The organism is Pseudomonas sp. B12(2026), assembly GCF_057767015.1.
This window is the reverse complement of sequence record NZ_CM173430.1, coordinates 724,223-778,419: the sequence shown is the minus strand read 5'-3', so window position 1 is coordinate 778,419 and position 54,197 is coordinate 724,223. Positions and strand designations below refer to the sequence as shown.

Sequence of the window (54,197 nt, the reverse complement as noted above, 5' to 3'; positions counted from 1 at the left end):
GATCGCGTCCAGATGAGTCATCGACACCTGCGCCTTGACCAGCCCCCGCGCGGCGAACTCGACCGCCTCGTGCAGGTCCTGGCGGGTGCCGACGTTGGAGCCGCGGATCGACAGTTCCCAGTTCACCACGCGGTCGATGGAGCTGCGCACCTGGTCGGCGCGGCCGCCCGGCTGGCCGATGTAGATCGCCGTGCCGCCCGGACGCAGCAGGGTGACGGCGAGTTCGAAGGCCTGCGCAGCGGTGGCGGTCACCAACACGCCGTGCACACCGCCCAGTTCCTCCTGGATCGCCCGCTGCGGGTCGGAGCCGATCTCGAAGACCCGCTCGGCGCCGAGGCTGGCGGCCAGCTCCAGTTTCTCCGGGGCGACGTCCAGCGCCACGACCCGCATGCCCATGGCGCGGGCGTACTGCACGGCGACGTGCCCCAGGCCACCGATGCCGATCACCGCCAGCCACTGGCCGGGGCGCGCGCCGGAACGTTTCAGGCCGCGGTAGGTGGTGACGCCGGCGCAGAGGATGGGCGCCAGCGCGTACAGGTCGACCCCCTCCGGTACGCGGGCGACGAAGGCGGCCGGGGCGATCATGTACTCGGCGTAACCGCCGGGCTTGCTGTAACCGGTGGCCTCGCCGGCGCGGCAGATGGTTTCCATCCCCGCCCGGCAGTACTCGCAGGCACCGCAGGCGCTGTACATCCACGGCACGCCGACCGCGTCGCCCAGCTCCAGGCCGGTCACGCCCTCGCCCAGCGCGACGATGTGGCCGGTGACCTCGTGACCGGGGATCAGCGGCAGCATCGGCGGCGTCGGCCAATCGCCGTCGCAGGCGTGCACGTCGCTGTGGCAGACGCCACAGGCCGCCACGCGGACGAGGATTTCCCCCGCCCCCGGGCGCGGCACCGGGACACGTTCGAGGCGCAGGGGGCCGCCCAGTTCGCGCAGGACGGCGGCGGTCATGGTGCTCGGCAATTCGTTCATGCTGATTTCCTCATGGCAGGCTGACGGATGGATGGATGACGGAAGCTGTGCCGACAGGCAGTGGATGACGCGCTCAGCAGATCGCGGCACAGGCGCTCGATCAGCAGCACGCTGCCGCTGACCTCTGACGGTGTCGGTTGGCGCACGTAGTTCAGGGGTGGCAGGAGCACCCAGACGTAGTCGCCGTAGCTGGGCCGCAGCTCGAAGTCGCAGCGCTGCGCGACGGGGTCGTAGCGCAGCGTCAGGCGCACCAGTTCCAGGCTGCGGCACAGCGCCAGCAGCTCGGCGTCGGCGTTCAACGCGGCGGCCAGGGCATGGCCGCTGGCGCCGCCGTCGAACTGCACGCGCAGGCTGCGGCGGCTCCAGCCGCGATGGCGCAGTCTCAGCTGCAGCGGCTGGCCGCCCAGGTCCAGCGCCAGGCGTGCCTGCCAGCGCAGGCAGTAGAGGCGGCCGAACAGGCGGCGCACGACGCGCTGCTCCAGGCTCAGAGCATCCGCCAGCAGGGCATGCCCCGGCAGGGCCTGCTGGCGGCCGTCGCACTCGACGAAACCCAGGTACTCGGTGAAACGCCCGGCGGTGGCGCGCAGCACGGCGGCGGCCCGCCGATCGACGATCCGGTAGAGATTCATGGAAGGCTCCCCGCTCAGCGCAGCTTCAGGTGTTCCGCCGACGGGAAGGCGTGGCCCGGCGCGGCGCGGTCATCCTGCTCGCTGCGCTGGCTGATGCCGTGGAGGATGTCCTGCAGCGGTATCGGGCTGAACAGGCGCTGGCCGGTGCGCTTGAGGTAGACCACTGCGAACAGGACGATCAGCAGCGAGGAACACAGCGCGATGGTGAGCACCTGCGGATCACCGACCAGGGTGCCGATCATGTACAGGCACGCGCCGATGCCAATCAGCTGGGGCAGCGGATACAACGGCGTGCGGAACGGCCGTGGTGCCTGCGGGTAGCGGCGCCGCAGGATCAGCACGTCGACCTGGGCGATCAGGTAGGACATCAGCCAGGTGGTGCAGGCAACCCCGATCATCATGGTGATCAGGCCGATGTCGGCGGCGTTGAGCATCGCGTAGCCGATCACGATGAGCACCAGGCCGACCACGAAGAAGATGCCGAACCAGGGCGTCCGCGCGGTCGGGTGCAACCAGCAGAACACCTTGGGCAACAGGCCCTCGCGGGCGAGCCCGTAGAGCATCCGCGGCACCGCCACCAGGTAGGTGTCGCAGGTGGTCACCGCCGCCAGGATCGACACCGTGCCCATGATCACCAGCCCCGGCGTACCGAGCATGGCGGCGGCGCCGTCGACGTGGGGGATGGTCGAGGCGGCCAGCGCGTCGAGCGCCATGTAGCGGGTGATGCCCAGGCCGAACAGCAGGTCCACCAGCCAGATGCTCGCGCAGCCGACGATCATCGCCAGCGGGATGGTCCGCCCCGGATGCTTGACCTCCTCGGCCAGCGGCGCGACGAACTCCATGCCGATGAACAGCCAGATCGCCAGGCTCAGGTGGCTGGCCTGCTCGCTCCAGCCCAGCGCCGAGAACGCCGGCTGCTGCGCCAGCGGCGGCAAGGTGCCGATGCCGCTCAGGCCCCAGGCGCCCAGCAGCCCGAGCAGCGCCATCATGCACAGCGCCAGGCTGGTCTGGACCCGGCCGAAGGACTCGATGCCGCGCAGGTTGATGATCACCAGGAAGGCCAGGAGGAGCAGCGACCAGGCGTACCAGGGCACGCCGGTCAGGCGCTCCAGGGATTGCCCGCCGATGATCATGTTGGTGCCGCCGTCGGTGCCGACCAGCACGATGTAGCCGGCCAGCACGGCGAACAGCGCCGGCAGCTTGCCCAGCGCCGGCAGGGTGTATTCGCCGACCATTCCGGCGCCGGGGAGCATCGCCGCCAGCTCCGAGTAGGACATGGCCACGCACAGGATGATCACCAGCGCGCCCAGCGCCACCAGGCTGAACGCCGGGCCGGAAACGCCATAGCCATTGCCCAGGGCGACCATCGCGGTGCCGGATACCACCAGCCCCACCGAGGTCGAGTAGGCCGCCCAGAACCCCAGGCGCCGATTCAGCTTCAACTCGCTCATGCTCTCCCACTCCGTCTTTTGTTGTTCTTGTCAGGCAGCCGCACGCATCGGTTACGAGCGTGGGGCTACGCTAGCAACCGGCGATTGGCGGGGAACATATCCCCCTGGGGATAGAGGCAGCGGGAGACTCAGGCGCCGGGGCCGAGCTCGGCGAGATCGCGGATGAACAGGCCGAGCAGCTCCGACTGGCTGCCGATGCCGAGCTTGGCGTAGAGGTTCTTGCGGTGGATCTTCACGGTGCCGGGGGTGATCACCAGTTGCTCGGCCACCGACTGGTTGGAATGGCCGCGCAGCAGCAATTGCACGATCTGCCGTTCCCGGGGCGTCAGCAGGTGCGCGCCGAAGCCGTCGAACACCGCCTGGATCGCGTGGTCGCGTTCCTGCTCGGCGCGCGGCCGGCCACCGCGATGCTGCTCCCAGGCCCGCTGCACCACCTGGCCGGCCAGCGCACCGGCGCACTCCAGCAGTTCCAGCTCATGGCCCAGGTAGGCTGGCCGCTCGCTGGCGCGCATCAGCGAGAGCACGCCGCGGGTGTCGTCGGGCAGTTCGACGAAGTAGGCGATCTCCTCGCTCAGGCCCAGGCGCCGGTAGTAGGTCAGGAAGTATTCGCCGCGGTAGAAATGGTCCGGGGCAAACTGGCGCAGGCTGTACAACCCCTCCGCCTGGCCACGGGTACAGGCCAGGTAGAACGGGTCGAGCAGGTAGGGGCCGCGCAGGTAGTCGTCGACGAAATAGCGCTGGCGGTCCGCCGGGAAGCTGTCGAACAGCGCCACCGGGCGGTAGCTGCCCTGGTAGACGAACAGCACCAGGTAGTCCACCGGGCAGAGCGTCTGCAACCAGCGGCCCAGCGCCGCCAGCTGCGCCTGGCCCACTGGCCGCTCGAGCACCTGGATCGAGCCGCGGGTCCAGTCCTTGAGGAACTTCTGGCTGTAGGAGGTCATGACTCGGGCCCTCGCCAATGGAGCCCGCACTATAAGCACAAGCCCCAGGCGCGAGAATCCCGGCGGGTCAGCGTGCCGGCTTGCGCTTGCCCGCCGGCGCCTTGCCCACGCCACCGCCCTTGCCGGCGGGCGCCTTGCCCCCCAGCCCAAACCCCGGCGCCTTGCGCACCGCCTTGACCTGCGGCTTGTCGTCCAGCAGCGCGCCGAGGTGGACCTTGCCCGGCTTGCCGTCCGGCACCTTGGGTTGCTTGGGCTTCTTCGGTTTCTTCAGCACCTGCCCGCCCGGCGCGGTGACGGGCACCCGGTGGTCCGGCTCGAAGCCGTCTTCGTCGCGGCGCTGCAGGGTCTGGCCGATCAGCGTCTCGATGGCCGCCAGTTGCTGCACTTCGTCGGCGCAGACCAGCGAGATCGCCTGCCCGCTGGCGCCGGCGCGGCCGGTGCGGCCGATGCGGTGCACGTAGTCCTCGGGGACGATGGGCAGGTCGAAGTTGACCACCAGCGGCATCTCCTCGATGTCCAGACCGCGGGCGGCGACGTCGGTGGCGACCAGGAAGTCCACCTCACCGGCCTTGAACCGCGCCAGCGCGCGCAGGCGCGCCGGTTGCGGCTTGTCGCCGTGGATCGAGTCGGCGCGGATGCCTTCGGCCTGCAGCAGGCCGACCAGTTCGTCGACGCCCTTGCGGGTCTTGGCGAACACCAGCGCCTGGCGCCAGCCCTGCTCGCGCAGCAGGTGCAGGAAGAGTTCGGCCTTGCGCTTCTTGTCCACCGTCACCAGATGCTGCTTGACCGTCCTGGCTGCCGTGTTGCGCGGCGCCACGTCGATGGTCAGCGGGTCGCGCAGCAGGTTGCGGGCCATCTGGCGGATGGCGTCGGAGAAGGTCGCGGAGAACAGCAGGGTCTGCCGGCGTTTCGGCAGCGCGGCGAAGACTTCGTCCAGCTCGCGGGCGAAGCCCAGGTCGAGCATGCGGTCGGCCTCGTCCAGCACCAGGGCCTGCAGCTGGGTGAATTTCAGGGCGTTCTGCCGGTACAGGTCGAGCAGCCGGCCGGGGGTCGCCACCAGCACGTCGACGCCCTTGCGCAGCTTCATCATCTGCGGGTTGATGCTGACCCCGCCGTAGGCCACGGCGGTGCGCAGCGGTACGTGCTGGCCGTAGGCGCGGAAGCTCTCGTGGACCTGCTCGGCCAGCTCGCGGGTCGGCACCAGCACCAGCGCGCGGATCGAGTTGGCGGCCACCTGCGGGCCTTCCTGCAGCAGCTTCTGCAGCAGCGGCAGGGCGAAGCCGGCGGTCTTGCCGGTGCCGGTCTGGGCGGCAGCGAGCAGGTCGCGGCCCTTGAGCACGGCGGGAATCGCCTGGGCCTGGACCGGCGTCGGGGTCTGGTAGCCGAGCCCGTCGAGGGCGCGCAGGAGGGGGTCGATCAGGCCGAGGGAGGCGAAGGTCATGGAGCGCTCGCAGGTGCAGTCGGGAATGGGCGGCATTGTAGCCGCAAGGATCAGGAACGCAGCAGCAGCGCGCCTTCGATGGGCACGTAGCGGCTGGCGGCGCGGATCAGCGCCTGGGCGGTGAGGCCGGGCACGCCGTAGGCGGTGGCCTCGGTGCCGCCGGCGCGGACGCGTTCGAGCAGCAGGTCGAAGTCGCCGTCGCCGGAGGCCAGGACGATTTCGTCGACCTTGGGCGCGGCGTCGAGGATGTCGATGGTGATGCCCACGTCCCAGTCGCCCTTGGCCGAGCCGTCGCTGCGCTGGATGTAGGGCTTGAGCTTCACGGTGAAGCCGAGCTTGCGCAGGATCTGCTGGAACTGCTGCTGCTTCGCGTCACCGCGGTCGATGGCGTAGGCGTAGGCCTGGACGATGCTGCCCTGGGCGCTCAGCTCGGCCCACAGGGCGGCGTAGTTGAAGTGGCAGCCGTAGGCCTGACGCACGGTGTAGTAGAGATTCTGTACGTCGGCGAACAGGGCGATGGTCTTCAACGAGGGCTCCGGGACACGAACGGCGGGGGCGCATTATCGACAGTGTGCCCGGCCCCCGCCAGTCCCGGCGGATCAGCTGAACATGTCGCCGTCGTCGTCGAAGAAGCCGGAATCGCCGCCGTCGTCGTAGTTGGCGTCGCTGAATCCGCTGTCGGCGTAGTGCTCGCCGCCGGAGAGCGAATCGTCGGAATTCGAGGGTTCCGGCTGCGCCGGCGCCTCCTCGCGGATCACCTCGACGATCTCCTGCGGCTGGCTGTGGTGGAACATGCCGGTCAGCAGGTCCGCCACCACCATGCCGCCGGCCACGCCGGCCGCGGTCTGCAGTGCGCCGCGCATGAAGCCGCCGCCTTGCGGCGCGGCCTGGGCGGGCGCCGCGGGGCGCCAGTCATTGGGGTTGCCGGCGTTGGGATTGCTGGCGTAACCGGCGCTGCCGCCGGGCTGGGAGAAGCGCGTCTGGCCCCAGCCGTCCGGGCGCTGCTGCGCTTGGGCCGGACGCTGCTCCTGGCTCTGGCCGCCGCCGAACAGCCCGGCGAGGAAGCCGCCGCTGCTCGGGCGCTGCTCCTGGGCCTTGGCCTGCTGGGCCTCCAGCTCCTTGACGCGCTGGTCCAGGCGCTTGATCGCCGCTTCCTGGATCAGCATCGCCTGGGCCATGTAATAGGGCGCCGCCGGCTGCTGCACCAGATGCCGGTTGATCTGCGCCTCGGCCTGGGCGTCGCGCGGCGCGGTCTGCGCCTCGGTGTCGCGCAGGCGGGCGAACAGACCATCGATCAGGGATTGCTCTTCGGAATTCATGACAGGCCTCGAGGGAGCGGGATGTTCAACCGAACATGGGTTCGGCAGGGCAAAAAACAAGTTTCGCTGTGGGAAATGTCCTACCTTCAACTGAAGGTTTGCTTAAGTTAGAGTCGAGGCCCGTCGATCCGTCTCCCATGCCGATGAATCCCATCTCCGTCCTGCGCGATACCTGGTTCTTCTTCACCCGCCACCTCGGCACGCTGCTGCCGCTGTGCCTGCCGTGGATCATCGTGGAAACGCTGGTGCAACGGCAGATCGACGTCGCCGCCGGCTCGCAGAACTTCGCACCCTGGGGCATGGCCGCCGGGCTGGTGTTCTATCCGCTGTACACCGCGAGCCTGATCCTCTTCCTGATCGACCGTGGCGAAGGCCGCGAACGTGGCGTCCGCGAGTTGTGGAACGCCGCGCTGCGGCTGTGGCCGGCCTTCGCCCTGCTCTCGGCGCTGACGTCGCTGCTGATCGTGATCGGCCTGTCGCTGATGGTGCTGCCGGGCATCTTCATCATGGTCAAGATGGCCTTCTCCGAGTTCCTCCTGGTGCAGCGCGGGCAGTCGCCCATCGACGCCATGCGCGAGAGTTTCCGCCTGACCGCGGGCCATTTCTTCCTGCTGCTCACCACCGCCCTGGCGATCCTCGCGCCGGTCTGGCTGGCCGAAGGCTGGATCACCCAGGTCACCCAGGATTCGCCCGGGCTCGGCGTGATGCTGCATTCGGCCAGCGGCTTCTTCCAGCTGCTGCTGACGGTGGCGGCCTACCGCATCTTCATCCTCAGCGCCGAGAACCCCGAAAGCACCGCCTGACACCGGGCGGCGCGTGGATCGTCCGTAGGAGCGGAGCTTCTCCGCGATGCTCCTGGAGCGCCTGCCGGCGCTGTTCGCGAGCAAGCTCGCGCCTACAGGCGCCATCAGCCCTGGCCGGATCATTGCCCCGGCTTGAGCCCCGACATCCTCGGCACCAGCAGCTTCTCGAACAGGCGCGGGAAGAAGCGCGCCAGGAGGCGTGCCCGCCAGTTGACGTTGGACAGCACCAGCAGCCGCCTGCGCCGCAGCGCGCCCTGGTAGATCGCCTCGGCCACGTCGAGCGGCGAGGCCACTTCGCTGCCCAGCACCGCCGCCGGCTGGCGGATCACCGAGCCATCGCCGAGCAGCGCGTTCTTGCGCAGGTCGGTGGCGGTGAAGCCGGGGCAGGCCAGCGTCACCGCCACGCCGCTGCCGGCGAGCTCCATGCGCAGCGTGTCGAACAGCCCGTGCAGGGCGTGCTTGCTGGCGTTGTAGGCGCTGCGGTAGAGCAGCGGGGCGAAGCCGGTCAGCGAACTGAGCACGATGATCTGCCCGCGCCGCGCCAGCAGGCTGGGCAGCGCCGCCTGGGTGCAGTGCAGCGCGCCGTAGAAGTTCACCGCCATGACCCGCTGGAACACCGCGAGCTCGGTGTCGGCGAACAGGCTGCGGTGGGTGATGCCGGCGTTGTTCACCAGCACGTCGATGCCGCCGAAGCGTTCGATGGCCAGCGCCACGCAGCGGCGCACCGCCTCGGCGTCGGCGATGTCGCAGCGCAGGCCGAGCGCTTCGACGTTGAGGTGCTCGCGCAGGTGCTGGACCAGGCTGTCCAGCGCCGCCTGGTCGAGGTCGAGGATCACCAGGTGCGCGCCGGCGCGGGCGAAGCGCAGCGCCAGGGCGCGGCCGATCCCCGAGCAGCCGCCGGTGACCAGCACCACCTTGTGCCGATAGGCCTGGCGGGCAAAAAGTGTGCGCGGCATGCCAGCCTCCTCAGAGCCTGCTCAAAGTCTCGCCGAACGCAGCTCAGGCAAGGCAGAAACAGGCGAAAAAGCGCAGTTTACGCGCTGTAAATGAGCATTTTGAGCCTGTTTCTAACGCCGCATGAGCAAGTGCAGGCAGACATTGAGCAGGCTCTCAGAGGGATGCGTGGGTGCCGTCGCAACACGGCGGCGTGTGGGTGTGCTTGCAGCCGCAGAAGAACAGCAGCTCGTCCCGCGGGGCGCAGTACTTCAGCGGGAACAGGCCGGTGCCCTTGTGCGAGCCGTCGCAGAACGGCTGGTTGGCGCTGCGCCCGCAGCGGCACCAGAAATACTCTTCGCCGGCGTGGACCTCCACCGCATAGGGTCCGCGCTGGGCGATCAGCGCTTCGGTCATGGAGCGAACCTCCCGGCGCTGCCGCGCCTCAAGGTTGCAGGATGCTTCGCGGAGGAAACGCGCAGGTGAAATGCGCGGTCACAGACACTATCCTCTCGCACATCAAGGATAGTCCCTAAGCTCGATGAACCTCTCGCTGCCACGCCGCATCCTGTTCCTGGCCCTGATCCTCCTGCTCCTCGCCGCGACCGCCGGCGCCTGGCTGCTGGCCTGGCGCCCCGCCGAGCGCGAGGCGGTGGCCGCGCAGTGCCGCGCCCCCGCGCCGCAACTGCAGCCGGGGCAGGTGCTGAAGGTGATGACCTGGAACATCCAGTACCTGGCCGGCAAGCGTTACATCTTCTGGGACGACCTGCCCGACACCACCGGGCCGGACGCCCGGCCCAGCGCCGAGGACATCGCCTACAGCCTCGACGAAGTGGTGCGGGTGATCCGCGACGAGGCGCCGGACATCCTGCTGCTGCAGGAAGTCGACGACGGCGCGGCGGCCACCGGCAAGCAGGACCAGCAGGCGCTGCTCGACGCCCGCCTGGCCGACCTCTACCCCTGCTCCAGCGCCGCCTTCGACTGGAAGGCGCGCTTCGATCCCAACCCCCACGTGTTCGGCAGCGCCGGGCGCAAGCTGGTGACCTTCAGCCGCTTCCAGATCAGCGCCGGCGAGCGCATCGCCCTGCCGCGGCGCTCCGCCATCCCGCTGCTGAGCCTGTTCGCCCCGCAGCCGGCACTGCTGCAGAGCGAGCTGCCGATCCGCGACGGCGGCAAGCTCAGGGTGATCAACACCTGGCTGAATCGCCCCAACGGCGACGACACCCCGCAGCGCCAGGTCGAAGCCCTGGAAGCCCATCTCAACGCCCTGCAAACCACCAGCCAACCCTGGCTGCTGGGCGGCGACCTCGGCCTGCTGCCGCTGGGCCAGTATCCTTTCCTGCCCGAAGTGCTGCGCGCGCCCTACCGCGCCAACAGCGAGCTGAACCTGCTGGCGGCGCGCTTCCCGGTGATCCCGGCGGTGCAGGAATCCGGCGGCGCCGACCAGGAACGCTGGTACACCCACTTCCCCAACGACCCGCGCGTGCACAACCCCGACCGCACCCTCGACTACCTGTTCCACAGCCCGCGCCTGAGCCGCATCGACGCGGGCGTGCGACGCAGCGACACACTGCGCATCTCCAACCACCTGCCGCTCACCGCGCGCTTCCTGCTGCCGCATTGAGCGCTGCCGCACGCCGGCGCCGGCCGCCGCTGGACAAGCGCGCGAACGCCGACGCATGCTGCGCCGGCCGAAACGCCCCTGACCGCAGGTAGCCATGCTCCTTCGCCGTATTGCCTGGCTGATTGCCACGCTGTTCTGCCTACATGCCAGCGCCAGCGACAACCCCAGCCTGGCCGACCGCCTGCCGCGGCCGCTGCCGGCGCTGGAGGTCGGCTACTACGAATTCCCGCCCTACACCTACACCGCCCCGGACGGCAGCACCCACGGCAGCGGCGCCGAGCTGGTCCGGCGCATCCTGCTCAAGGCCGGCTACCGCGCGCACTTCCGCTCGCTGCCCAGCGCGCGCCTGTACCTCGGCCTGCAGGACGGCAGCGTACAACTCTGGGCCGGCGCGCCCGGCAAGCCCGAGCTGGCCGACAGCACCCTGGAGTGCGAGCGCACCCTCGGCCACGCCGACCTCAACCTCTACCGCCTGCCCTCGCGCGCCGCACCGCGGCTGCCGCAGGGCCTGGCCGACAGCCGGATCATCCTGATCAGCGGCTACAGCTACTGGAAGCCGGTCACCGACCTGCTGGAAGACCCGCAACTGAGACTGAGCCTGCACCGCACCAGCACCCACGTGGCGGCGCTGCAGATGCTCGAACGCGGACGCGGCGACTACCTGATCGACTACCAGGCGCCGGTGGAACAGGCCCTCCGCGAACTGCAGATGCCGCCGCTGGCCTTCGACCGCCTGTACAGCGTGCCGACCAAGCTGATCGTCTCCCGCCGCGCGCCCAACGCCGAAGCCCTGCGCGCCCAGCTGGACCGCGCCTACGACGAGCTGAAGGCGGCGGGGTACGAGATGGAATTGCCCTGAGCGGCCTCCCGCGACAGCTCTTCGTAGGAGCGGACCTTGTCCGCGAAGCTCTTGAGCGGGGCCAATCGCGGACAAGGTCCGCTCCTACGAAAAGCCTCTCGGCGCAGATCGTCGATCGGCTCAAGAGTCGGGGCTGATCGAGGACGGAGGCTAGGCGCCCCGTCTCTCCTGAAAAAGCCGCCCGTTCCGTCAAGACTGCCCGTTCCGTAGGAGCGGACTTCGTCCGCGATGCTTTTGCTTTCCGTAGGTGGATAACGCTAAGCGTTATCCACCGTTCTTCGTGATCGGTGTTTCTGCGCCGCTTCGGCGCGTGCTGGGACTTCTTGTTTCGCCCTCCCGGGCGAGTCCCTTTTGGCGTCCCAAAAGGAACCAAAAGGACCCGTCCCGACATCCGGGTCTTCGCTGCGCTCAGACTGCCCTCCTTCCGGTATCGCTCCGAGGGTCGGCTTGCAAGGGCCATCCATGGCCCTTCAAGCCTCTCGCGGCATCCATGCCGCTCGCCCCTCTGCGCAATACCTCCACTCGGCCTCCTGACGGGACTCTGCGCGCGCCGGAAACCTTGGCTGCTCCATGCTGGGAGCGGCTCTTCGTAGGATGGCGTGGAGCGAAGCGATACCCATCGATCGCGACACCGGCAGCATGGGTATCGCTCCGCTCCACCCATCCTACGGCCCTGCCATGGTGAGCAGTGATGCTCCCCGATCGCGGAGAAGCTCCTACGAGATCAAAAGCGCCTCAGCCCTTGCGTGGCTTCGCCCGCGCCGTCGGTTCGGCGATCAGGGGATCGTCCGGCCAGTAATGCTTCGGGTAGCGCCCCTTCAGGTCCTTCTTCACTTCCGCATAGGTGCTGCGCCAGAAGTTGGCCAGGTCCTGGGTCACCTGCACCGGCCGCTGCGCCGGCGACAGCAGGTGCAGCTTCACCGCCACCCGCCCGCCGGCGATGCGCGGCGTGTCGGCGAGACCGAACAGCTCCTGCAGGCGCACCGCGAGCACCGGCGGGAACTCGGTGTAGTCCAGGCGGATGTTCGAGCCGGACGGCACCTGCAAGGTGCGCGGCGCCAGTTCGTCGAGACGCTGCGGCAGCGGCCAGGGCAGCAGCGCATGAAGGATTCCCGCCAGCTCCAGGTTGGCGAAGTGCGCCAGCCGCGAGACCTTGCCCAGGTATGGCTGCAACCAGTCTTCCAAGGAGGTCAGCAGCGCGGCATCGCTGACGTCCGGCCACTCGCTCTCGCCCTTGCCCTCCATGTCCATCCGCCGCAGCAGCGCGACCCGCGCCTGCCACTGGCGCAGCTCCGGCGTCCACGGCAGCAGTTCCAGGCCCTTGCGCCGCACCAGGCCGAGCAGCGCACGGCTGCGCGCTTCCGCGTCGAGATTGGGCAGCGCCTCGCTGGACAGCACCAGTTCGCCGACCTTGCGCTGGCGCTCGGCGCGCAGCACGCCTTCGCGCTCGTCCCAGTCCAGTTCGTCGTGGACGCTGACCTGCTCGGCGAGGATCGACTCGAACAGCGCCGGCTCCAGCGCCGCCGCCAGATAGATGCGCTCCTCGCGCTGGCCCTGGCGGCTGCCCAGGTCGGCGATCACCAGCCAGGGCTCCTTCATCAGCGCGTCCGGCTCGCCGAACAGCGCGGCGCGGCCGTTGGCCAATCGATATTCGCCGCCACCGGCGCGGCGCTGGCGGGCGATGCGGTCGGGGTAGGCGAAGGCCAGCAGGCCGCCGAGCCAGCGCGGATGATCGGGATCGGCGACCGGCTCGCGGGCCGGCCCGCGCAGGTAACCCTTGAACTGCCGCGACAGCTGCCGCACCCGCTGCACCGCGCCACGGCTGGCGCGCGGGGCGCTCTGTTCGCCGGCCAGCAGGGCGATGCGATGGTGCAGGTCGGCGTCGTTGCCGCGCAGGATGTCGCGCTCGCCGAGCAGCGCGGCGAGGTCGCAGGCCAACGCGCCCAGCCCCAGCGCATGACCGCGCAGCAGCAGGTGGGCGATGCGCGGGTGCGCCGGCAACTCGGCCATGGCCTGGCCGTGGGGCGTCAGGCTGCCGCCGCCGGTGCGCGAGGCCAGCGCGCCGAGGCGCTCCAGCAGGTCGAGGGCCTGTGCGTAAGCGGCGGCGGGCGGCAGGTCGAGCCAGGCCAGCTCCTGCGGGGCAACGCCCCAGCGCGCCAGTTGCAGGGCCAGCCCGGCGAGGTCGGCCTGGAGGATTTCAGGCGTGCCGTGGGCCGGCAGTTGATCGTGCTGCGCCTCGGACCACAGCCGGTAGCAGGCGCCCGGCTCCAGGCGCCCGGCGCGGCCGGCGCGCTGGGTGGCGGAGGCGCGGGAGATGCGCTGGGTGTCCAGGCGGGTCATGCCGCTGCCCGGGTCGAAACGCGGCACCCGCGCCAGCCCGGCGTCCACCACCACGCGCACGCCGTCGATGGTCAGGCTGGTCTCGGCGATGTTGGTCGCCAGCACCACCTTGCGCCGGCCCGCCGGCGCGGGCTCGATGGCGGCGCGCTGGGCGTCGAGGTCGAGCTCGCCGTGCAGCGAGCAGATGAGGATTTCCGCGCGGCCGGCCAGCGCCTCGCCCAGTTGCTCGGCCACGCGGCGAATCTCCGCCTGGCCGGGGAGGAACACCAGCAAACTGCCGGACTCGTCGGCCAGCGCCTGCTGCACCGTCTGCACCACCCGCGGCTCGATGAACTCGCCGGCCTGCCACGGCCGGCCCCAGCGGAGTTCTACCGGGAACATGCGCCCCTCGCTGCGCACCACCGGCGCGTCGTCGAGCAGCGCGGCGAGCCGCTCGCCCTCCAGGGTCGCGGACATCACCAGCACCTTCAGCGGCGGCTCGTCGCGCAGCAGGGCGCGGCCGTTGAGAGTCAGCGCCAGCGCCAGGTCGGCATCCAGAGAACGTTCGTGGAACTCGTCGAAGATCACCAGGCCGACGCCGTCCAGCGCCGGGTCGTCCTGCAGGCGGCGGGCGAGGATGCCTTCGGTGACCACTTCGATGCGCGTCTTCGGGCCGACCCTGCTGTCCAGGCGGATGCGGTAGCCCACCGTCTCCCCCACCCGCTCGCCCAGCTCGGCGGCCAGGCGCTCGGCGGCGGCGCGGGCGGCGAGGCGGCGCGGCTCCAGCATCAGGATCGACTGGCCGGCCAGCCAGGGCTCGTCGAGCAGCGCCAGCGGCACCCGGGTGGTCTTGCCCGCGCCGGGCGGCGCTTCCAGCACCACCTCGTGGCGCGCGGCCAGGGCCTGGCGCAGCTCGGGGAGGACGCTGTCGATGGGAAGGGCGTGCATGCCGGCTCCGTTGGATTCAGGTTTCATGGGGCGGTAACCCGGCGGACGCGCGGGTCGGCGATTATACCGGGCGAACCGCGACCCGGACCCGGCAGTCTTAGAAGCAGCGAGCCCGCACAGCGCGCGAATCTGCCAGCCGCGGGATGCGGCTCGTTGATATAGTTATCCGCATCATCCTCCCGGAGGTTCTCCATGCGTCTCGCTACCCGAGTGTCCTGCGCGGTTCTGTGCACCACCCTGCTCAGCCAGCTGACGGCCTGCGGCACCATTTTCTACCCCGATCGCCGCGGCCAGATCGACGGCCGCATCGACCCGGCCATCGTCGCCTTCAACGCCATCGGCCTGTTGTTCTACATCATCCCGGGCCTGATCGCCTTCGGCGTAGACTTCGCCACCGGCGCCATCTACCTGCCCGATTCCAAGTACTCGGTGGCGCCGGAGAAGCTCAAGGATGCAGTGAGCGAAGACGGCACCGTCGACACCGCCAAGCTCAAGGCCATCATCGAGCGTGAAACCGGCCGCAGCCTGCCGCTGGACGACCCGCGTCTGATCCAGCGCAGCGGCAGCCTCCAACAACTCGCTAGCCTGGGCCTGAGCCCGGAGGCTTGATATGCATGGCGCTCTCGCGACACACCTTCAGCAACTCCTGGCGTACCACCAGTGGGCCTACGACCGCATCCTGGAGGCGGTGGCGCCCCTGGATGAGACGGCCTACCGCGCGCCGCGCGGGCTGTTCTTCGGCAGCCTGCACGGCACCCTGAACCACATGGCGGTGGCCGATCGCATCTGGCTCGCCCGCGTGCAGCAGGAGCCCTGGCAATTCGAGCGCCTGGACGCCGAGGCGGCCCCCGACCGCGACAGCCTCGCCGCGTTCCTCAAGGAAGGCGTCGACGCCTGGCGGCTGTGGCTCGGCAAGCAGACCGACGCCACCCTCGGCGCCCCGCTGGAGTACCGCAACATGGCCGGCCAGGCGCACCGCCAGAGCCTGGCCAATATCATCCAGCACGTGATCAACCACGGCACCCACCACCGCGGCCAGATGAGCGCGGCGCTGACCGCCGTCGGCCAGAAGGCGCCGCTGCTGGACTACATCTACTTCCTGCCGGACCGCATGGACACATGATCACCCACGCCAGCCATTCCCATCTGCTGCGCCTGGCGACCTTCGCGTCGCTCGGCGTGGCCATCACCCTGGTAGTGGCCAAATCCATCGCCTGGTGGTTCAGCGGCTCGGTCAGCCTGCTCGCCGGCCTGACCGACTCGCTGCTCGACGGCGCCGCGTCCTTCCTCAACCTGCTGGCGGTGCACTACGCCATCCGCCCGGCGGACGACGACCACCGCTACGGCCACGGCAAGGCGGAGTCCCTGTCCGGGCTGGCGCAGGCGCTGTTCATCGCGGTGAGCGCGGTGCTGGTCGGCACCCAGGCCATCGACCGCCTGCAGCATCCGCAGCCGGTGGAGGCCGCCGGCTGGGGCATCGCGGTGATGGTGCTGTCGCTGGCACTCACCGCCGGCCTGTTGATGGTGCAGGGCTATGTGGTGAGGATCACCGGCTCCACCGCGGTGCGCGCGGACTCCCTGCACTACCGTTCGGACCTGCTGCTCAACAGCAGCATCCTGGTGGCGCTGGTGCTGGCGCAGTTCGGCTGGCAGCAGATGGACGCGATCTTCGGCCTGGGCATCGCCCTGTACATCCTCTGGAGCTCCATCCAGATCGCCCGCGAGTCCGTCGCCGTGCTGATGGACGAGGAACTGCCGCCGGACGTCAGCACGCGCATGCTCGAACTGGTGCGCGAGGTGCCCGGCGTGCTCGGCGCCCACGACTTGCGCACGCGGATTTCCGGCACCCACTGGTTCGTCCAGCTGCACCTGGAACTGCCCGGCGAGCTGCCCCTGACCAAGGCGCATCAGCTGTGCGACGAGGCGGTGCTGGCGATCCACAAGGAATTCCCGCGGGCCGACGTGCTGGTGCACGCCGACCCGCAGGAAGTGGTGGGCAACGAGACCATCAGTTGACGCTGTAGCCGCGCCCGCTCAGGCACGCGCCGAGGGCGCGGCGATAGTTGTCGGCGACGTAGGCCGGCGGCGCGTAGTTCGCCGAGGCCGGGTCGAAGCCGCTCTGGCTGGCCGCCCAGCTGTGGCACTCGTAGCGATCGCGGTTCTGCTGTTCCGGCCCCTGGCCGTACAGCGGGTAGGCGATCACGTCGTAGGCCGACTGTGCCGCCAGCGGCTGCTCCACGGGCGCCGGCACCACCTCGTACTCCTGCGAACTGGCCAGCCACAGGTAATAGGTCCCGGCGGCCAGGAAGTAGCCGATGCTGCCGATCCACACCTGCTCGGCGTAGGACGGCAGGTAGCGCACCCGCATGCCATAGGGCGGCGCCACCACCACGTAGCGCGCGCCGTACGGGCGGTACCAGTAGCCGTCGTTGAAGAAGTAGTCCACGCCCCGGTAGGGCACGCGGTAATGCCCGGCCGGCACCCCGCTCACCACATAGCCCGGACGCCAGTACGAGGGATGCGGTCCCCAGTTGCCGTGGGAAGGCGGCGGCCGCCCCTGCCAGCCGCCGGGAGGCGGGCGCGTGCCACCCTGCCAGCCCGGCCGCTCGGAATGACCGTCCTGCCATTGGCTGGTGGTGCCGCCGCCGATGGGCCGGCCCTTCCACTGGTCATTGTCGCCCGGCGGGCGGATCCCCGGACTGGCGTTGCTGGCCGGAGGGCGCCCCGACCATTGCCCGGCGTTGTTGCCCGGAGGATTGCCGTGCCAGTCATGGTCGCCCTGCGGGCGGCCCTGCCATTGGCCGTTGGCGTTCCCCGAGGGATGACCCTGCCACTGGCCGTTGCCATTCCCCTGCGGGCGGCCTTGCCACTGGCCATTGGCGTTCCCCTGGGGACGCCCCTGCCACTGCCCGCCGCCGTTCTCCGGCGGGCGCTGCTGCCAGTTGCCCATGGGACGCCCCGGCCCCTCGTGGGACATCGGCGTCCGGCCCCCGGCGTTGCCGCCACCCTGGGCGGCGCCGGGCCGGCCCTGGGACTGGCCGGTCAGCTCCGGCGGTTCGGCCGCCAGCGCCTGGGCGGCGATGGCCAGCGAGAGCAGAGCGACTCCGGCGAACGACCCAATGCCCGATTTCATGGACTCCTCACCTCGGCAACGGCCGAAAAACAGCGATGTGACAATGCCATAGACCACGGTGAAAGCCACGTATTGCAAGGCGCTGAGTAAAGTCAGGGTAAAGATGGCGGGCGTATCGCGGGCAAGAAAAAAGGGAGGCTTTTCAGCCTCCCTCCGGGGATCTCGTCCTGCTCGTCGCTGTTGGCGCCGGCTCACCTCGCTCCGCCTTCTGGGCAGTGCGTAGCCCGGGGGCCGGCGCGATCCTGTGGAATCGGCGGGCCGCGAAGCGCCTGATTGGGCGGATCGCTGGGGACGTGGTGTCCGGGCCGTGAATCTGGAAGAAATAGTACGGCGACAGAGCAGGAAAATGATTGCTAAGATTGCTCATACAGGCATCACCTGAGCAACAATTAACTAGAAATTACGCCACAAGCGCAATTCAATCGAAAAACGAGGCATCCATGGACAAGCTGGACCGCTACGACCTGCGCATTCTCGCCGAACTGCAACGCGACGCGCGCATCTCCAACCAGGAGCTGGCCGAACGCATCGGCCTGTCGCCCTCCCCCTGCTCGCGGCGGGTCAAGCAGCTCGAGGACGACGGCTACATCGTCCGCCAGGTCGCCCTGCTCGACAGCAGGAAGCTCGGCCTGAGCCTCACCGCCTTCGTCCTGATCGGCATGGACCGCCACACCCCGGAGCGCTTCGAGAACTTCCAGCAGGTCATCGGCAAATGCCCGGAAGTGCTGGAATGCAGCCTGGTGACCGGAATGGACGCCGACTACCAGCTCAAGGTGATGGTGCCGGACATGGAGCGCTACCAGCACTTCCTGCTCGGCACCCTGACCCGCATCGAGGGCGTCACCAGCGTGCGGTCGAGCTTCGTGCTGCGCAATGTGCTGGACAGCACCGAGCTGCCGCTGGATCACCTGCGGGTCTGATCGCGCGTCCGCAGGACCGGGGGGCGCCCCGGTCCTGCGGGGGCTCAGTCCTGCAGCGGAGTGAGGCGCAACAGGTGCAGGCGCCGGCTGTCCGCGTTGAGCACGCGGAAGCGGAAGCCGGCCAGTTCGGTGGTCTCGTTGCGCTTGGGCAGGTGGCCGAAGGCGCTCATGATCACGCCGCCGACGGTGTCGAATTCCTCGTCCGAGAATTCGGAGCCGAAGAAGTCGTTGAAAGCCTCCACCGGGGTCAGCGCCTTGACGATGAAGTCGCCGCTGGGCAGCGGCTTGATGTAGCTGTCTTCCTCGACGTCGTGCTCGTCCTCGATGTCGCCGACGATCTGCTCCAGCACGTCCTCGATGGTCACCAGGCCCGCCACGCCGCCGTACTCGTCGATGACGATGGCCATGTGGTTGCGGTTGGCGCGGAACTCGCGCAGCAGCACGTTCAGGCGCTTGGACTCGGGCACGAAGGTGGCCGGGCGCAGCAGGTCCTTGATGTCGAACGTGTGGTTCTGGTCATGCAGGATCAGCGGCAGCAGGTCCTTGGCCAGCAGGACGCCCATGATGTCGTCCAGGCTCTCGCCGATCACCGGGTAGCGCGAGTGCGCGGCCTCGATGATGGCGGGGAGGAACTCGGCGGGCTTCTGCGTCGACTTGATGGTGATCATCTGCGAACGCGGGATCATGATGTCGCGGACCTGGAGGTCCGCCACCTGGATTGCGCCTTCGACGATGGACAACGCCTCGCTGTCGAGCAGCTTGTTGTCGTGGGCTTCGCGCAGCAGCTCAAGCAGCTCCTGGCGGTTTCTCGGCTCATGGGCAAAAGCCTGGGTGATCTTATCCAACCAGGACCTGTGCCCATTGCTCGATCGGTCTTCGCTCATCTTTCCCTTGCTCAGTGGCTTTTATTCTTCATCGGCCGCGTACGGGTCCGGGTGACCCAGTTCGGCCAGCAAGTCCCGTTCCAGGCCTTCCATTTCCTCGGCTTCGGCGTCGTCGATGTGATCGTAGCCGAGCAGGTGCAGGCAGCCGTGGATGACCAGGTGGGCCCAGTGGGCCTCGAGGGACTTGCCCTGTTCGGCGGCCTCGCGCTGCACCACCGGGGCGCAGATCACCAGGTCGCCGAGCAGCGGGATGTCCAGCAGTTCGTCGGGAACGTCGGCGGGGAAGGACAGCACGTTGGTGGCGTAGTCCTTGTGCCGCCAGGTGCGGTTCAGCTCGCGGCCTTCGTCTTCATCCACCAGGCGGATGGTCAGCTCCGAGTCGTTCTGGCGCTGGCGCAGGGCCAGTTCGCACCAGCGGCGGAAGTCGGCTTCGCTCGGCAGGCCGGGCGCTTCGCAGGCGAGTTGCAGGTCCAGTTCAAGCATGTTTGCCGCCCTGGCCATCGACGCTGCTGTTCAGACGGTTCTCGTAGGCGTCGTAGGCGTCGACGATGCGCTGCACCAGCGGGTGGCGCACCACGTCCTTGGACTTGAAGTGGGTGAAGCTGATGCCCGGGACGTCGCGCAGCACTTCCATCACGTGCTTGAGGCCGGAGCGGGTGCCGCGCGGCAGGTCGACCTGGGTGACGTCGCCGGTGATCACCGCGGTGGAGCCGAAGCCGATGCGGGTGAGGAACATCTTCATCTGTTCCATCGTGGTGTTCTGGCTTTCGTCGAGGATGATGAAGCTGTTGTTCAGCGTGCGGCCGCGCATGTAGGCCAGCGGCGCGACTTCGATCACCTGGCGCTCGATCAGCTTGGCCACGGTCTCGAAGCCGAGCATCTCGTACAGCGCGTCGTACAGCGGGCGCAGGTAGGGGTCGATCTTCTGCGACAGGTCGCCGGGAAGAAAGCCGAGCTTCTCGCCGGCCTCGACCGCCGGGCGCACCAGCAGGATGCGGCGGATCTGCTCGCGCTCCAGGGCGTCCACGGCGCAGGCCACGGCGAGGTAGGTCTTGCCGGTGCCGGCCGGACCGATGCCGAAGTTGATGTCGTGGTCGAGGATGGCCTTCACGTAGCGCTGCTGGTTGGCGCCGCGCGGACGGATGTGCGCCTTGCGGGTCTTGAGCGTCACCAGGGGCGCTTCGGGGGCGTTGACCAGGTCTTCCAGGCCGGACTCCTGCAGGAACAGGTGGACCATGTCGGGGGTCAGCTCGGTGCCGCTCTGGGCCTCGCGGTAGAGGCGTTGCAGGAGGCGCTCGGCCGCCTGCGTGCGCTCCGGCTCGCCGACCAGTTCGAACTGGTTGCCGCGGTTGCGAATCTCGATGTCGAGGCGCTTCTCGATCTGGTGGAGATGTTCGTCGAACTGCCCGCACAGGTTGGCGAAGCTGCGGGCATCGAAGGGTTCGAGCATGAAACGATGGATATCCAGGGGGGCGTTCAAGGTGCTGTCTAAGTCGCCGTGCTGCGAAGGGGGGAATGGTCGAAGGATAACCCCAGGCGTCCGACTGCGAAAGTTCGGTCGCCCATGGGGGCATTCAACGGTCGGGGTTCAGTGGCGCGCTTCCACCAGCGTTGCGCGCAGGGAGTTGGGCAGCGCCTCGTAGATTTCCACGTCGACGAACTGGCCGATCAGGCGCGGATTGTCGCAGCGGAAGTTGACCACGCGGTTGTTCTCGGTGCGGCCCTGGAGCTGGCCGGGGTCGCGCTTGGCGTAGTCGGTGACGAGGATGCGCTGGACAGTGCCGACCATCCGTCGACTGATCTCGAAGCCCTGCTGGTTGAGGCGGCTGTTGAGGGTCAGCAAGCGCTGCTTCTTCACGTCGTCCGGGGTGTCGTCCACCAGGTCGGCGGCCGGGGTGCCCGGGCGCGAGCTGTAGATGAAGGAGAAGGAGAAGTCGAAACCGACCTCCTCCACCAGTTTCAGGGTCTGCTCGAAGTCCTGCTCGGTCTCGCCGGGGAAGCCAACGATGAAGTCCGAGCTGATGCAGATGTCCGGCACCGCCGCCTTCAGCTTGCGGATGCGCGACTTGTATTCCAGCGCGGTGTGGTTGCGCTTCATCGCGGCCAGGATGCGGTCGGAACCGGCCTGCACCGGCAGGTGGACGAACTTCACCAGCTGCGGCACTTCGGCGTGGGCGGCGATCAGCGAATCGGAGAATTCCAGCGGGTGCGAGGTGGTGTAGCGGATGCGCTCGATGCCATCGACCTCGGCGACCACGCGGATCAGCTCGGCGAAGTCGGCGATGCGGCCATCGAAGGTCTGGCCACGGTAGCCGTTGACGTTCTGCCCCAGCAGGGTGACTTCCTTCACGCCGTTCTCGGCCAGGTGGATCACCTCGGCGAGCACGTCGTCGAACGGCCGGCTGACTTCCTCGCCGCGGGTGTAGGGCACCACGCAGAAGGTGCAGTACTTGCTGCAGCCTTCCATCACCGAGACGAAGGCGGTGGGGCCGTCGACCCGCGGCTCGGGCAGGCGGTCGAACTTCTCGATCTCCGGGAAGGACACGTCCACCTGCGGTTTGCGGGTGGCGCGGGCGGCGTCGATCATCTCCGGCAGGCGGTGCAGGGTCTGCGGGCCGAAGACCACGTCGACGTAAGGCGCGCGCTCGCGGATCGCCGCGCCTTCCTGGCTGGCCACGCAGCCGCCGACGCCGATCACCAGGTCCGGGTTCTGCTGCTTGAGCACCCGCCAGGCGCCCAGTTCGGAGAACACCTTCTCCTGCGCCTTCTCGCGGATCGAGCAGGTATTGAGCAGGATCACGTCGGCTTCTTCGGCCTTTTCGGTGATTTCCAGGGCCTGGTGCTCACCCAGCAGGTCGGCCATGCGCGAGCTGTCGTACTCGTTCATCTGGCAGCCGTGGGTCTGGATGAAAAGCTTCTTGGCCATGGAGTCGTTCTTGAGCTGGTTAAAAAATGACCGCGCATTATATGCCCCGGCGCCCTCGTCTGCTACCGGCAAGCGCCTGTGCTATGCTGCGTGCCCTTTTTGCAAAGCCGTCGTCCTTCGTTCATGAGCAAGCGCGAGAACCCGATCTACAAGGTGGTCTTCCTCAACCAGGGCCAGGTGTACGAGATGTACGCCAAGCAGATCTACCAGAGCGATCTGTGGGGCTTCCTGGAGATCGAGGAGTTCGTCTTCGGCGAGCGCACCCAGGTGGTGGTGGACCCCAGCGAGGAGAAGCTCAAGGCGCAGTTCGACGGCGTCATCCGCAGCTTCGTGCCGCTGCATTCGATCATCCGCATTGATGAAGTGGAGCGCCTGGGCACCGCGAAGATCAGCGAGGCCAAGGGCGGCGGCAACGTGATGCCCTTCCCCCTGCCGATGCCGGACAAGAACAACTGACGCCACGCAGTTCTTCGTGGGAGCGAGCTTGCTCGCGAACCTCCCGGCACTGATGTCAGGCATTCGGTCCTGTTCGCGAGCAAGCTCGCGCCTACAGCGTATAGGGGAGCCTGGTGCGCTTCAGGGCAGCGGCGAGAACGGCGAGTTGCCGGCGGTCTGCAGTTCGATCAGGTAGTTGCGGAAGATCTGCCCGAGCACCTTGGTAGCGATGTCCAGTTCGTCCTTGTTCATCTGCTCGGCGACCAGGTCGGCGCTGTCCATGGCGTCTTCGGCGCCGTTCACCGCGGCCATCTTCAGCACGATGTAGGCCTGCACGTTGTTGGCCTTCACCCCTTCGCCACGGAAGAACATGGTGCCCAGGCGCAGCTGCGCGTTGGCGTGGCCCTGCAGCGAGGCTTTCTCGTACCAGTGCAGCGCGGCCTGGAAATCGCGCGGGGCGTGTTCGCCGGTGTAGAAGAATTCGCCCAGTTCGTACTGCGCCTGCGCATCGCCGCCGTTGGCCGCCTGCTGGCAGCTGGCCAGGGCCTGTTGCAACTGCTCGGGGACGGTATTGAGGACGCAGCGGCCGGTCGCCGGAATCAGCAGCGAGTTACCGCCCGCCTGGGTCAACAGGGGGAAGGCGAGCAACAGGCAACCGAGCAGGGTACGACCGGAACGGTACATGGGGAGAAACGGCCTCCAGAATCGGGGCGGGCAAGAGCCCGGCCAGCGAAGTGCGCCGGCCTTCACATTATGAAATAAGCCGACGCCTCCTTACAAAGTCTTTACCTGCTTTTCTGATTTTTCCGGCGGAACGGCGAGGACGGCGGGAGGCGGTGTAACGCGGGGGTAACGGCGGGAGGTGGAGCGCAAGGCGCCCTTTCGGGCGCCCTCGCAGGGGTGTTACTTGAGCGCGGCGAAAGCGCGCTCGGCGGCGTCCAGGGTCAGCTGCAGCTCGGTTTCGCCGTGGGCGATGGAGGTGAAGCCGGCCTCGAAGGCGCTCGGCGCCAGGTACACGCCGCCGTCCAGCATCAGGTGGAAGAAGCGCTTGAAGCGCTCCACGTCGCTGCCCATCACGTCCTCGAAGGTGACGATGTCGTCGGCGCCGGTGAAGTACAGGCCGAACATGGCGGCGCCCGCCTGGGTGGTCACGAAGGGCACGCCGGCGGCGTCGGCGCGGTCCTGCAGGCCTTGCAGCATGCGGGTGGTGTAGGCACCCAGCTCGTCGTGGAAGCCCGGGCGGCTGATCAGGCGCAGGGTGGTCAGGCCGGCGGCCATGGCCAGCGGGTTGCCCGACAGGGTGCCAGCCTGGTAGACCGGGCCGAGAGGGGAAATCTGCTCCATGATCTCGCGCTTGCCGCCGAAGGCGCCCACCGGCATGCCGCCGCCAATGATCTTGCCGAAGGTCGACAGGTCCGGGGTGATGCCGTAGTGCGCCTGGGCGCCGCCCAGGGCGACGCGGAAGCCGGTCATCACTTCGTCGAAGATCAGCACCACGCCGTGCTGGTCGCACAGGCGGCGCAGGCCTTCGAGGAAGCCCGGGGCCGGCGGCACGCAGTTCATGTTGCCGGCGACCGGTTCGACGATGATGCACGCCACTTCCTTGCCGACTTCGCCGAGGGTCTTCTCCACCGCGTCGATGTCGTTGAACGGCAGGGTCAGGGTGTGCTTGGCGAAGGCCGCTGGCACGCCCGGGGAGTTCGGCACGCCGAAGGTCAGCGCGCCGGAGCCGGCCTTCACCAGCAGGCTGTCGGAGTGGCCGTGGTAGCAGCCTTCGAACTTGATGATGCTGTCGCGGCCGGTGTAGCCACGGGCCAGGCGGATGGCGCTCATGGTGGCTTCGGTGCCGGAGCTGACCATGCGCACCATGTCCATCGACGGCACCAGCGAGCAGACCAGGTCGGCCATTTCCACTTCCAGCGCGGTCGGCGCGCCGTAGGACAGGCCGTGTTCGAGCTGCCCGCGCACCGCGTCGAGCACGTCCGGGTGGCTGTGGCCGAGGATCATCGGGCCCCAGGAGCCGACGTAGTCGACGTAGCGCTTGTCATCCTCGTCCACCACGTAGGCGCCTGCCGCGTGCTTGAAGAACAGCGGCGTGCCGCCGACGCTCTTGAATGCGCGCACCGGCGAGTTGACGCCACCGGGGATGTGTTTCTGGGCATTGGCGAATAGCGTTTCGGAACGGGACATGGTGTACCTCGCGAAGCTGTCGGGTGCCGGGCGCGGGGCGCTCAGCGGGTTTCGAAGAGTTGGCTGAAGGCGCGGGCGCGCCGTTCGACCTCGGCCGGGGAGTCAGCGGCGAACAGCGCGTGGATCACGGCGATCAGGTCGGCGCCGCGGGCGATCAGCCCGGGCGCGTTGTCCAGGGTCACGCCGCCGATGGCCACCAGCGGCACGTTGAAGCGCGCGCGGGCCTGTTCCAGCAGTTCGACGCTGGCGGCCGGGGCGCCCGGCTTGGTCTGGGAATTGAAGAAGCGGCCGAAGGCGATGTAGCTGGCGCCTTCGCCGATGGCCTGTTCGGCCAGTTCGAGGCTGGCGTGGCAGGTGCCGCCGACCACGGCCCGGGGGCCGAGCAGCGCGCGGGCGGCGGCCAGCGAGCCGTCGGTCTGCCCGAGGTGCACGCCGACGCCCAGGCGCGCGGCCAGTTCGGCGTCGTCGTTGATGACCAGCACGGCGCCGTGGCGCTCGCACAGTTCGCCCAGGGCCTCGGCCTCACGCAGGCGGCGCCCGGCGTCGGCGGACTTGTCGCGGTACTGCAGCAGCCGCGCGCCGCCCTTCAGGGCCGCTTCGACGTAGGGCAGCAGGCGGCCGCCGTCGAGCAACTGGCTGTCGGTGATGGCGTAGAGTCCGCGCAGGTTCATCAGGGCCTCGATCTTCGCAACAGGGCGTCTCAGGAACAGAAGTCCAGCGGCAGCCGGCGCGGCACGTACTGGCCGTGGCCGGGGGCTTCCGCGTCGCGCAGGGTGCGCCAGGTGTAGTCCAGGGCGCTGCGCACCGCACTCACCAGTTCCTCGCCCAGGGCCAGGCGGCCGGCCAGGGTGCTGGCCAGGGTGCAGCCCGAGCCGTGGTAGCTGCCCGGCAGGCGCTGGCAGGTGAAGGTGTGGCGCTGGCCGTCGCGGGTGTACAGGCGGTTGTGCACTTCGGACTCGTCGCCGTGGCCGCCGGTGATCAGCAGCGTCTGTATATAAGGCAGCAGTTTTTCCGCGCACTCGTCCGCCGTGCCCTCGGGCAGTTCGGCGAGGATGCGCGCCTCGGGCAGGTTCGGCGTGGCGACGGCGGCGATCGGCAGCAGGCGCTCGCGCATGGCGTAGCCGACGTCGTCCTTGCCCAGCGAACCACCGCCGCCGGCGCGCAGCACCGGGTCGCAGACCAGCGGCACGCCCGGCAGGGACTGCATGATCTCGACCACGGTGTCGACCATCTGCACCGAGCCGAGCATGCCCAGCTTGACCGCGGCCACCGGCAGGTCGGCGATCACCGCGTTGGCCTGCGCCAGCACCCACTCGCGGTCGAGCACGCGGAAGTCGGAGACGTTGACGGTATCCTGAACGGTCAGCGCGGTGACGGTCGGCGCCGCGTGGCAGCCTTGGGCGATCAGGGCTTCGATATCGGCCTGCAGGCCGGCACCGCCACTGGGATCGTGGCCGGACAGGCAGAGCACTACGGGACGGGAGGCAGGTGTTTTCATGGCGCGGGAGCTTATCACCAAAACGCCGCCGTGACCCGACTGCGCGGACCGCCCGGTCGAACCTGATCCACCCGGTCCGGTGCCACGCCCCGCAAGGCCTGTGCTAGAGTTCGCCGATTCCAACACGACGCCTCCTTGGCGCGCCAACGCGGGAGATGGGGCTCCCCGGCGCGGCCGAGCGGGGTACTGCGGGGCACCATGCGGCACTGGCTGATCTTCCTGATCGTTCTCCTTCTCTCGCCAGTGGCGAGCGCCATCAGCTTCGACGAGCATGTCGGGCAATTGCCCCTGGGCCGGGCCATGGATGTCTTCGAGGACGTGCGCGGCACCGCCGATATCGCCGAGATCAGCTCGCCGGCGCTGGCCGCCAGCTTCCGCCGGCACGAGCATGACGTGCTCAACGCCGGCTACTCGCGTTCGGTGTTCTGGCTGCGGCTGGACCTGGACTACCAGCCCCAGGCCTCCGGCGACCCCGCCAACTGGCTGCTGGAACTGGCCTACCCGCCGCTGGACCGGCTCGACCTCTACCTGCCCGACGGCCAGGGCGGCTTCAGGCTCGCCCAGCACACCGGCGACACCCTGCCGTTCGCCAGCCGGCCGATCCGCCAGAACAACTACCTGTTCGACCTCAAGCTGGAACCCGGCAAGCCGCTGCGGGCGTACCTGCGCCTGGAAAGCCAGGGCTCGATCCAGGCGCCGCTGACGCTCTGGTCGCCCAAGGCCTATCTGGAGGAGCAGCCGGGCCGCATCTACGTGCTGGGCATCATCTACGGCGTGCTGCTGGTGATGCTGATCTACAACCTGTTCATCTACCTCAGCGTCCGCGACACCAGCTACCTCTATTACATCCTCTATATCGCCTCGTTCGGCCTCTACCAGATTTCGGTCAACGGCGCCGGCATCGAATACTTCTGGCCCGACAGCCCGTGGTGGGCCAACGCCGCCACGCCCTTCCTGATCGGCTCGGCCGCCCTGTTCGGCTGCCAGTTCGCCCGCAGCTTCCTGCATACCCGCGAACACAGCCTGTGGATCGACCGCCTGCTGCGGGTGCTGATGGCCGTGGGGGCGCTGGTGATGACCCTGGCGCTGACCGTCAGCTACGCCATCGCCCTGCGCCTGGCCACCTACCTGGCGCTGGCCTTCACCGTGGTGATCTTCGCCGCCGCCATCCTCGCCTGGCTGCGCGGCATGCGCGTGGCGCGCTACTTCATCTTCGCCTGGAGCGCCTTCCTGCTCGGCGGCGTGGTCAACACGCTGATGGTGCTGGGCCTGCTGCCCAACGTCTTCCTCACCATGTACGCCAGCCAGATCGGCTCGGCGCTGGAGGTCGGCCTGTTGTCCCTGGCGCTGGCCGACCGCATCAACGCGATGAAGGAGGAGCGCGCCCGCATCCTCCAGGAAAGCAGCCGCAAGCTGGAGCAGCTCAACCTCGAACTGGCCAGCAGCAACCGGCTGAAGGACGAGTTCCTCGCCACCGTCACCCACGAGCTGCGCACGCCGATGAGCGGGGTGATCGGCTCGCTGGAACTGATGCAGACGGTGCCGATGGACATCGAGCTGGCCCAGTACCACAAGACCGCCACCGGCTCGGCGCGGGACATGATGCGCATGGTCAACGACATCCTAGCGCTGATCGAACTGCAGGCCGGCAAGCTCTACCCGCGCCGCGAACCGTTCAGCCTCCGCGGCCTGTGCGACGGCCTGCGCGCGCAGTACGCGCCGCGCGCCGAGGAGCGCGGGCTGCGCTTCGCCCTGCAACTGGACGAGAGCCTGCCCGACACCCTCGAAGGCGACACCGGCAAGCTGGCCCAGGCGCTGGGCTACCTGATCGACAACGCCATCAAGTTCACCCACCACGGCGGGGTCAGCCTGCGCGTCGGCGGCGTGCCCAATACCGACGGACTGGCGCTGCGCATCGAGGTGCAGGACAGCGGCATCGGCTTCGCCACGCCGTCGGACGGCGCGCTCTACCAGCGCTTCTATCAGCTCGATGGCTCGCTGACCCGCGAGTACGGCGGCCTCGGCATCGGCCTGGCGCTGTGCCGCAAGCTGGTCGCGCTGCTGGGTGGCGAGCTGTCCCACGAATCCCTGCCCGGGCAGGGCAGCTGCTTCAGCCTGAGCCTGCAGGTCGGCCAGCCGGTGCAGGGCCTCGCCCCGCCGCCGCGCCGCGCGGGCGGCCAGGCGCTGCGCAGCCCGGACCAGTGCACCGTGCTGGTGGTGGAAGACAACGCCATCAACCAGCTGGTGATCCGCGGCATGCTGCTCAAGCTCGGCTACCGCGTGCGCACCGCCGACAACGGCGCCGAAGCCATCGAACTGCTGCGCCGCGAGACCGTCGACGCGGTGCTGCTCGACTGCCAGATGCCGGTGATGGACGGTTTCGCCACCTGCCGCGCGCTCCGCGCCCTGCCGCGCGGCGGCGACCTGCCGGTGCTGGCGATCACCGCCCACAGCCACAGCGGCGACCGCGAGCGCTGCCTGGCCGCCGGGATGAGCGACTACCTGGCCAAGCCGGTGAAGTTCGAGGAACTGCAGACGCTGCTGCATGACTGGCTGCTGTGCCAGCCGGCGCTGCCGAGCCAGGTGGTGTAGCGCGGCCCGGCGCCCCGCCGAGCCCTGACCAAATCGCCCCCATCGCTGGCGAATATCCCTCTTTTGGCCAAACTCTGAACCATGATTCACTGCCTCCAATGCAGTGAACCGGGATTCAGAGCATGGCCTATCGAGTCACCGAGGCGCGCCTGCGCCGAGACATCGAAGAGCGCGAACGCATTCTCGCCCTGGCCCTGGCGTGCGTCGCCGGCGGCGGATTCGCCGCGCTGACCATGCAGGCGCTGGCCGACGCCGCCGGCATCGCCACCGGCAGCCTGTACCGGCACTTTCGCGGCAAGGCCGAACTGGCCGCCGAAGTCTTCTCCCGCGCCAGCCAGCGCGAGGTCGACGCCCTCGCCCAGGCGCTGGCCGCGCCCGAATGCGCCGCCGAACGCCTGAGCCGCGGCTTGCGCCAGTTCGCCGCGCGCGCCTGGGGCAGCCGCCAACTGGCCTTCGCGCTGATCGCCGAGCCGGTCGATCCCGGGGTCGACGAACAACGCCTGGTCTACCGCGAAGCCTACGCGGCGCTGTTCGCGCAGCTGCTCGAACAGGGCATCGCCCATGGCGAATTCCCGGCCCAGCCGGTGCACCTGGTCGCCGCCTGCCTGGTCGGCGCCATCGCCGAAGCCCTGGTCGGCCCCCTGTCGCCACCGGCCCGCGCGGCGCGGGACGCCGGCCAGCCTGCCGCATCGCTGGAAGACGTCAGCGATGCCCTCGTCCATTTCTGCCTGCGCGCCGTCGGCGCGCCGTTGCCTGCCCTGGAGGATCAGCCATGAACCTGCACCAGTACGCCGAAACCCATGAAGTGACCAACCAGGTGCCGCCGCTGGACGGCATCAACCTCTACCGCATCGACCTGCCGCTGCAGGAGTGGGTGCGCCGCTACGAGGGCGGCTGGGCCGAGCAGAAGCTCGATGCCTACGGCGCGCTGGCCGGCGGTCCGCTGATGGCGGCGGGCTTCCTGGCCAACGAGAACAAGCCGGTGTTCAAGACCCATGATCGCTACGGCCACCGTGTCGACCTGGTGGAATTCCACCCGGCCTACCACGAGCTGATGCGCGCCTCCATCGAGGCCGGCATCCCGTCCATGCCCTGGACCGACCCGCGCGCCGGCGCCCACGTCGCCCGCGCCGGCCTGAGCTACCTGCACAGCCAGGCCGAGGCCGGCACCGGTTGCCCGCTGACCATGACCTTCGCCAGCGTGCCGGCCCTGCGCCTGCAGCCGGACATCGCCGAAAAGTGGCTGCCGAAGATCCTCTCCACCCAGTACGACCCGCGCAACCTGCCGATGGAGCAGAAGACCGGCCTGACCATCGGCATGGCCATGACCGAGAAGCAGGGCGGCACCGACGTGCGCAGCAACACCACCCGCGCCTACCCGGTGGGCATTCCCGGCCCGGGCCAGGCGTACGAACTGGTCGGGCACAAGTGGTTCTGCTCGGCGCCCATGTGCGACGCCTTCCTCACCCTGGCCTACACCGACAAGGGCCTGACCTGCTTCCTGCTGCCGCGCCACCGCCCGGACGGCAGCCGCAACGAATTCTACGTGCAGCGCCTGAAGAACAAGCTGGGCAACTGGTCCAACGCCTCCAGCGAGGTGGAATACCGCGGCGCGCTGGCCTGGATGGTCGGCGAGGAAGGCCGTGGCGTGCCGACCATCATCGAGATGGTCGCGCTGACCCGCTTCGACTGCATGGTCGGCTCAAGCTCGCTGATGCGCCAGGCGCTGACCCAGGCCGCGCACCACTGCGCCTACCGCCAGGTCGGCGGCCGCGTGCTGGCCGAGCAGCCGCTGATGCAGAACGTGCTGGCCGACCTGGCGCTGGAAAGCGAGGCCGCGCTGGCCCTGACCATGCGCATGGGCCGCGCGCTGGATCATCTGCACGACGAGCAGGAGGACAAGTTCGCCCGCCTGGTCACCGCCGTCGGCAAGTACTGGATCTGCAAGCGCGCCCCCGGAATGATCAACGAGGCCGCCGAATGCCTGGGCGGCGCCGGCTACGTCGAGGACACCATCCTCCCGCGCCTGTACCGCGAGGCGCCGGTCAACTCGACCTGGGAAGGTTCGGGCAACGTGCAGTGCCTGGACGTGCTGCGCGCGCTGTCGAAGGAGCCGGGCGTGCTCGACGCGCTGTTCGCCGAACTCGGCGACGGCCACGGCGACGCGCGGCTGGCCGCCTTCATCGGCAACCTCAAGGCGTCCTTCGCCGACACCGACGACATCCAGTACCGCGCCCGCCAGCTCACCGAAAACGTGGCGCTGGCCCTGCAGGCCAAGCTGCTGCTGGAAGCCGGCAACCCGCTGGTCTCCGACGCCTTCATCGCCAGCCGCCTGGCCGACGGCGGCCGCGTCTACGGCACCCTGCCGCGCGGGGTGGATGTGCAGGCGCTGGTGGCGCGGGCTACGCCGCATCTTGGGTAACACGCCCAGCCTTCCACGATGGCAGGATGAATCGGGGCGGTCGACGCCGTCCCGATTCGCAAGTGGACGGAGTCACGCCGCACGAGGCTTGACCTCTTCAATGATCCGTTGCCCCGACTCCAGCTCGGCAACGCGCAGATCGTAGGCGCTCTGCAGGTTGATCCACGACTGCGCATCGCCGCCAAAGAAACGCGCCAGGCGCAGGGCAGTGTCTGCCGTGATGCTGCGCCGCCCGTTGACGATTTCATGGACGCGGGTCGCCGGAACACGCAATGCCGTAGCCAGGGCGTTCGCCGACATGTCCAGCGGTTGCAGATATTCCTCGCGGAGAATCTCGCCCGGATGGATCGGGCGCATGCGGTTCTGTGTCATGACTGTTTGCCTCAGTGGTAATCCACGATCTCGACGTCCTGCACGTAGCCATCTACCCAGCGGAAGCACACCCGCCACTGAGCATTGATGCGGATGCTGTGCTGGCCCTCGCGATCTCCCTGCAGCGCTTCGAGGCGATTGCCCGGCGGTGAGCGCAGGAAGTCCAGCGTGGCGGCCGCGTCCAGCAGTTGAAGCTTGCGCTCGGCCTGACGCTGAATGGCCCTGAAATGCTTCGGGCTCGCTCCTTCGAACAGCGCTTGGGTGTGCTTGCAGGCAAATGACTTGATCATGGCCAGGATATCATGCGCGACGTATTACGCAGCGCGTAATACGCAAAAGATCTGACCGGAGGTTCGGAGCGTCCGATCCACCCAGGTTGGTTTCCGCACTCGCGTGCCCGGATTCTGTCATAGGCTCATTCACCTCTCCGTTCATCCTGCCAGCACCGAATCCGTCATCCCTTTCCGTAACGGATGCAGGCAAGATGGAACAGACCGCTAAGACAGGATGCCCACCATGACGCTTTCGACCGGCGATGAGTTCCTCGTCGCCCAGACCGCCGAAGAGGCCGTCGATCAACTGGCCGCGCTGCACGAGCGGGCCACCGGCGCCCTGAACCAGGCGCTCAAGCGCTACCTGAAGGAGCGCACGGTGCCCGATGCCGTGCAGCGCAGCCTGTTCCGCTACCCGGAGCTGCGGGTGACCTACCTGTGCCAGGGCGAAGTGCCCTCCACCACCCGCGCCTACGCCAAGGTCCAGGTGCCGGGCACCTACGCGGTGACCATCACCCAGCCCAAGGCCTTCCGCAAATACCTGCTGGAGCAGCTGCGCCCGCTGATGGAAGACTTCACCGTGCGGGTGGAGGTCGGCGTCAGCGACCAGAACATCCCCTACCCCTACGTGGTCGAGCACGGCGATGAACTGGGCGGCTCCGGAGTGACCGCCGCCGAGCTGGCGCGGGTGTTCCCCAGCACCGACCTGTCCGCCACCGCCGACGGCATCGCCGACGGCCTCTACGACTGGGAAGGCGCCGACCCGATGCCGCTGGCGCTGTTCCACGCCGCGCGCATCGACTTCTCCCTGCGCCGCCTGGTGCACTACACCGGCAGCGACTGGCGCCACGTGCAGCCGTGGATCCTGCTGACCAACTACCACCGCTACGTCGACCAGTTCATCCACCTGGGCCTGCAGCGCCTGCGCGACGACCCGCGCTTCGTGCGCATGGTGCTGCCGGGCAACGTGATCATCGAGCGCGGCATGGACGAGGGCGAAGCCAACGCCATCGTCGCCGGCGTCGAGTGGCACCGCTTCCAGATGCCGGCCTACCACCTGATCGCCGAGGACGGCGACGGCGTGACCCTGGTGAACATCGGCGTCGGCCCGTCCAACGCGAAGAACATCACCGACCACCTCGCCGTGCTGCGCCCGCACTGCTGGCTGATGGTCGGCCACTGCGGCGGCCTGCGCCAGTCGCAGACCATCGGCGACTACGTGCTGGCCCACGCCTACATGCGCCGCGACGGCATCCTCGACCGCGTGTTGCCGCCGCACATCCCGATCCCGGCCCTGGCCGAGGTCCAGGTGGCGCTGCAGGAGGCCGCCGCGCTGGTCACCGGCGAACGCGGCGAACAACTCAAGCGCCGCCTGCGCACCGGCACCGTGCTCACCTACGACGACCGCAACTGGGAGCTGCACTGGGCCCAGGAGCGCCCGCTGATCAACCTGGCGCGGGCGGTTGCGGTGGACATGGAGAGCGGCACCATCGCCGCCCAGGGCTACCGCCTGCGGGTGCCCTACGGCACGCTGCTGTGCGTGTCGGACAAGCCGCTGCACAGCGAAATCAAGCTGCCCGGCGCGGCCTCGGCGTTCTACCAGCGCGCGGTGAGCCAGCACCTGTCGATCGGCATCGCCGCCGTCGACCTGCTGCGCACCCAGCTCAACTCGCTGCACTCGCGCAAGCTGCGCAGCTTCGATGAACCGCCGTTCCGCTGATCCGAAATCGCGGCGGGGACTCCGCGCCCCGCCGACCGCCGCAGGAGGTGGCTGCCGATGATCGATCCCCGCAAGACCCCGGCGGGCCGCGTGCTCGCCCTGCTGGACCTGACCTCGCTGAACGAGGCCGACGACCTGCAAAGCACTGTCGGCCTCTGCCGCCGGGCGCTGACGCCCTACGGCGAAGTGGCGGCGGTGTGCGTCTGGCCGCGGCTGGCGCATGTCGCCCGGCGCACCCTGAACACCCTGGGCGGGCGCACGGTGAAAGTCGCCAGCGTGTGCAACTTCCCCGCCGGCAGTGCGCCGCAGGCCGAGGTGGTGGAGGAGGTTCGCAAGACCCTCGCCGAGGGCGCCGACGAGATTGACCTGGTCTATCCCTGGCGCCGGCTCAAGGCGGGCGCGCCGACCGGCGCGGTGGAACTGATCCGCGCCTGCAAGGCGCTGTGCGGCCCCTACCACCGGCTCAAGGTCATCCTCGAAACCGGCGAGCTGGGCGACCCCGCCCTGATCCGCAGCGCCTGCCGCGAAGCCATCGCCGGCGGCGCCGACTTCCTCAAGACCAGCACCGGCAAGGCGGCGCTCAATGCCACCCCGGAAGCCGTGGCGGTGATGCTCGAGTGCATCGCCGAAGCGGACGCCGACGTGGGCCTGAAGGTCTCCGGCGGGCTGCGCACGCTGGCCGACGCGCAGGGTTACCTGAGGCAGGCCGAGCAACGTTTCGGCGCCGGCTGGATCACGCCGGAGCACCTGCGTTTCGGCGCCTCGTCGCTGCTCGACGAGCTGCTGCGCGAGCTGGGCGTCGACGCGCAACCCATCGCCACGCGGGACTATTGAGCGCCCTGCGTTGACCGCGTCCGGGACGGGCCTAGAATGCCCGCCTCGCGCGCCGCCGGAACCCTGGCGCGGCCCTCCGGTCGGACCTTCGCCGACCTCTTCTGCTGGTGATCCCATGTCATTCCGCGCCCCTTCGCACCTCACCAATCCCCTGCGCCGCTTCGCCCGCCGACTGGTGGAGGGCGGCACCCCGGAAGTCGCCGCACCGCTGCCACTGCCGGAAAGCCTGGCCGGCGAGCCCTGGTTCTCGGTGGGCAAGGCGGTGGAAAGCCTCGGCGGCGAGCGCGTCGACGGCTGGTGCCTGGAAGAGTGGCCGAGCCTGGCCCTGCGCGCCCGCTTCAGTGCCTGCTGGCGCGATGCCCGGGGGCGCCTGTGGAATGTGCTGCCCGGCGGCGGCGCGATCGCCTTCCTGCCCGACCCGAAGCGCCGCTACGAAGGCGTGCCGCTGGCCGAACAGTTCCACGCCCTGGAGCGCGACGAACTGCTGGAGGACTACCTCCGGCTCTGCCGCGAACTGACGCGCGCCCAGCTCGACGACGAGCGCCGGGAAGTCCGCGATGGCATGCGCCGGCGCCTGGAAAGCTGGCTGGAACTGGGCGGCCGGGGCGACCAGCCGTGCCCGTGCAACAGCGGCAAGCGCTATCGCAACTGCTGCAGCAAGCGCGTTCGGGAGAACTGAGGCCGCCTTCTCTTCGTAGGAGCGAGCTTGCTTGCGAACGGATTTCCAGGCGGTCACGGTGTCAAGCGCTTCGCGAGCAAGCTCGCTCCTACAGTGAATGGTCCTGCATTGGCGGTACGTGCCACTGCTCCCCCGGCTTCGGCGCGCGGAACCGCTCCGGCGCGACACCGCGCTGCTGCAGCGCCCTGGCCAGGTCGCTGACCGGCGCGAACTGGCCCTCGTCGCTGAGTTTGAAGGTGCCGAAGTGGATCGCCATGCTGCACTGCGAATCGAGCTGCTGGTGCGCCTGCACCGCGTCGTCCGGGTTCATGTGGTGATGGCGCATGAACCAGCGCGGCTCGTAGGCGCCGATCGGCAGGGCGGCGAAGCGCAGCGGGCCGAAGCGCCGGTGGATCAGCTCGAACTCCGGGCCCAGGCCGCTATCGCCGGGGAACAGCAGCGGGCCATCCGCCGACTCCAGCACGAAACCCAGCCACAGCGTGCGGTTGGTGTCGCGCCGCGCGCGCGCCGACCAGTGCTGCGCCGGCACGCCGGTGAGCAGCATGCCGTCGGGCATCGGCAGGCTCTGCCACCAGTCGAGCTCTTCGACGTCGAGGAAACCGCAGGCGCGGATCAGCTCGCCATTGCCCAGGCCGGTCACCACCCGCGCCGCCGGGAAGCGCCGCGCCAGCTCGCGCAGGCTGCCGATGTCCAGGTGGTCGTAATGGTTGTGGCTGACCAGGATCAGGTCGATCGGCGGCAGCTCGTCCAGCGCCAGTCCCGGCGGGTGATGACGGCGCGGACCGAGGAAGCTGAAGGGGCTGGTGCGCTCGCCCCACAGCGGGTCGGTGAGGATATTCAGGCCGCGGTGCTGGATCAGCAGCGTGGCGTGGTTGATGTAGGTGACGCGCAGCTCCGCGCCGCTGACCCGGGCCGGCGTCTGCGGGCGCGTGGCCGGCCCCGGCTGGTCGACCCAGGGCACCTGCCGGCCACGGTTGAGCTGCCATCGGAGGAAGGCGCGCAGGCCGTGGTGTGGCTGGCGGTCGAGATTGTGGAAGCGCTGACCATCGAAGTGCGCGGTCTGCGGGCCCTGGTAGCGGGCGCCCAGGCGGCCGGCGAGGTTGCGCAGGGTGATCAGCCAGGTGGGATGGCTCATGGGTCTGCTCTTGCGGTGGGGGCTCGGCACAACCTAGCATGCTGGGCATTCGCTTTACCCCCATCTCCGGTTACCAGTCTTTTCGCCATGCCCCGTCCGCCCCGTCCCGCCTCCCGCCGCCCCGCTCCCCGTCCCGCGCCACGCCGCGTGGCCAAGGCGCCGCCGGCGCAGCCACGGCTGATCCTGCTGAACAAGCCGTTCGACGTGCTGACCCAATTCAACGACAGCGAGGGCCGGGCGACCCTGAAGGATTTCGTCGCGGTGCCGGGCGTGTATCCCGCCGGACGGCTGGACCGCGACAGCGAAGGCCTGCTGCTGCTGACCAACGACGGCCGCCTGCAGGCGCGCATCGCCGATCCGAAGCACAAGCTGCCGAAGACCTACTGGGTGCAGGTGGAGGGGGAGCCGAGCGAGGAGCAGCTCGAACAGCTGCGCAAGGGCGTGCAGCTCAACGACGGGCCGACCCTGCCGGCCGAGGCGCGGCGGCTGGAAGAGCCGCAGCTGTGGGAGCGCAACCCGCCGGTGCGGTTCCGCAAGTCGGTGCCGACGGCCTGGCTGGAGCTGGTGATCCGCGAGGGCCGCAACCGCCAGGTGCGGCGGATGACGGCGGCGGTCGGCCTGCCCACGCTGCGCCTGGTGCGCGTGCGGATCGGGCCGTGGAGCCTGGACGGTCTGCCGCCAGGGCAGTGGCGGGACGTCAGCCCCGAACTCTGAACGCCGGGGCGGGTGCGGGAGAAGGCGTCAGAAGCCGCCTTCGAGCCCCGCGACGACGATGGACTTGATCAGGAAACCAAGCACGCCCAGGCCCAGGGCGAAGAACAGCACCATGGTGCCCATGCGGCCGGCCTTGGACTTCTTCGCCAGATCCCAGACGATGAAGGCCATGAACAGGATCAGGCCGCTGACCAGCCCGTACATCATCCAGTCTTCGAAACTTTCGTTCATTGCTGCTCCTGCCCGGTGCGGAGGTTGTCCGAGGGACGCCGGGGCTGAGGGTGGTGGTGGAGAAGGCGCGCATTATACGCATCTGTGCGCGCGCTGATCCGCAGTGCTCGAAAATCGATCAATTGTTGCCGTGGCCGGGGCGGATGGCCGATGAAGATCGCGCGACAGGGCGGCTGGCGGGAAATTTTCCGCCCCGGGGGGCCTCCAGCGGCAGACCGGGTGCGCCGCTATGTCGCAGGGTCCCGCGGGAGCGGGCGGGTTCGCGAACAGGTTTGCCGGCCACTGCGCTACCGGAAAATTCGCCAACGAACCCGCGTCCGCAAGCGGCGCCCTTTGTTCCTGCAACATCCCGCCGCAGTCACTCATGGCTTTTAGCCCCCATCCCCATAGCCTACCGTTCGGCTCTCCATTACTCTTGCGCATCGCTCAACCGCAACAAGGATTCCCGATGCGCTGGATCACCCGTCCCGGCCTTCCCGGTCATTTACTGGCCCTGGCCGCCGGCGCGCTCACCCCGCTGGCCCTGGCGCCGTTCGGCTACTGGCCGCTGGCGCTGCTGTCCCTCGCCCTGTTCTACCTCGGCCTGCGCGGCACCACCGCCGGCTCGGCGCTGTGGCGCGGCTGGTGGTACGGCTTCGGCGCGTTCATCGCCGGCACCAGCTGGATCTACTTCAGCATCCACGACTTCGGCGGCGCCTCCGGGCCCCTGGCCGCCTTCCTGGTGATCGGATTCAGCGCCGGCGTGGCGTTCTTCTTCGCCCTGCCCGCCTGGGTCTGGGTGCGCTTCCTACGCCGCAACAACGCCCCGGTCAGCGACGCCCTGGCCTTCGCCGCGCTGTGGGTGGCGCTGGAGCTGTTCCGCAGCTGGTTCCTCACCGGCTTCCCCTGGCTCTACGCCGGCTACAGCCAGCTGGAAGGCCCGCTGGCGGGCCTGGCGCCCATCGGCGGCGTCTGGCTGGTGTCCTTCTGCATCGCCCTCTGCGCCGCCCTGATCATCAACATCCCGGCGCTGACCCAGCGCCCCGCGCGCCTGGCCATCGGCCTGACCCTGCTGATCGCGCCCTGGGCCGTCGGCTTCGGCTACAAGGGCCACGCCTGGACCACGCCGGCCGGCGCGCCGCTGAAGGTCGCCGCGATCCAGGGCAACATCGCCCAGGAAATGAAGTGGGACCCCAAGGCCATCACCTCGCAGCTGGAGCTGTACCGCGACCTGACGGCCGAGCAGAACGGCGTCGACCTGATCGTCTGGCCGGAGACCGCCGTGCCCGTGCTCAAGGACCTGGCCAGCGGCTACCTGGGCATGATCAACGAGGTCGCCAACGGCAAGAAGGCCGCGCTGATCACCGGGGTTCCGGTGCGCCAGAAGACGGCCGGCGGCGCGCGCTATTACAACGGCATCACCGTGCTCGGCGACGGCAGCGGCGACTACCTGAAGCAGAAGCTGGTGCCCTTCGGCGAATACGTGCCGATGCAGGACCTGCTGCGCGGCCTGATCGCCTTCTTCGACCTGCCCATGTCCGACTTCGCCCGCGGCCCGGACGACCAGCCGCTGCTCAAGGCCAAGGGCTACGCCGTGGCGCCGTACATCTGCTACGAAGTGGTCTACCCGGAATTCGCCGCCGGGCTGGCGGCGCAGAGCCAGCTGCTGCTGACCATCAGCAACGACGCCTGGTTCGGCACCTCCATCGGCCCGCTGCAGCACCTGCAGATGGCGCAGATGCGCGCCCTAGAAGCCGGGCGCTGGATGGTGCGCGGCACCAACAATGGGGTCACCGCGCTGATCGACCCGTTCGGCCGGCTGGCAGTGCAGATCCCGCAGTTCCAGCGCGGCGTGCTGCACGGCGAAGTGGTGCCGATGCAGGGCCTGACGCCCTATCTCAAGTGGCGCGTCTGGCCGCTGGCGATCCTCGGCGCGGTGCTGCTGGCGTGGGCGCTGGTGCGCCGCCGGACGCATCCGGAAGAGCGCCGGCTGTTCCGCTGATCGCAATAGAAAGGGCCTCGTTACGAGGCCCTTTTTTCATCCGGGATCCGGTTCGCGAGCAAGCTCGCTCCTACAAGAGCGATCCCTGTAGGAGCGAGCTTGCTCGCGAACCATCCCTAGCGATAGAACAGCCGGTACCCCAGCAGCCCGATCGCCTCGTTGAGCAGCTGCTCGCTCTGCCACACCGCCCGTCCCTCCGGCAGCCAGCCGCCCAGCGGCCGGGCGTTGTCCACGCCGATATAGCCCAGCGGCGCCGGCACCACCTCCAGCCCCGCCCGCTGGAAGCTCCACAGCGCGCGCGGCATGTGCATCGCCTGGGTCACCACGACCACGCGGCGGATGCCGGCCTGGCGCAGGATCGGCGCACTGAGCTGGGCGTTTTCCCAGGTCGTGCGGCTCGCCCCTTCCTGCCAGCGCACCTCGACGCCGTAATCGTCGGCCAGGCTGCGGGCCATGATGTAGGCCTCCGAGGGCGGCGAGCCGTAGTGCAGCCCGCCGGAAGTCAGCACCGGCAGGCCACTGGCCTTGGCCAGACGGGCGGCGTAGCGCAGCCGTTCGTAGGCCATCAGGCCGGGCTGGTCCTCGTTCCAGGCGCGGTCGCCGCGGACCCGCCCGGCGCCCAGCACCACGATGGCGTCGGCGCGCTGCGCCAGGGTTGCCCAGTCCGACTGTTTCAGCGGCGCCTGCTGCTCCAGCTGGCGCGCGCCCCACTCCACCGTCACCGGCAGGCTCATCGCCAGCAGGCCGAGGAAGCCGGTGAAGAAGCACAGGATCGAGAAGCGGGGATAGCGGCGGCGCAGCAGGAACGCCAGGAACAGCAGCAGAAGCAGCAGCCCCGGCGGCAGCAGAATCTGTTTGAGGATGTAGCGAAGCGGCATCGGCGACTCCTTGTCGAGCGCCTAGCCTAGCGGATCACCGCGCGATCAGCGCGCTTTCGCGTTGCGGAACAACTGGGAACCACAGGAGGCGCAGGGCAGCACGCCCTGGCTGCGGCTCCAGGCCACCGGCGTGCCGCACAACGCGCATTGCAGCTGCTGCGGATGCCCGTGGGACACCAGCCGCGGGCGGCCGGGCGGGGTGACGTGGCGCGGCGGACGGGACGTCCGCGCGGGGCCCTGCTCCAGCAGCGCCAGTTCCTGGGCGGCGGCATGCCAGCCGCGCAGCCAGTTCACATCCTGATCGAGATAGGCCCGGATCAACTCCATCTCCGCACTGCTCAAACCGCGCAACTCCAGCTCGACGGGGCACTCGTCTCTCAATCGTTCGGCGGTATCGGCCTCATCCAGGGCCAGCGCCAGTCGTTGCAACAACCGTTCATACAGACCGGAACCCGAAGCACTTGCGCGATGCAACTCAGCCATCAGTCACCTCAAGACAGGCGGAAACCTCCCGCCCTCAGGCAAAGCTTAGCGGCAGGCCCCGCGCCACACCGAGCGCGCGACAAACGGCGCGGGCTACCGGCTCGGGGAGGGGTCATGTATGCTACGAGGCTTTCTGTAGCCGCCCGGTCCGGGGTTTCCCGGGGGCCGGCAAGGCGGAGGACCACTCGACCTCCCCCGGCCGCACAATTCTTTTCCGTACAGGTTCAAATCGCGCCATGCACGAGCAATACCAGCCTCTCGAGATCGAATCCCAGGCCCAGCGCTTCTGGAACGAACACAACTCCTTCCGCGTCGACGAAGTCGCCGGCAAGGAGAAGTTCTACTGCCTGTCGATGTTCCCGTATCCGAGCGGCAAGCTGCACATGGGGCACGTGCGCAACTACACCATCGGTGACGTGATCAGCCGCTACCACCGCATGCAGGGCAAGAACGTCCTGCAACCGATGGGCTGGGACGCCTTCGGCATGCCGGCGGAAAACGCCGCGATGAAGAACAACGTCGCACCGGCGGCCTGGACCTACGACAACATCGCCTACATGAAGTCCCAGCTCAACAGCCTGGGCCTGGCGATCGACTGGTCCCGCGAAGTCACCACCTGCAAGCCGGACTACTACCGCTGGGAACAGTGGCTGTTCACCCGCCTGTTCGAGAAGGGCGTGATCTACCGCAAGAACGGCACCGTCAACTGGGACCCGGTGGACCAGACCGTGCTGGCCAACGAGCAGGTCATCGACGGCCGTGGCTGGCGTTCGGGCGCGCTGATCGAGAAGCGCGAAATCCCGATGTACTACTTCAAGATCACCGCCTACGCCGAAGAGCTGCTGGAAAGCCTCGACCACCTGCCGGGCTGGCCGGAACAGGTCAAGACCATGCAGCGCAACTGGATCGGCAAGTCCCGCGGCATGGAGATCGCCTTCCCCTATGACCAGGCTTCCATCGGCGAAGCCGGCCAGATGAAGGTCTTCACCACCCGTCCGGACACCCTGATGGGCGCCACCTACGTCGCCGTGGCCGCCGAGCACCACCTGGCCACCCTGGCCGCCCAGCGCGATCCGTCGCTGCAGGCGTTCATCGACGAGTGCAAGCGCGGCGGCGTCGCCGAAGCCGACATCGCCACCCAGGAAAAGAAAGGCGTGGCCACCTCGCTGTTCGTCGAACACCCGCTGACCGGCGACAAGCTGCCGGTGTGGATCGCCAACTACGTCCTGATGAACTACGGCGAAGGCGCCGTGATGGCCGTGCCGGCCCACGACGAGCGCGACTTCGAGTTCGCCAACAAGTACGCCCTGCCGATCCGGCAGGTGATCGCCAGGGTAGAAGGCGACAACGACTACGACGCCAGCGCCTGGCAGGAGTGGTACGGCGCCAAGGACGAGAGCGTCCGCACCGTCAACTCCGGCAAGTACGACGGCCTCGGCTACCAGACCGCGTTCGACGCCATCGGCGCCGACCTCGCCGCCAAGGGCCTGGGCCAAGCGCGCACCCAGTTCCGCCTGCGCGACTGGGGCATCAGCCGCCAGCGCTACTGGGGCTGCCCGATCCCGATCATCCACTGCGACGCCTGCGGCGACGTGCCGGTCCCGGCCGACCAGCTGCCGGTCGTCCTGCCCGAGAACGTGGTGCCGGACGGCGCCGGCTCGCCGCTGGCCAAGCTGCCCGAGTTCTACACCTGCAACTGCCCGAAGTGCGGCCAGCCGGCCAAGCGCGAAACCGACACCATGGACACCTTCGTCGAGTCGTCCTGGTACTTCGCCCGCTACGCCTGCCCGCAGTTCGAAGACGGCATGCTGGACAAGAAGGCCGCCAACTACTGGCTGCCGGTCGACCAGTACATCGGCGGCATCGAGCACGCCATCCTGCACCTGCTCTACGCGCGCTTCTTCCACAAGCTGATGCGCGACGAAGGCCTGGTGGACAGCGACGAGCCGTTCAGGAACCTGCTGACCCAGGGCATGGTGGTCGCCGAGACCTACTTCCGCACCAACCCGAACGGCAGCAAGGACTGGTTCAACCCGGCCGACGTCGAAGTCGAGCGTGACGCCAAGGCCAAGGTCATCGGCGCGCGCCTGAAGACCGACGGCCAGCCGGTGGAAATCGGCGGCACCGAGAAGATGTCCAAGTCCAAGAACAACGGCGTGGACCCGCAGGCCATGATCGACGCCTACGGCGCCGACACCTGCCGCCTGTTCATGATGTTCGCCTCGCCGCCGGACATGAGCCTGGAATGGTCCGACTCCGGCGTCGAAGGCGCGAGCCGCTTCCTGCGCCGCGTCTGGCGCCTGACCCAGGCCCACGTCAGCGCTGGCCCCGCCGGCGCCGTGGACAAGTCCGCCCTGGACGACGCGCAGAAGGCCATCCACCGCGCCATCCACCTGGCCATCCGCCAGGCCAGCCAGGACGTGGGCCAGCACCACAAGTTCAACACCGCCATCGCCGCCGTGATGACCCTGATGAACGTGCTGGAGAAGGCCCCGGCCGAATCCGCCGCCGACCGCGCCCTGCTGCAGGAAGGCCTGGAAAGCGTCACCCTGCTGCTCGCCCCGATCACCCCGCACATCTGCCACGTGATCTGGCAGGAGCTGGGCAAGGGCGGCGCGGTGATCGACGCCGGCTGGCCGCAGGTCGACGAGGCCGCCCTGGTGCAGGACAGCCTGCAGCTGGTGGTGCAAGTCAACGGCAAGCTGCGCGGCCACATCGACGTGCCGGCCAGCGCCAGCCGCGAAGAGGTGGAAGCCTCGGCGCGCGCCAACGAGAACGTGCTGCGCTTCACCGATGGCCTGACCATCCGCAAGGTGATCGTGGTACCGGGCAAGCTGGTCAACATCGTGGCCAACTGAAACCGACGCTGGAAAAGACCTATTCGCCCGTGGCACCTTCTTCGCCACGGGCACCCCGGATCAACAGGAGTGAGGGAAGCTTGATGAAACGTATCCTGACCAGCCTCGCGCTGATCGGCCTGGCCTGCGTGCTGACCGCCTGCGGCTTCCAACTGCGCGGCCTGGGCGATACGAACTTTGCGCTCAAGGAAATCGACCTGAGCGCGCGCAACGCCTACGGCGAAACCGTCAAGCAGCTCCAGCAGGTGCTCGAAGGCAGCGGCGTGAAAGTCGTATCCCGCGCGCCCTTCCACGTCATCCTCGCCCGCGAGGACGTGACCCAGCGCACGGTCAGCTACACCAGCTCGGCGCGTAGCGCGGAAAACCAGCTGACCAACACCCTGGACTACGAAATCCGCGGCACCAACAACCTGCTGCTGATGGATGGCCAGGTGCAGGTGCGCAAGGTCTACGTGCAGGACGACAACAACCTGGTCGGCTCCGATCAGGAAGCCACGCAGATCCGCGAGGAAATGCGCCGCGAACTGGTCCAGCAGATGGCCATGCGCCTGCAGATGATCACCCCGGCCCAGCTCGATGACCTGCAACGCAAGGCCGAAGCCAAGGCCCAGGCCGAAGCGGACGCGCAGAAGGCCGCGGAGGACGCCGCCAGGGCGCAGCCGCAGCAGTCGCCGATCGAATTCCCGAAAGCCGAGTGACAGACAGGGGCCGGACAAACCGGCCCCTTTTTCATCATGAAGCTCAATCCCGGACAACTCGCCAAACACCTGCAGGGCGACCTGGCTCCCGTCTACGTGGTCAGCGGCGACGAGCCGCTGCTCTGCCAGGAAGCCTGCGACGCCATTCGCGCGGCCTGCCGCCAGCGTGATTTCGGCGAGCGCCAGGTGTTCAACGCCGAAGCCAACTTCGACTGGGGCCAGCTGCTCGAAGCCGGCGCCAGCCTCTCGCTGTTCGCCGAGAAGCGCCTGATCGAACTGCGCATGCCCTCCGGCAAGCCCGGCGACAAGGGCGCGGCGATCCTGCTGGAATACCTGCAGCGCCCGCCGGAGGACACCGTCCTGCTGGTCAGCCTGCCCAGGCTCGACGGCAACACGCAGAAGACCAAGTGGGCCAAGGCGCTGATCGACGGCGCCGCCGCCCAGTTCATCCAGATCTGGCCGATCGACGTGCACCAGCTGCCGCAGTGGATTCGCCAGCGCCTGTCCCAGGCGGGCCTGGCCGCCAGCCAGGAAGCGGTGGAACTGATCGCCGCGCGGGTGGAGGGCAACCTCCTGGCCGCCGCCCAGGAAATCGAAAAGCTCAAGCTGCTGGCCGAAGGTCAGCAGATCGACGCCGCCACCGTGCAGGCGGCGGTGGCCGACAGCGCGCGTTTCGACGTGTTCGGCCTGATCGACGCGACCCTGAACGGCGAAGCCGCCCACTGCCTGCGCATGCTCGAAGGCCTGCGTGGCGAAGGCGTGGAGCCGCCGGTGATCCTCTGGGCCCTGGCCCGGGAAATCCGCGTGCTGGCCGCCCTTGCCCAGCAGTTCGGCCAGGGCGTGCCGCTGGAGAAGGCCTTCAGCCAGGCCCGCCCGCCGATCTGGGACAAGCGCCGCCCGCTGATGACCCGCGCCCTGCAGCGCCACACCGGCAGCCGCTGGAACCAGATGCTGCAGGACGCCCAGGTGATCGATGCGCAGATCAAGGGACAGGCCCAGGGCGATCCCTGGAACGGCCTCGCCCGCCTCGCCCTGCTGGTCGCCGGGCAGCGCATCAGCCTGCCGTCGGCCTGATCACTCCCACTCGCGAACCTGCCGCATCTCCACACAGCCCAGGCGTCCCGGCGGAATCTTCGCGGCGATGCGCTGCGCCTCTTGCATGTCCTCCGCCTCGATCAGGTAGAAGCCGCCGAGCTGCTCCTTGGTTTCCGCGAAGGGCCCGTCGGTGATCGCCAGACTGTCGCCCTGGTGGCGCAGCGTGCGGCCGGTCGGGGTCGGCAGCAGGGCGTTGGCGGCGATGTAGTTGCCGCTGCGGCGCAGTTGCTCGCTGTAAGTCATGCATTGGTCGACGATGCCGCGCAGTTCGGCCTCCGGCAGTTCGGCCACCTTGCGCTCGTCGAAGTAGATCATGCAGAGAAACTTCATTGTCCTTGTCCTCGCTGTCACGGCTGTGGGCCGCAACCAGAGTAGCCATGAAACGCCCCGCCGGCGCCGCTCCGTCCGCCGACTGACCAACGGTATGGACAGACGCCCCCGGGAGGCAGAAGATGCGCGCGCCGGCATCGGGCCGGCTTCGATGAGGACACCATGATGGCGAAACACTCCAAACGGCCGAACAAGGCCAAGTCCCTGGTCGCGCAACCGCTGTTCCGCAGCCGCCAGGAAAAGCCCCTCAAAGGCAAAGGCAGCTACCGCCGCGAAGCCTCCCGGAACTGGGAGGCTTCTTCGCTTCTGGCGGCCTGAAATCCTTCCTTCGTCGCTCGCGGCCCTCGCAGCAGCTCGCCGGCGAAGCGCAACGCACAACCCATCCCGCACGACTCGATTCCTCCCCCGGCCCGCCAGGCACCCCGCTCCCCGCCGCCCGACAGACGCCATCCCGGCACGGGAATTTTCCCCCGCCGCCGCCATCGAAGCCTGAATACCCGCCTCTGCCCAGCGCAGACGCCCCACAGTGGCCATGCTAAGGTGGCCGCTCCCCTGCCAGTACTCGAGGAGAGCCATGCGCACGCCTGTTCCATCTGCTGTCGGCCAACGCTGCCTGCTCGCCGTCACCCTGTCGCTGGCCAGCTTCGGCCTGCTGTCCTCCTGCGCCGAGGCGCCGCCTCCCGGCACGCCCGGCGGAGCATCCGCCGCGCAACCGACGCAAAGCTTCGCCCAGTGGCGCGACGGCTTCCGTACCCAGGCCCTGGCCGCCGGCATCAGCGCGCAGACCTTCGACAACGCCTTCGCCGGCGTCGAGCCCGATGATTCGGTGATCGCCGCCGACCGCAGCCAGCCGGAATTCACCCGCCCCGTCTGGCAGTACCTGGACAGCGCCGTCTCCCCGGCCCGGGTGCGCAATGGCCAGGACCGGCTGCTGCAGAACGCCGAGGTGCTGCAACGCATCGACAGCGCCTACGGCGTCGACCGCGAAGCCGCGGTGGCCATCTGGGGCATGGAGAGCAACTTCGGCCAGCAGATGGGCAGCAAGAACGCGATCCGCTCGCTGGCCACCCTCGCCTACGAAGGCCGCCGCCCGGACTTCGGCCGCGAGCAGCTGATCGCCGCGCTGCGGATACTCCAGCACGGCGACGTACCGGCGGACCGCCTGCTCGGCTCCTGGGCCGGCGCCATGGGCCAGACCCAGTTCGTCCCCAGCACCTACAACCGCTACGCCGTGGACTTCGACGGCGACGGCCGGCGCGACATCTGGGGCTCGTCCAGCGACGCCCTGGCCTCCACCGCCAACTACCTGAAGACCTCAGGCTGGCAGCACGGCCAGGCCTGGGGCTTCGAAGTGCGCCTGCCGCAGGGCTTCGACTACGCCCAGGCGGACATGGACATCCGCAAGCCCGTGGCCGAATGGCTGCGCCTGGGCGTGCAGCCGGCGACCGGCAACCTGCCGGGCGATCCGCGCGCCAGCGCCTCGCTGCTGCTGCCGGCGGGCTATCGCGGCCCGGCCTTCCTGGTGACGGACAACTTCCGCGCCATCCTCAAGTACAACAACTCGACGTCCTACGCCCTGGCCGTGGGCCTGCTGGCCGACAGCCTCAAGGGCGGCGGCCAACTGGCCGGGCACTGGCCGCAGGAGGACACGCCGCTCAGCCGCAGCGAACGCATCGAGCTGCAGCAACGTCTCGCCACCCAGGGCTACCCGCCCGGCAGCGCGGACGGGATCATCGGCGCCAACACCCGCAAGGCGATCCGCGCCTTCCAGCAATCCGTCGGCTGGCCGGCGGACGGCTATCCCACCCCGTCGCTGCTGGCACGCCTTCGGCAGAACGTCTGAACGAAAAAAGGCGCCCGAAGGCGCCTTTTTCATGCAGCGGCAGATCAGTCGATCCTGGTGCCGTGAGCCTGCTGGTCGGCGTGGTACGAGGAACGCACCAGGGCGCCGGAGGCGACGTTCTTGAAGCCCATCTTCTCGCCCTGCTCGGCGAACCAGGCGAAGGTGTCCGGGTGGACGAAGCGCTGCACCGGCAGGTGGCTGCGCGAGGGCTGCAGGTACTGGCCGAGGGTGAGCATGTCGATGTCGTGCTCGCGCATGCGCTGCATGACTTCGATGACTTCCTCGTCGGTCTCGCCCAGGCCGAGCATCAGGCCGGACTTGGTCGGCACATGCGGAACCCGCTGCTTGAACTTCTGCAGCAGGTCCAGCGACCACTCGAAGTCGGAGCCCGGACGCGAGGACTTGTACAGGCGCGGCACGGTTTCCAGGTTGTGGTTGAACACATCCGGCGGCTCGGCGGCGGTGATGTCCAGGGCGATGTCCATGCGCCCGCGGTAGTCCGGCACCAGGGTTTCCAGCTGCACGCCCGGGGACAGCTTGCGGATCTCGCGCAGGCAGTCGGCGAAGTGCTGGGCGCCGCCGTCACGCAGGTCGTCGCGGTCCACCGAGGTGATCACCACGTACTTCAGGCCGAGGTCGGCGATGGCGATGGCGAGGTTCTTCGGCTCGTCCGCGTCCAGCGGCTTCGGCCGGCCGTGGCCGACGTCGCAGAAGGGGCAGCGGCGGGTGCAGATGTCGCCCATGATCATGAAGGTGGCGGTGCCGCCGGAGAAGCACTCGCCCAGGTTCGGGCAGGAGGCTTCCTCGCAGACGCTGTGCAGCTTGTGCTTGCGCAGCAGTTGCTTGATGCGGTCGACCTCGGGGGAGACCGGGATGCGCACGCGAATCCAGTCCGGCTTCTTCGGCAGCTCGTCGGTGGGGATGACCTTCACCGGAATGCGCGCGACCTTTTCCGCGCCGCGCAGCTTGACGCCAACTTCCATCTTGCCCGGCTTGGCGGCCGGGGCGGCCTGGTCCGGATTGTCCACAACAGTGCTCATCTAGGTTCGATCCCGCCCGTCAGGGTCTTCTGTGCCGCGTAGCCAAGGCGCTGGACGAGTTCGCCACGCAGGCGCTCGCGCACATCGGCCAATGCGATGGGGCCCGCCAGCTGACTCAGCTGGGTCATGGCCATGCCTGCGTAACCGCAGGGATTGATGCGTCGAAAGGGTTCCAGGTCCATGTCCACGTTCAGGGCCAGGCCATGGAAGGAGCGGCCGTTGCGGATGCGCAGGCCGAGGGAAGCGATCTTCGCGCCGTCGACATAGACGCCCGGGGCGTCGGGTTTCGACACGGCCTCGATGCCGTAACCGTCCAGCAGGCCGATGAGGCTCTGTTCGATGCGCGAGACCAGGTCGCGCACGCCGATGCCGGAGCGGCGCACGTCGAGCAGCAGGTAGGCGACCAGCTGGCCGGGGCCGTGGTAGGTCACCTGGCCGCCGCGGTCGACCTGGACCACCGGGATGTCGCCGGGGAACAGCACGTGCTCGGCCTTGCCGGCCTGGCCCTGGGTGAACACGCGCTGGTGTTCGAGCAGCCAGACTTCGTCCGGGGTTTCGGCGCCGCGCTCGGCGGTGAAGCGCTGCATGGCGTGCCAGGTGGGCTCGTAGGGCAGCAGGCCCAGTTCACGGAAGCCCAGCGTGTCGCCCATCAGAGCACCATGTGGACGCGGCCGGTGGCGCGCAGGTCTTTATGGATGTTCTGCAGCTGGTCGACGCCGGTGGCGGTGATCAGCACCTGCACGGACAGGAAGCGGCCGTTGCGGCTGTCACGGGTGACCAGGGTGGTGACGTCGAGGTCGGGCGCGTGGCGCTGGATGATTTCGACGACCAGATCGGAGAAGCCTTCGCCGGCGTCGCCGATGATCTTGATCGGGTAGCGTTCGCAGGGGAACTCGATCTTCGGCGCGGGCGGGGTGGCGCTATCGGGGGTATCAGTCATGGCTGTCGCGGGCGGGTGGCCCGCCTCCGCATGAGCCTCCTGGGTGAGGACGCTCCGGGTGGATCGGACGACGGCTGCCGGGCCACGGAGGACCGGGCGGTCGCAGGCGGGCATTTTACCCGAGTTTGCGACTGCGCGTGCGGGTCAATCCCGGCCTTGTATACAAAAGTGCAAGGCCGGGACGAGCGGTCAGTTGAACAGGCCGTAGAAGAACAGGCGCAGGCTGTCCCACATGCGGCGGAAGAAGCCGCCTTCCTCGACCGCGTTGAGGGCGACCAGGTCGGAGGTGCGGACGACCTTGTCGCCGAGCTTGACCTCGACCTTGCCGATCACCTGGCCCTGCTGGATCGGCGCCATCAGGCTGGGCACGACGACCATGTTGGCCTGCAGCTGCTTGAGCTGGCCGCGTGGCACGGTCATGGTCAGGTCTTCGGCCAGGCCGGCCTTGACCTCGCGGTCGGCGCCCTTCCAGACCATGGCCTTGGTCAGCTCGGCGCCCTTCTTGTAGAAGGTCTGCGATTCGAAGAAGCGGAAGCCGTAGGTCAGCAGCTTCTGGGTCTCGGCGGCGCGGGCCTGTTCGCTGTTGGTGCCGAACACCACGGCGATCATGCGCTGGCCGTCACGCACGGCGGAGGCCACCAGGCAGTAGCCGGCTTCGTCGGTGTGGCCGGTCTTCAGGCCGTCGACGGTCTTGTCGCGCCACAGCAGCAGGTTGCGGTTGGGCTGCTTGATGTTGTTCCAGAGGAACTCTTTCTGCGCGTAGATGGCGTAGTGGGTCGGCTCGCCGTAGATGATGGCGCGGGCCAGGGTGGCCATGTCCTTGGCGGAGGAGTAGTGCTCCGGGTTGGGCAGGCCGGTGGCGTCCATGAAGTGGGAGTTGGTCATGCCCAGCTTCTGCGCGGTGGTGTTCATCATGTCGGCGAAGGCGTCTTCGCTGCCGGCGATGTGCTCGGCCAGGGCGACGGAGGCGTCGTTGCCGGACTGGATGATGATGCCGTGCAGCAGGTCGCTGACCGAAACCTGGGAGCCGACCTTGATGAACATGCGCGAACCGCCGGTGCGCCAGGCGTGCTCGCTGACGGTGACCTGGTCGGATTCGGCGATGCGGCCGCCTTCGATTTCCTTGGTGGCGATGTAGGCGGTCATCAGCTTGGTCAGGCTGGCCGGGGGCAGGCGTTCGTCGCCGGCGTTCTCGACGAGGATCTGGCCGCTGGCGCCGTCCATCAGGACCCAGGCCTTAGCCGCCAGTTGCGGTGCGGCGGGAACGACTTCAGCGGCCCAGCTGGCCACGGGGGCACTGAACAGCACGAGCAATGACAGGCGTTTGGCGAAGTTGAAGATGTTCATCCGTCTCTCTGGGGGTTCACTAATGGTCAAACAAACAATCCCTTCCCGGGCCTGTTTCTGACCTGCTGCGCGTTGACTGAGCTGCGTTGGAAACGGTCTCGGAATGCTCATTTACAGCCGTAAACTCCGCTTCCTCTACCGTTTCCGCCTTGCTCCGCTCTAGCTCGCAGGCCATAAACAGCCCCTCTGGGGGAAACTCATGCCACGGCCTCTGCGGACCGCGGCGACTCGTGCCGTGGAAGCTCAGTCCAGGCGCACGAGCTTGGGTTGGCCGAGATTGGCCACGCGGATGCTGTCCTGCATCCGGCTTGCTTCATCCTGCGTTCCGATCGGTCCCAGGCGCACCCGGTACAAGGTCTGCTGGTTGACCACGACCGAGCTGATAAAGGTCTTGGCTCCCGTCAGGCCGCCGACCTTCTCCTTGAGCAGCTCCGCAGCGTCCGGGTTGGCGAAGGCACCCACCTGGAGATACAGGCCATCGGCTGGTAATGAAGCGTTTTTTTTTGAGTCGATCTGGACCGGCGCCACGGGCGCGGCGTGCTGCGCGGGCGGCGGCGTGTAGGTCTCGATCGGCTGCGCCATGGCCACGGCCTGGGGCTGCGCGGCGGCCGGCTGCTGCGGGGCCATCTTCGGCAGCGCCATGATCATCGGCTGCGACTTGCCCTGGGAGGCCCACCAGCGATCCGGGTCGATGCCCTCGACCTTGACCCGCGCGGTGCCGGTTTCGGCGTAGCCGAGCTTCTTCGCCGCGGCGAAGGACAGGTCGATCACCCGGTCGGAATAGAACGGCCCGCGGTCATTGACCCGGACGATCACGCTCTTGCCGTTGTCCAGGTTGGTCACCCGCACGTAGCTGGGCAGCGGCAGGGTCTTGTGCGCGGCGGTCATGCCGTACAGGTCGTACTGCTCGCCGTTGGCGGTGGCCTGGCCGTGGAACTTGGTGCCGTACCAGGACGCGGTGCCGACGACGTTGTAGGTGCGCGCGTCGTTCAGCGGGTAGTAGGTCTTGCCCAGCACGGTGTAGGGGTTGTTCTTCAGCGGGCCGTTGTGGCGCATCGGCACGGCATCGGGGATGCGCGAGACGTCGACGTCCCACCAGGGCGCGCCGTCGCGATGCGGGCGGTTGTAGTCGTACGGCCCGGAAATTCCGCTGCTGGCCGCCGGCTGCTGCGGCGCGCGGTTGCCGGTGCAGCTGGCGAGGAACACGGCGCTGAAGCCGATGCAGGCAGCGGCGGACCAGAGGCCGGGGCGGCTGATTCGCTTGCTCAATGGACACCTCGCGCCCGGGCGATCTCGCCGGCCAGCTGATGGACCGCCATGGCGTACATGGCGCTGCGGTTGTAACGGGTAATCACATAGAAGTTCGGCAGGCCAACCCAGTATTCGGTGCCCTGATCGCCTTCCAGGCGCATCGCGGTGACCATCTGGTCGTCGCGCAGTACGTCATGGGTGCGCCAGCCCTGAGAGCGTAGCTGACCCAGGTTCATTTGCGCCTCGAGGCCCTGGGTGATGGCGTCCTCGGCGGTGGAGGTGCCCAGTTCGGCCTGCGACACCACCGGCTCGCCGGTCTGCCAGCCGTGCTGCCTGAAGTAGTTGGCGACGCTGCCGATGGCGTCGGTGGGGTCGTTCCAGATATTGATGTGGCCGTCGCCGTCGAAATCCACGGCATAGGCGCGGAAGCTGCTCGGCATGAACTGCGGCAGGCCCATGGCGCCGGCGTAGGAGCCGGTCAGGCTGAGCGGGTCGACCTGCTGCTCGCGGGCCAGCAGGAGGAACTGCTTGAGCTCCTTGCGGAAGAAGTCGGCGCGCGGCGGGTAGTCGAAGCCCAGGGTGGCCAGTGCGTCCATCACCTTGAAGTTGCCGGTGTTGCGGCCGAAGAAGGTCTCGACGCCGATGATCGCCACGATGTACTGGGCCGGCACGCCGTACTCCTGCTCGGCGCGGGCCAGGGCCTCGGCGTTCTGGTTCCAGAAGTCCACGCCACGGCTGATGCGCGCGTCGGTGATGAAGATCGGGCGGTATTCCTTCCAGGTCTTGACCCGTTCGGCGGGGCGGGAAATGGCGTCGAGGATCGACTGCTTGCGCTCCACGTCATGGAAGAGTGCCATCAGCTGCTCGCCGGCGAAGCCGTAGTCGCGGGTCATCTCGCTGACGAACTCGGCAACCTGGGGCGAACCATCGTAATCGCCCGCCTGGGCGGCACCGGACATGCCGATCGCCCCCGCGAGTCCGACCCAATGCACTCCCCTGGCGGCCCAGGCGCGCAGTACTTGCATTCCTTTCTTCACTCTTGTGATCAAACCTGGGCGATCCACTTGCGATGGGTATGGATCGACATCAAAACCCCGAACCCTGACATCAGGGTCACCAGCGAAGTTCCGCCGTAGCTAATGAAAGGCAGCGGTACCCCCACCACTGGCAACAGCCCGCTGACCATACCAATGTTGACGAACACATACACGAAGAAGGTCATGGTGATGCTGCCGGCGAGCAGTTTGCCGAACAGCGTCTGCGCCTGGGCGGTGATCACCAGCCCCCGGTAGATCACCAGCAGGTACAGCGCCAGCAGGAGGCACACCCCGACCAGGCCGAACTCTTCGCCGAGCACGGCAATGATAAAGTCCGTGTGGCTTTCGGGCAAAAAATCCAGATGGGACTGCGTGCCCAGCAGCCAGCCCTTGCCGAACACCCCGCCCGAGCCGATGGCGGCCTTGGACTGGATGATGTTCCAGCCGGTGCCCAGCGGGTCGCTTTCCGGGTCGAGGAAGGTCAGCACGCGCTGCTTCTGGTAGTCGTGCATGACGAAGTACCACATGGCCACCGCCACCGGCACCGCCGCCGACACCGCCATGATGATCCAGCGCCAGCGCAGACCGCCGACGAACAGCACGAAGGCGCCGGAGGCCAGCACCAGCATGGCGGTGCCCAGGTCCGGCTGCTTGAGGATCAGCACGAAGGGCACGACGATCATCGCCAGCGCCACCACACTGTGCTTGAGGCTCGGCGGCAGGGCGCGCTTGGACAGGTACCAGGCGACGGTCATCGGCATCAGCAGCTTCATGAACTCCGCCGGCTGGAAGCGGATCACCCCGGGGATGTTGATCCAGCGGGTCGCGCCCATGGCGTTGTGGCCCATCACATCGACCACCACCAGCAGCGCCACGCCGATCAGGTAGCCCAGCGGCACCCAGCGGGCGAGGAAGCGCGGCTCGATCTGCGCCAGGACGAACATCGCCCCCAGGCCCAGGCCGAAGGAGGACGCCTGCTTGAACATCAGGTCCCAGCTCTTGCCGCTGGCCGAATAGAGGACGAACAGGCCGGCCGAGCCGAGGACCAGCAGCAGCAGGAGCAGCAGGCCGTCGATGTGCAGGCGCTGCAGCAGGCTGGAGCGCCGCTTCATCACGTCTTCGTTGGACAGCGTGCGGTCGAAGTTACCGTTCATGGTCATGGCTGGGATGCCTCCGCCGTGGCCTGGGGCGCGAATTCGGGCTTGAGCTTGCCGCTC

55 protein-coding genes (2 of these 55 running past the window's edge) are annotated in these 54,197 nt (G+C 68.5%); 21 read left to right on the top strand and 34 right to left on the bottom strand.

The genetic code is table 11. The features are described from left to right. The 7 genes from AC3B6A_RS03740 to AC3B6A_RS03710 all read right to left on the bottom strand — a co-directional run. A protein-coding gene (locus AC3B6A_RS03740; RefSeq protein WP_488400968.1) for a zinc-dependent alcohol dehydrogenase crosses the window boundary here: on the bottom strand, positions 1-975 show its 5' portion. Its footprint begins 66 nt before the window's first position; only the first 975 of its 1,041 coding nucleotides appear in the window; its start codon is at positions 973-975; its stop codon lies off the left edge, out of view. Next, entirely contained in the window at positions 972-1,604 is a 633-nt protein-coding gene (locus AC3B6A_RS03735) for a DUF3156 family protein (protein WP_488400967.1), read from the bottom strand. The genes AC3B6A_RS03740 and AC3B6A_RS03735 overlap by 4 nt, the downstream gene beginning before the upstream one ends. Before the next feature lie 14 nt (positions 1,605-1,618). Beyond that, entirely contained in the window at positions 1,619-3,055 is a 1,437-nt protein-coding gene (locus AC3B6A_RS03730) for an APC family permease (protein ID WP_488400966.1), read from the bottom strand. A gap of 128 nt (positions 3,056-3,183) precedes the next feature. Further along, positions 3,184-3,996 (bottom strand): LuxR C-terminal-related transcriptional regulator, encoded by an 813-nt coding sequence (locus AC3B6A_RS03725; protein ID WP_488400965.1) that lies wholly within the window; start codon positions 3,994-3,996, stop codon positions 3,184-3,186. Between the two features lie 67 nt (positions 3,997-4,063). Next, entirely contained in the window at positions 4,064-5,437 is a 1,374-nt protein-coding gene (gene rhlE1 / locus AC3B6A_RS03720) for an RNA helicase RhlE1 (RefSeq protein WP_488400964.1), read from the bottom strand. A 50-nt stretch (positions 5,438-5,487) separates the two neighbouring features. Next, on the bottom strand, positions 5,488-5,964 hold the full coding sequence (locus AC3B6A_RS03715; protein WP_488400963.1) for a LabA-like NYN domain-containing protein: 477 nt from the start codon (positions 5,962-5,964) through the stop codon (positions 5,488-5,490). A 72-nt stretch (positions 5,965-6,036) separates the two neighbouring features. Beyond that, complete coding sequence (locus tag AC3B6A_RS03710) at positions 6,037-6,756, bottom strand: DUF2076 domain-containing protein (protein WP_488400962.1); 720 nt, start codon at positions 6,754-6,756, stop codon at positions 6,037-6,039. Between the two features lie 143 nt (positions 6,757-6,899). Here AC3B6A_RS03710 and AC3B6A_RS03705 point away from each other — a divergent pair, with 143 nt between their 5' ends. Next, positions 6,900-7,559, top strand: coding sequence for a hypothetical protein (locus tag AC3B6A_RS03705; RefSeq protein WP_488403501.1), 660 nt, complete (start codon positions 6,900-6,902; stop codon positions 7,557-7,559). A 119-nt stretch (positions 7,560-7,678) separates the two neighbouring features. Here the strand turns inward: AC3B6A_RS03705 and AC3B6A_RS03700 are convergent, their stop codons facing one another. Further along, positions 7,679-8,515 carry an SDR family oxidoreductase gene (locus tag AC3B6A_RS03700; RefSeq protein WP_488400961.1) on the bottom strand — a complete coding sequence of 279 codons (837 nt, stop codon included), beginning with the start codon at positions 8,513-8,515 and terminating at the stop codon, positions 7,679-7,681. Between the two features lie 154 nt (positions 8,516-8,669). After that, positions 8,670-8,909, bottom strand: coding sequence for a CDGSH iron-sulfur domain-containing protein (locus AC3B6A_RS03695; RefSeq protein ID WP_488400960.1), 240 nt, complete (start codon positions 8,907-8,909; stop codon positions 8,670-8,672). A gap of 124 nt (positions 8,910-9,033) precedes the next feature. On the opposite strand from AC3B6A_RS03695, the gene AC3B6A_RS03690 reads away from it, so the two are divergent. Continuing rightward, positions 9,034-10,116 (top strand): endonuclease/exonuclease/phosphatase family protein, encoded by a 1,083-nt coding sequence (locus AC3B6A_RS03690; RefSeq protein WP_488400959.1) that lies wholly within the window; start codon positions 9,034-9,036, stop codon positions 10,114-10,116. A 94-nt stretch (positions 10,117-10,210) separates the two neighbouring features. Further along, entirely contained in the window at positions 10,211-10,975 is a 765-nt protein-coding gene (locus tag AC3B6A_RS03685; RefSeq protein ID WP_488400958.1) for a substrate-binding periplasmic protein, read from the top strand. 735 nt (positions 10,976-11,710) lie between these two features. On the opposite strand, the gene hrpB is transcribed toward AC3B6A_RS03685, so the two are convergent. Beyond that, complete coding sequence (hrpB, locus tag AC3B6A_RS03680; protein ID WP_488400957.1) at positions 11,711-14,242, bottom strand: ATP-dependent helicase HrpB; 2,532 nt, start codon at positions 14,240-14,242, stop codon at positions 11,711-11,713. 192 nt (positions 14,243-14,434) lie between these two features. Here hrpB and pmcY point away from each other — a divergent pair, with 192 nt between their 5' ends. Genes pmcY through AC3B6A_RS03665 form a run of 3 tightly spaced genes read left to right on the top strand, consistent with a single transcriptional unit; the run spans position 14,435 to position 16,258 of the window. Further along, positions 14,435-14,851, top strand: coding sequence for a periplasmic Zn2+ metallochaperone PmcY (pmcY, locus tag AC3B6A_RS03675; RefSeq protein WP_488400956.1), 417 nt, complete (start codon positions 14,435-14,437; stop codon positions 14,849-14,851). A gap of 1 nt (position 14,852) precedes the next feature. Then, positions 14,853-15,365: a DinB family protein gene (locus AC3B6A_RS03670; protein WP_488400955.1), complete on the top strand. Its 513-nt coding sequence runs from the start codon at positions 14,853-14,855 to the stop codon at positions 15,363-15,365. Further along, positions 15,362-16,258, top strand: a complete 897-nt coding sequence (locus tag AC3B6A_RS03665; protein WP_488400954.1) for a cation diffusion facilitator family transporter — start codon at positions 15,362-15,364, stop codon at positions 16,256-16,258. The genes AC3B6A_RS03670 and AC3B6A_RS03665 overlap by 4 nt, the downstream gene beginning before the upstream one ends. On the opposite strand, the gene AC3B6A_RS03660 is transcribed toward AC3B6A_RS03665, so the two are convergent. Next, the gene (locus tag AC3B6A_RS03660) at positions 16,251-17,375 is read right to left on the bottom strand and encodes a DUF6515 family protein (protein ID WP_488400953.1); all 1,125 of its coding nucleotides are present in this window, start codon (positions 17,373-17,375) and stop codon (positions 16,251-16,253) included. The genes AC3B6A_RS03665 and AC3B6A_RS03660 overlap by 8 nt on opposite strands. Positions 17,376-17,815: 440 nt before the next feature. Here AC3B6A_RS03660 and AC3B6A_RS03655 point away from each other — a divergent pair, with 440 nt between their 5' ends. Then, complete coding sequence (locus tag AC3B6A_RS03655; RefSeq protein WP_488400952.1) at positions 17,816-18,295, top strand: Lrp/AsnC family transcriptional regulator; 480 nt, start codon at positions 17,816-17,818, stop codon at positions 18,293-18,295. A gap of 44 nt (positions 18,296-18,339) precedes the next feature. Here AC3B6A_RS03655 and AC3B6A_RS03650 read toward each other — a convergent pair whose 3' ends face one another. The 4 genes from AC3B6A_RS03650 to miaB all read right to left on the bottom strand — a co-directional run bounded on the left by AC3B6A_RS03650 (position 18,340) and on the right by miaB (position 22,105). Further along, a complete protein-coding gene (locus tag AC3B6A_RS03650; protein ID WP_488400951.1) occupies positions 18,340-19,179 on the bottom strand; it encodes a CorC family transporter in 840 nt (279 codons plus the stop codon). Positions 19,180-19,200: 21 nt separating this feature from the next. Further along, positions 19,201-19,662 carry an rRNA maturation RNase YbeY gene (gene ybeY / locus AC3B6A_RS03645; RefSeq protein ID WP_488400950.1) on the bottom strand — a complete coding sequence of 154 codons (462 nt, stop codon included), beginning with the start codon at positions 19,660-19,662 and terminating at the stop codon, positions 19,201-19,203. Beyond that, positions 19,655-20,659, bottom strand: coding sequence for a PhoH family protein (locus AC3B6A_RS03640; RefSeq protein WP_488400949.1), 1,005 nt, complete (start codon positions 20,657-20,659; stop codon positions 19,655-19,657). The genes ybeY and AC3B6A_RS03640 overlap by 8 nt, the downstream gene beginning before the upstream one ends. A 108-nt stretch (positions 20,660-20,767) precedes the next feature. Beyond that, positions 20,768-22,105: a tRNA (N6-isopentenyl adenosine(37)-C2)-methylthiotransferase MiaB gene (gene miaB / locus AC3B6A_RS03635; RefSeq protein WP_488400948.1), complete on the bottom strand. Its 1,338-nt coding sequence runs from the start codon at positions 22,103-22,105 to the stop codon at positions 20,768-20,770. Positions 22,106-22,228: 123 nt separating this feature from the next. Here miaB and AC3B6A_RS03630 point away from each other — a divergent pair, with 123 nt between their 5' ends. Continuing rightward, positions 22,229-22,561, top strand: a complete 333-nt coding sequence (locus tag AC3B6A_RS03630; RefSeq protein ID WP_488400947.1) for a DUF1820 family protein — start codon at positions 22,229-22,231, stop codon at positions 22,559-22,561. 120 nt (positions 22,562-22,681) lie between these two features. Here the strand turns inward: AC3B6A_RS03630 and AC3B6A_RS03625 are convergent, their stop codons facing one another. The 4 genes from AC3B6A_RS03625 to AC3B6A_RS03610 all read right to left on the bottom strand — a co-directional run bounded on the left by AC3B6A_RS03625 (position 22,682) and on the right by AC3B6A_RS03610 (position 26,228). Continuing rightward, positions 22,682-23,224, bottom strand: coding sequence for a tetratricopeptide repeat protein (locus AC3B6A_RS03625; protein WP_488400946.1), 543 nt, complete (start codon positions 23,222-23,224; stop codon positions 22,682-22,684). Positions 23,225-23,443: 219 nt separating this feature from the next. Further along, positions 23,444-24,730, bottom strand: a complete 1,287-nt coding sequence (gene hemL / locus AC3B6A_RS03620; protein WP_488400945.1) for a glutamate-1-semialdehyde 2,1-aminomutase — start codon at positions 24,728-24,730, stop codon at positions 23,444-23,446. Positions 24,731-24,771: 41 nt separating this feature from the next. Further along, positions 24,772-25,401, bottom strand: coding sequence for a thiamine phosphate synthase (gene thiE / locus AC3B6A_RS03615; protein WP_488400944.1), 630 nt, complete (start codon positions 25,399-25,401; stop codon positions 24,772-24,774). Between the two features lie 29 nt (positions 25,402-25,430). Further along, positions 25,431-26,228 (bottom strand): hydroxymethylpyrimidine/phosphomethylpyrimidine kinase, encoded by a 798-nt coding sequence (locus tag AC3B6A_RS03610; RefSeq protein WP_488400943.1) that lies wholly within the window; start codon positions 26,226-26,228, stop codon positions 25,431-25,433. A 198-nt stretch (positions 26,229-26,426) separates the two neighbouring features. Here AC3B6A_RS03610 and AC3B6A_RS03605 point away from each other — a divergent pair, with 198 nt between their 5' ends. The 3 genes from AC3B6A_RS03605 to AC3B6A_RS03595 all read left to right on the top strand — a co-directional run bounded on the left by AC3B6A_RS03605 (position 26,427) and on the right by AC3B6A_RS03595 (position 31,242). Continuing rightward, entirely contained in the window at positions 26,427-28,820 is a 2,394-nt protein-coding gene (locus AC3B6A_RS03605) for a hybrid sensor histidine kinase/response regulator (protein ID WP_488400942.1), read from the top strand. Between the two features lie 122 nt (positions 28,821-28,942). Further along, the gene (locus tag AC3B6A_RS03600; RefSeq protein ID WP_488400941.1) at positions 28,943-29,596 is read left to right on the top strand and encodes a TetR/AcrR family transcriptional regulator; all 654 of its coding nucleotides are present in this window, start codon (positions 28,943-28,945) and stop codon (positions 29,594-29,596) included. Beyond that, entirely contained in the window at positions 29,593-31,242 is a 1,650-nt protein-coding gene (locus AC3B6A_RS03595) for an acyl-CoA dehydrogenase family protein (protein ID WP_488400940.1), read from the top strand. The genes AC3B6A_RS03600 and AC3B6A_RS03595 overlap by 4 nt, the downstream gene beginning before the upstream one ends. Positions 31,243-31,314: 72 nt before the next feature. On the opposite strand, the gene AC3B6A_RS03590 is transcribed toward AC3B6A_RS03595, so the two are convergent. Both AC3B6A_RS03590 and AC3B6A_RS03585 read right to left on the bottom strand, forming a co-directional pair. Continuing rightward, positions 31,315-31,614 carry a HigA family addiction module antitoxin gene (locus AC3B6A_RS03590; RefSeq protein ID WP_488400939.1) on the bottom strand — a complete coding sequence of 100 codons (300 nt, stop codon included), beginning with the start codon at positions 31,612-31,614 and terminating at the stop codon, positions 31,315-31,317. 11 nt (positions 31,615-31,625) lie between these two features. Further along, on the bottom strand, positions 31,626-31,904 hold the full coding sequence (locus AC3B6A_RS03585; protein WP_488400938.1) for a type II toxin-antitoxin system RelE/ParE family toxin: 279 nt from the start codon (positions 31,902-31,904) through the stop codon (positions 31,626-31,628). A 217-nt stretch (positions 31,905-32,121) separates the two neighbouring features. Here AC3B6A_RS03585 and amn point away from each other — a divergent pair, with 217 nt between their 5' ends. From amn to AC3B6A_RS03570, 3 genes are all read left to right on the top strand, one after another. Next, positions 32,122-33,606, top strand: coding sequence for an AMP nucleosidase (gene amn / locus AC3B6A_RS03580; protein ID WP_488400937.1), 1,485 nt, complete (start codon positions 32,122-32,124; stop codon positions 33,604-33,606). 57 nt (positions 33,607-33,663) lie between these two features. Beyond that, positions 33,664-34,440, top strand: a complete 777-nt coding sequence (gene deoC / locus AC3B6A_RS03575; RefSeq protein ID WP_488400936.1) for a deoxyribose-phosphate aldolase — start codon at positions 33,664-33,666, stop codon at positions 34,438-34,440. Between the two features lie 115 nt (positions 34,441-34,555). Next, on the top strand, positions 34,556-35,119 hold the full coding sequence (locus tag AC3B6A_RS03570; protein ID WP_488400935.1) for an SEC-C metal-binding domain-containing protein: 564 nt from the start codon (positions 34,556-34,558) through the stop codon (positions 35,117-35,119). An 88-nt stretch (positions 35,120-35,207) separates the two neighbouring features. Here the strand turns inward: AC3B6A_RS03570 and AC3B6A_RS03565 are convergent, their stop codons facing one another. Further along, positions 35,208-36,254, bottom strand: a complete 1,047-nt coding sequence (locus AC3B6A_RS03565; RefSeq protein WP_488400934.1) for an MBL fold metallo-hydrolase — start codon at positions 36,252-36,254, stop codon at positions 35,208-35,210. Between the two features lie 147 nt (positions 36,255-36,401). On the opposite strand from AC3B6A_RS03565, the gene AC3B6A_RS03560 reads away from it, so the two are divergent. After that, positions 36,402-36,968: a pseudouridine synthase gene (locus AC3B6A_RS03560; protein WP_488403499.1), complete on the top strand. Its 567-nt coding sequence runs from the start codon at positions 36,402-36,404 to the stop codon at positions 36,966-36,968. Between the two features lie 27 nt (positions 36,969-36,995). On the opposite strand, the gene AC3B6A_RS03555 is transcribed toward AC3B6A_RS03560, so the two are convergent. Continuing rightward, positions 36,996-37,199: a DUF2788 domain-containing protein gene (locus AC3B6A_RS03555; protein WP_488400933.1), complete on the bottom strand. Its 204-nt coding sequence runs from the start codon at positions 37,197-37,199 to the stop codon at positions 36,996-36,998. Positions 37,200-37,647: 448 nt separating this feature from the next. Here AC3B6A_RS03555 and lnt point away from each other — a divergent pair, with 448 nt between their 5' ends. After that, positions 37,648-39,180: an apolipoprotein N-acyltransferase gene (lnt, locus tag AC3B6A_RS03550; protein ID WP_488400932.1), complete on the top strand. Its 1,533-nt coding sequence runs from the start codon at positions 37,648-37,650 to the stop codon at positions 39,178-39,180. Between the two features lie 116 nt (positions 39,181-39,296). Here the strand turns inward: lnt and AC3B6A_RS03545 are convergent, their stop codons facing one another. Then, positions 39,297-40,058 (bottom strand): YdcF family protein, encoded by a 762-nt coding sequence (locus tag AC3B6A_RS03545; protein WP_488400931.1) that lies wholly within the window; start codon positions 40,056-40,058, stop codon positions 39,297-39,299. 45 nt (positions 40,059-40,103) lie between these two features. Continuing rightward, the gene (locus tag AC3B6A_RS03540; RefSeq protein WP_488400930.1) at positions 40,104-40,541 is read right to left on the bottom strand and encodes a hypothetical protein; all 438 of its coding nucleotides are present in this window, start codon (positions 40,539-40,541) and stop codon (positions 40,104-40,106) included. A gap of 236 nt (positions 40,542-40,777) precedes the next feature. On the opposite strand from AC3B6A_RS03540, the gene leuS reads away from it, so the two are divergent. The 3 genes from leuS to holA all read left to right on the top strand — a co-directional run bounded on the left by leuS (position 40,778) and on the right by holA (position 45,171). After that, on the top strand, positions 40,778-43,399 hold the full coding sequence (gene leuS / locus AC3B6A_RS03535; RefSeq protein ID WP_488400929.1) for a leucine--tRNA ligase: 2,622 nt from the start codon (positions 40,778-40,780) through the stop codon (positions 43,397-43,399). Between the two features lie 83 nt (positions 43,400-43,482). After that, entirely contained in the window at positions 43,483-44,097 is a 615-nt protein-coding gene (locus tag AC3B6A_RS03530; RefSeq protein ID WP_488400928.1) for an LPS-assembly lipoprotein LptE, read from the top strand. Positions 44,098-44,133: 36 nt separating this feature from the next. Then, positions 44,134-45,171 (top strand): DNA polymerase III subunit delta, encoded by a 1,038-nt coding sequence (holA, locus tag AC3B6A_RS03525; protein WP_488400927.1) that lies wholly within the window; start codon positions 44,134-44,136, stop codon positions 45,169-45,171. On the opposite strand, the gene AC3B6A_RS03520 is transcribed toward holA, so the two are convergent. Further along, complete coding sequence (locus tag AC3B6A_RS03520; RefSeq protein ID WP_488400926.1) at positions 45,172-45,522, bottom strand: YciI family protein; 351 nt, start codon at positions 45,520-45,522, stop codon at positions 45,172-45,174. It lies immediately after the preceding gene. A 165-nt stretch (positions 45,523-45,687) separates the two neighbouring features. Between AC3B6A_RS03520 and arfA the strand changes: the two genes are divergently transcribed. Further along, positions 45,688-45,840 carry an alternative ribosome rescue factor ArfA gene (gene arfA, locus AC3B6A_RS03515; RefSeq protein WP_488400925.1) on the top strand — a complete coding sequence of 51 codons (153 nt, stop codon included), beginning with the start codon at positions 45,688-45,690 and terminating at the stop codon, positions 45,838-45,840. 256 nt (positions 45,841-46,096) lie between these two features. Beyond that, positions 46,097-47,365, top strand: a complete 1,269-nt coding sequence (locus tag AC3B6A_RS03510) for a lytic murein transglycosylase (protein ID WP_488400924.1) — start codon at positions 46,097-46,099, stop codon at positions 47,363-47,365. A gap of 44 nt (positions 47,366-47,409) precedes the next feature. Here the strand turns inward: AC3B6A_RS03510 and lipA are convergent, their stop codons facing one another. The 8 genes from lipA to mrdA form a co-directional block, all read right to left on the bottom strand. Continuing rightward, entirely contained in the window at positions 47,410-48,405 is a 996-nt protein-coding gene (gene lipA, locus AC3B6A_RS03505) for a lipoyl synthase (RefSeq protein WP_488400923.1), read from the bottom strand. Further along, a complete protein-coding gene (gene lipB / locus AC3B6A_RS03500; RefSeq protein WP_488400922.1) occupies positions 48,402-49,055 on the bottom strand; it encodes a lipoyl(octanoyl) transferase LipB in 654 nt (217 codons plus the stop codon). The genes lipA and lipB overlap by 4 nt, the downstream gene beginning before the upstream one ends. Next, positions 49,055-49,345, bottom strand: a complete 291-nt coding sequence (locus AC3B6A_RS03495) for a DUF493 domain-containing protein (RefSeq protein WP_488400921.1) — start codon at positions 49,343-49,345, stop codon at positions 49,055-49,057. Before AC3B6A_RS03495 ends, lipB begins: the two co-directional genes overlap by 1 nt. Positions 49,346-49,534: 189 nt before the next feature. Further along, complete coding sequence (locus tag AC3B6A_RS03490) at positions 49,535-50,692, bottom strand: D-alanyl-D-alanine carboxypeptidase family protein (protein WP_488400920.1); 1,158 nt, start codon at positions 50,690-50,692, stop codon at positions 49,535-49,537. 243 nt (positions 50,693-50,935) lie between these two features. Next, positions 50,936-51,961 carry a septal ring lytic transglycosylase RlpA family protein gene (locus tag AC3B6A_RS03485; RefSeq protein WP_488400919.1) on the bottom strand — a complete coding sequence of 342 codons (1,026 nt, stop codon included), beginning with the start codon at positions 51,959-51,961 and terminating at the stop codon, positions 50,936-50,938. Continuing rightward, positions 51,958-52,980, bottom strand: coding sequence for a lytic murein transglycosylase B (mltB, locus tag AC3B6A_RS03480; protein WP_488400918.1), 1,023 nt, complete (start codon positions 52,978-52,980; stop codon positions 51,958-51,960). The genes AC3B6A_RS03485 and mltB overlap by 4 nt, the downstream gene beginning before the upstream one ends. 8 nt (positions 52,981-52,988) lie before the next feature. Continuing rightward, on the bottom strand, positions 52,989-54,092 hold the full coding sequence (gene rodA / locus AC3B6A_RS03475) for a rod shape-determining protein RodA (protein ID WP_488403497.1): 1,104 nt from the start codon (positions 54,090-54,092) through the stop codon (positions 52,989-52,991). Positions 54,093-54,136: 44 nt separating this feature from the next. Beyond that, positions 54,137-54,197 carry the end of a penicillin-binding protein 2 gene (gene mrdA, locus AC3B6A_RS03470; protein WP_488400917.1) on the bottom strand. 1,829 nt of this gene lie beyond the right edge of the window, so only the last 61 of its 1,890 coding nucleotides appear in the window; its start codon lies beyond the right edge, outside the window; it ends in the stop codon at positions 54,137-54,139.

Excerpts from the sequence above, each read along its gene's own strand:
- deoC (WP_488400936.1), top strand. The coding sequence starts at position 33,664 with ATGATCGATCCCCGCAAGACCCCGGCGGGCCGCGTGCTCGCCCTGCTG.
- lipA (WP_488400923.1), bottom strand. The coding sequence starts at position 48,405 with ATGAGCACTGTTGTGGACAATCCGGACCAGGCCGCCCCGGCCGCCAAG.
- AC3B6A_RS03695 (WP_488400960.1), bottom strand. The coding sequence starts at position 8,909 with ATGACCGAAGCGCTGATCGCCCAGCGCGGACCCTATGCGGTGGAGGTC.
- AC3B6A_RS03730 (WP_488400966.1), bottom strand. The coding sequence starts at position 3,055 with ATGAGCGAGTTGAAGCTGAATCGGCGCCTGGGGTTCTGGGCGGCCTAC.
- AC3B6A_RS03690 (WP_488400959.1), top strand. The coding sequence starts at position 9,034 with ATGAACCTCTCGCTGCCACGCCGCATCCTGTTCCTGGCCCTGATCCTC.
- leuS (WP_488400929.1), top strand. The coding sequence starts at position 40,778 with ATGCACGAGCAATACCAGCCTCTCGAGATCGAATCCCAGGCCCAGCGC.
- thiE (WP_488400944.1), bottom strand. The coding sequence starts at position 25,401 with ATGAACCTGCGCGGACTCTACGCCATCACCGACAGCCAGTTGCTCGAC.
- AC3B6A_RS03490 (WP_488400920.1), bottom strand. The coding sequence starts at position 50,692 with ATGAACATCTTCAACTTCGCCAAACGCCTGTCATTGCTCGTGCTGTTC.
- AC3B6A_RS03610 (WP_488400943.1), bottom strand. The coding sequence starts at position 26,228 with ATGAAAACACCTGCCTCCCGTCCCGTAGTGCTCTGCCTGTCCGGCCAC.
- amn (WP_488400937.1), top strand. The coding sequence starts at position 32,122 with ATGCCCACCATGACGCTTTCGACCGGCGATGAGTTCCTCGTCGCCCAG.
- lnt (WP_488400932.1), top strand. The coding sequence starts at position 37,648 with ATGCGCTGGATCACCCGTCCCGGCCTTCCCGGTCATTTACTGGCCCTG.
- AC3B6A_RS03545 (WP_488400931.1), bottom strand. The coding sequence starts at position 40,058 with ATGCCGCTTCGCTACATCCTCAAACAGATTCTGCTGCCGCCGGGGCTG.
- AC3B6A_RS03660 (WP_488400953.1), bottom strand. The coding sequence starts at position 17,375 with ATGAAATCGGGCATTGGGTCGTTCGCCGGAGTCGCTCTGCTCTCGCTG.
- AC3B6A_RS03630 (WP_488400947.1), top strand. The coding sequence starts at position 22,229 with ATGAGCAAGCGCGAGAACCCGATCTACAAGGTGGTCTTCCTCAACCAG.
- hrpB (WP_488400957.1), bottom strand. The coding sequence starts at position 14,242 with ATGCACGCCCTTCCCATCGACAGCGTCCTCCCCGAGCTGCGCCAGGCC.
- AC3B6A_RS03570 (WP_488400935.1), top strand. The coding sequence starts at position 34,556 with ATGTCATTCCGCGCCCCTTCGCACCTCACCAATCCCCTGCGCCGCTTC.
- AC3B6A_RS03540 (WP_488400930.1), bottom strand. The coding sequence starts at position 40,541 with ATGGCTGAGTTGCATCGCGCAAGTGCTTCGGGTTCCGGTCTGTATGAA.
- AC3B6A_RS03700 (WP_488400961.1), bottom strand. The coding sequence starts at position 8,515 with ATGCCGCGCACACTTTTTGCCCGCCAGGCCTATCGGCACAAGGTGGTG.
- miaB (WP_488400948.1), bottom strand. The coding sequence starts at position 22,105 with ATGGCCAAGAAGCTTTTCATCCAGACCCACGGCTGCCAGATGAACGAG.
- pmcY (WP_488400956.1), top strand. The coding sequence starts at position 14,435 with ATGCGTCTCGCTACCCGAGTGTCCTGCGCGGTTCTGTGCACCACCCTG.
- AC3B6A_RS03625 (WP_488400946.1), bottom strand. The coding sequence starts at position 23,224 with ATGTACCGTTCCGGTCGTACCCTGCTCGGTTGCCTGTTGCTCGCCTTC.
- AC3B6A_RS03735 (WP_488400967.1), bottom strand. The coding sequence starts at position 1,604 with ATGAATCTCTACCGGATCGTCGATCGGCGGGCCGCCGCCGTGCTGCGC.
- hemL (WP_488400945.1), bottom strand. The coding sequence starts at position 24,730 with ATGTCCCGTTCCGAAACGCTATTCGCCAATGCCCAGAAACACATCCCC.
- AC3B6A_RS03665 (WP_488400954.1), top strand. The coding sequence starts at position 15,362 with ATGATCACCCACGCCAGCCATTCCCATCTGCTGCGCCTGGCGACCTTC.
- AC3B6A_RS03565 (WP_488400934.1), bottom strand. The coding sequence starts at position 36,254 with ATGAGCCATCCCACCTGGCTGATCACCCTGCGCAACCTCGCCGGCCGC.
- holA (WP_488400927.1), top strand. The coding sequence starts at position 44,134 with ATGAAGCTCAATCCCGGACAACTCGCCAAACACCTGCAGGGCGACCTG.
- AC3B6A_RS03670 (WP_488400955.1), top strand. The coding sequence starts at position 14,853 with ATGCATGGCGCTCTCGCGACACACCTTCAGCAACTCCTGGCGTACCAC.
- AC3B6A_RS03510 (WP_488400924.1), top strand. The coding sequence starts at position 46,097 with ATGCGCACGCCTGTTCCATCTGCTGTCGGCCAACGCTGCCTGCTCGCC.
- ybeY (WP_488400950.1), bottom strand. The coding sequence starts at position 19,662 with ATGCTTGAACTGGACCTGCAACTCGCCTGCGAAGCGCCCGGCCTGCCG.
- AC3B6A_RS03655 (WP_488400952.1), top strand. The coding sequence starts at position 17,816 with ATGGACAAGCTGGACCGCTACGACCTGCGCATTCTCGCCGAACTGCAA.
- AC3B6A_RS03605 (WP_488400942.1), top strand. The coding sequence starts at position 26,427 with ATGCGGCACTGGCTGATCTTCCTGATCGTTCTCCTTCTCTCGCCAGTG.
- AC3B6A_RS03595 (WP_488400940.1), top strand. The coding sequence starts at position 29,593 with ATGAACCTGCACCAGTACGCCGAAACCCATGAAGTGACCAACCAGGTG.
- AC3B6A_RS03495 (WP_488400921.1), bottom strand. The coding sequence starts at position 49,345 with ATGACTGATACCCCCGATAGCGCCACCCCGCCCGCGCCGAAGATCGAG.
- rhlE1 (WP_488400964.1), bottom strand. The coding sequence starts at position 5,437 with ATGACCTTCGCCTCCCTCGGCCTGATCGACCCCCTCCTGCGCGCCCTC.
- AC3B6A_RS03650 (WP_488400951.1), bottom strand. The coding sequence starts at position 19,179 with ATGAGCGAAGACCGATCGAGCAATGGGCACAGGTCCTGGTTGGATAAG.
- AC3B6A_RS03705 (WP_488403501.1), top strand. The coding sequence starts at position 6,900 with ATGAATCCCATCTCCGTCCTGCGCGATACCTGGTTCTTCTTCACCCGC.
- AC3B6A_RS03600 (WP_488400941.1), top strand. The coding sequence starts at position 28,943 with ATGGCCTATCGAGTCACCGAGGCGCGCCTGCGCCGAGACATCGAAGAG.
- AC3B6A_RS03520 (WP_488400926.1), bottom strand. The coding sequence starts at position 45,522 with ATGAAGTTTCTCTGCATGATCTACTTCGACGAGCGCAAGGTGGCCGAA.
- AC3B6A_RS03530 (WP_488400928.1), top strand. The coding sequence starts at position 43,483 with ATGAAACGTATCCTGACCAGCCTCGCGCTGATCGGCCTGGCCTGCGTG.
- AC3B6A_RS03555 (WP_488400933.1), bottom strand. The coding sequence starts at position 37,199 with ATGAACGAAAGTTTCGAAGACTGGATGATGTACGGGCTGGTCAGCGGC.
- AC3B6A_RS03685 (WP_488400958.1), top strand. The coding sequence starts at position 10,211 with ATGCTCCTTCGCCGTATTGCCTGGCTGATTGCCACGCTGTTCTGCCTA.
- AC3B6A_RS03590 (WP_488400939.1), bottom strand. The coding sequence starts at position 31,614 with ATGACACAGAACCGCATGCGCCCGATCCATCCGGGCGAGATTCTCCGC.
- AC3B6A_RS03585 (WP_488400938.1), bottom strand. The coding sequence starts at position 31,904 with ATGATCAAGTCATTTGCCTGCAAGCACACCCAAGCGCTGTTCGAAGGA.
- AC3B6A_RS03710 (WP_488400962.1), bottom strand. The coding sequence starts at position 6,756 with ATGAATTCCGAAGAGCAATCCCTGATCGATGGTCTGTTCGCCCGCCTG.
- arfA (WP_488400925.1), top strand. The coding sequence starts at position 45,688 with ATGGCGAAACACTCCAAACGGCCGAACAAGGCCAAGTCCCTGGTCGCG.
- AC3B6A_RS03725 (WP_488400965.1), bottom strand. The coding sequence starts at position 3,996 with ATGACCTCCTACAGCCAGAAGTTCCTCAAGGACTGGACCCGCGGCTCG.
- lipB (WP_488400922.1), bottom strand. The coding sequence starts at position 49,055 with ATGGGCGACACGCTGGGCTTCCGTGAACTGGGCCTGCTGCCCTACGAG.
- rodA (WP_488403497.1), bottom strand. The coding sequence starts at position 54,092 with ATGAAGCGGCGCTCCAGCCTGCTGCAGCGCCTGCACATCGACGGCCTG.